This is a genomic window from Mycobacterium sp. E342 (assembly GCF_001667665.1).
In the GTDB taxonomy this organism is placed as follows: Bacteria; Actinomycetota; Actinomycetes; order Mycobacteriales; family Mycobacteriaceae; genus Mycobacterium.
Map to the genome: position 1 here is coordinate 1 of NZ_LZJM01000284.1, position 57671 is coordinate 57671.

Below are 57671 nucleotides of genomic sequence, written 5' to 3' on the forward strand. Positions count from 1 at the left end.
GGGCCGCCTGGTGTTCCCTTAACCGCTGGCCTGTGTCCCTCGGCGCGATCATCGACGCGTTGGCTAGCTGCCAGGGCGGCAGCGGGAGGCGCGGCTGCGCTGACAGGGCGACGTCGGACTTCGGCCGGTGCTGCGCGGCGCTCGGTGAATCAGCGCTGCCCGGACCAGCGTTTCCGTCGTGCTCACCGATCGATGGATCCTCGTGCGGCAGCATCGTTTTGTCCCCCCGCGATCCGGCGCTCAGTTCGGTTCCGATGGTACGTGCCGTGTCGGGCGCGTGCTCGGGTCGGTCAGCGGCGGCGTCGTCGGGCGGCAGCAAGTGCCGCGGCGGCACCCATCACCGCCAGACTGGCCAAGGTGACACCGAACACGACGGTGCGTGCGTGCTCTTTGCGCGAATCCGGTTGAGCGTCATGATCGATCGGTGTAGCGCGCTCAGATCCAGTCCGGGTTTGCGGCGGTGGCAGCTGATAGGTCAGCGCGGCCACCGGGTCGACCACCCCGTACCCGGTCGCGGGGTTGGGTCCGTCGCCCGGTGTGTGCGCGGTGCGCTTGACCAATTCCATCACCTGCGGGGCGGTCAATTGCGGGAAACGCGATCTGATCAGCGCGACGACACCCGACACAAGCGGAGCGGCGAAGCTTGTGCCGTTCAGCGGCATCAGGCCGCGTTGGCCCAGTTCGGCGTCGACAAGGCCCGGGCCGTTGGCGTCTAGTGAGGTGATGTTCTCCCCGGGTGCGGCGACGGCCAGCCAGGGGCCGTGCAGGCTGAAATCGGCCGGCAACGCCGAGGTGGTCACCGCGCCGACGGCTAGTACGTAGTCGCTGAACCAGGCCGGCGTGGCAATGGTTTGTACCGTGTCCCAGCCCTGTGTCATCGGCTGGTTCGGGTCGTTCTGCGAATTCTGGCTGGCGCAACGGCTTTGAGCGGCGACATTGCCGGCCGCAGCCACCACCACCACGTTGCGGTCGAATGCGTAGCGCACCGCGCGACCCAGTCCGGCGTCGTCTAATCCGGTACCGACCGCGGCGCAGGCGGCTTCGGAAATATTGATAACGGTGGCGCCCAAATCGACCGCCCGGGTGACGGCCAGCGCAAGTGTCGCGGTGTCGCCGTAGCCCGTCGACGTGGCGTTCGGGTCGTTCGCGTTGTTAGCGCCGCCGACCGGCCCGTAAACGCCGCTGTTCTGGCGGATCGACAGGATCGCCGCGTCGGGGGCCACGCCGGCAAAGCTGTCGTCGCTGTCGGACGCGGCGGCGATCAGTCCGGCGACCAGGGTGCCGTGCGCGTCGCAGTCGGCCAGCCCGTCGGTGGTGGAGACGTAGTCGCCTCCACCTTCGAGCGCATGCAGCCGCGGGTGGCGGTTCACCCCGGTGTCGATGACCGCCACTTTCTGACCCGCCCCGCGCGAGAATCGCCACGCTGACCGGTAGTTGAGCATTGCGTCGGCACTGGTCTGCTTACGGAAGTCGGTGCCCGCCAGCACCCCGGTGGGCACCCCGCAGAGTGCTTTGAGCTCGCTGGGCTGCGGCGGAATCGGTGGCCCCGTCGGTGGTGGGCCGGGCTCCACCACCGGGGGCCTGACCGCGCCGGCCGGTGCGGGGACACCGATGCCGGCGCCCGCGACCAGGACGGCGGCGCACATGCGTGCCGCGGCGCGACGAGAGCTGCCCTTCACCAATGCAGCCTGCCGTAGATGCCCATCACCCACAGCCCCACAGGTATCAGTGCACCCGTCGCGGCGTAGTCCAGGTAGGGAGCTGCAGCCGAACACCATTGCCGCACACGGCTCTGTGGCGCCAACGCGCCGGCCAGGGTCGCCGCCGTGGCCAAGACGGCGAGTACGCCAATTCCGGTCAGCCGTAGCGGAAAGCTCCCGGCCTGAGTCTGCACGCAGACGGCCAACGTCAGTGCCACGGCGGGCGCGGCCAGCGCAGCCCGCTCGGCGAGCGTGCCAACCCGCCGGCTGCGCAGCGCCAGCACCGTCGCGCACACCAGCGCGAAGGCCAACGCCGCCCATCCGGGGTCGGTGCGCTGCAGCACCGCACAGCTCGTCGCGACGACGGCCGCCAGACCCGCCAGCAGGCCCGCCCGAGTCAGGGCCGCCCCACGGACCCGGGCCCACACCTGCTCGGCGCCGGGCACATCGCTGCCGGGGTCGTTGCCCTCAGCCGAATCCGTTGGTGTCGGCGTGAATCCCGGCATCGTGGCCCCGGGTCGGCGCTTGTGGCGTGTCTTGACCGGCGGTGCGGGGACGCGCGATAGCCGCGAGAAGGCGGAGGGAACGGCCAGTGCAGCCACCGTCGCTATGGTGGCGGCGAGCACCGCCAGCAGCGGCAGGGGTACAGCCAGACCCCGACCGAGAAAAGCGAGGCCCGAGAAGCCCAATATCACCTCCGCACCCAGATAGGCCCAGTGCGCGGCGCCAATGATCCGCTGGGAGAGAACGGCGAGGCCCAGGAGGATCGCGCTTGCCACAGCCAGGGCGTAGGGGCCGTGCGGTGCTGCCAGCGTCCAGCCCAGCGCGGCTCCCAGCGCGATGGGCGGCCAGGCGGTTGCGGCGGCGATGGGGCTCAAGCGCGGGGTGCGGCCCGCGACCGTCGCAACGGCGATCAGGCTGAGCGTGGTCAGCGCGGCGCCGGCAATCACGGCGCGGCGGTGTGTCGCCGGCGCCCCCGCCAACAAGAGGAGCAACCAAGCCGCAGCAGACAGCCACAGTCCTACGAAGCCCATCGTTTGGGCCGCACCCGAAGTCCAGGCCGGGTGCAGCGTTCGGTTCAGCCGGGCGGCCGCATCGACGACGTCGTCGTACAGCGTCGGCGGTGAGAGCGCGCGTCGTTCGGAGAGGCGCAACAACTCGTTGTCGGCGATGCCGATGGCCCGCAGCGTCTGTTCGGGGGGCAGCGGCTCCCCGCCCAGTCGGGTGAGCACCCAGAAGCTGCGACGTTCGTCGCGGGCGGCGGGATCCTCGGTGTCGCGGGTCCGGCGCGAGTGGATCAGCGCGACCAGCTCGGGCAACAAGGCCGCCACCGGAATGTCCGCCGGCAGCGCGACATCGACCTGGGTATGCGTGCCGAGCACCGAAACCCGGATCCGTGCGGGTGGGGCCGCGACGACCGGACGTAGCTCGCTCACCCCGGTCATCGGTCAGGCATCCTGGACAACTGGATCACGCCCTCCTTCATGGTTCGCGAGATCAGCATTCCCCGCCCGGGCGGCATTGAGCTGGCTTTGTAGCCGCCGAACAGCGGACCTTCCTCCTTGCTACCGCTCATCACCAACGCGTTGCAGGACAAGTCCTTGAGGCGGCCGACGAACGGGTCCATCAGCGCGCGGGCGGCACCTCCGGTGCGTCGGGTGACCGCTACGCGTAAACCGATATCCCGTGCCTGGGGCAGGTATTCGAGCAGCGGGCCGAGCGGATGGCTCAGGGCGTTGCCGCCCAGCAGGTCGTAGTCGTCGACCAGTACGAACAATTCCGGTCCGGACCACCACGACCGATCCTTGAGTTGCTGCTGGGTGATGTCGGCGGGCGGGAGTCGGTCCTTGAGGGCACCGGCCAGTGCGGTCATCAGCTCGGTGCACGACTGCGGGGCGCTGGCGTAGCCGCCAAGGAATGCGTCATCGACGACGCCCAGGAGCGAGCGACGGAAATCGACGACGATGATCTTGGCTTGGTCGGGTGTGGCGTTCTCCATCACGCCGGCGGCGATGTTGCGCAACAGACCGGTCTTGCCGCATTCGGAGTCGGCCAAGGCCACCAGGTGCGGTTGTGCGTCGAAATCGACGACGACTGGGGCGAGTTCCTCCTCATCGATGCCGATCGCGATCCGGGAGTGGTTCAACAACCCGGCCTCGGCCGCCGCCGCGACGACCTTCCCGCGCTCGACGTTGTGCGGCAGCATCCGGACTGGCGGCGCCTGTCGGCGGCCATAATGGGCACGCATCGCCGCTACGGCGCCGGCCACCCCGGCCGGCAGATCCTCGACCGTGTTTGCCGAGTCCAGCCGCGGCAGGGCTATCAGGATGTGCAGGCCCTGGGGGTTGATGCCCCGGCCGGGCCGGCCGACCGGGACCAATTCGGCCGACCGGCGGCCCACCTCGCTGTCGATCGGATCACCGAGCCGCAGCTCGATACGGGTCCCGAGCATGTCCTTGACGGCGGGGCGGATCTCCATCCACCGTGACGCCGAGATCGCCAGGTGCACACCGTAAGACAAGCCCTGGATGGCTATTGACTGCAGCACCGGCTCAAGGGCTTCGAAATCGCTTTTGATCGAAGCCCAGCCATCAACGACGAGCACGACATCACCGAAGCTGTCATGTGCCAAGGGATCGTCGGCGGATGCTTCGGCAGAAAGCGCGACCAATTGCGCCTTGCGAGTCCGGAATTCGCGCATGGATTCGATGCCCAGGTCACGGAAACGAAGTTCCCGGGCACGAAGCACGCCCGCCACTTCAGCGACCGTGCGCCGGATCGCGTCGGAGTCCATGCGCGCGGCTACCCCGCCGACGTGCGGCATGCCCGCCAATCCGGCCAGGGTGCCTCCGCCGAAGTCCAGGCAGTAAAACTGCAACTGCTCCGGGGTGTGCGTAGCCGCGGCCGCCATGATCAGGGTGCGCAGCGCCGTGGATTTACCCGACTGCGGTCCGCCGACCACGGCAACATTGCCTTGCGCGCCGGACAGATCGACCATCAAGACGTCACGGCGCTGGTCGTAGGGCCGGTCCACGACGCCGATCGGCATGCGAAGCTGGCCGGTCAGGTTCTGCGCGGCACGCCAGTCGGAGTCGGTGAGCAACTCGTTGACCGCGGGGCTGTCGGCTAGCGGCGGGAGCCACACTTCATGGGCGGGGCGCCCATGTCCGCGTAGCCGGCTGACCGCCACGTCGAGGACCGTGGTTTTCTTCGCACCCGAGGCTGCGAGGGTTTCCGTTGCCGGTTCCGCTGCGATCGTGGCGGGCGCTGGCGCCGCTTCGGCGGCCGGCACGGACACGGCAGTGAACAGTTTGGGCGCCAGTGCCCCCAACGCGGAGGTGCGACCCGTGCGTGCGGAAACCCGGGGTTTGACGTATTCGCCGGAGACGTAGCTGGTATTGAACCGGACCGGCTCGTCGACGTCACACTTGAGGAACGCCGAACCGGGCACGCTGGGCAGGTGGTACGCGTCGGGCACTCCCAGTACGCTGCGTGACTCGCCCGACGTGAAGGTTTTCAGCGCGATGCGGTAGGACAGGTGCGAGTCGAGGCCGCGCAGCTTGCCTTCCTCGAGACGCTGGGAGGCCAGCAGCAGGTGCATGTGCAGGGATCTGCCCAGCCGCCCGATCATCACGAACAGTTCCGCGAAATCCGGCTTCTGGGAGAGCAGTTCGGAAAACTCGTCGACCACGATGAACAGCGCCGGCAGCGGCGGCAGGTCGGCGCCGCCGGCGCGGGCTCGTTCGTATTCGGTGACGTTGGGCAGGTTGCCGGCGGCGCGCAGCACTTCTTGACGCCGGTTCACCTCGCCGGCGAGCGCGTCACGCATCCGGTCCACCAGTGTCAGTTCGTCTTCGAGGTTGGTGATGATCGCGGCGATGTGGGCCAGACCTTCGAGTCCAAGAAATGTGGCGCCGCCCTTGAAGTCGACGAGTACCAGGTTCAGCGCGTCCGGCGAATGTGTGGTGACCATCGACAACACCAGCGTGCGCAGCAATTCGGATTTACCCGAGCCGGTGGCGCCGATACACAGTCCGTGCGGGCCCATCCCTCCCTCGGCGGACTCTTTGATGTCAAGCTCGACGGGCTGCCCGGTGGGGGTGGTGCCGATAGGCACCCGCAGTCGCTCGCGTGGAGATCGAGGCCGCCATACCTGTTCTGGCACAATGTCTGCTGCGTCAGCGATGCGGAGCAGCGCCATCAGCCCCGGGTCTGTCGCGCCCGTGGCGGCGTGGAGATTGATGATGTGGGCGGCGCTGGCCGGGCGGTAGCGGCCGATGCGTCGCGCTGTGGTCTCCGCCTCTGCGACGGTGAGCGAGTCGGGGGTGGCAAACCGTTCGGTGCCACTTGCGGTGTGCGCGGCGACGTCTTCGCCATCGACGACCAGTTGAAGGTTTCGTCGCGCCGCAACGCCCTGGCGGGGACCGTTGAGATCGAGCACCGTCACGCTGTCCATACCGGCGTCGGTGACCAGCCGCTCCTCACCGCTGACGTATCCGTCGTCGAGGACAACGACTAATTGTTTGGTTCCCTCGGTCGGCGGTGCGGTGCGGCTGAAGCGGCCACGCTCGGCGAAATCGGAGGCGAGCAGGGTTTCCAGTTGCGCCAGGGCAGGAACCAGCAGCCGGACCGATCCCATGCCGTCGCGGGAATTGGGGTGCTGGGCGTGGGGCAGCCACTTGAGCCAGCCCCAGTGCTCGCCGTCGGGGTCAGCGGTCACCATGGCGACTTGCACGTGGTCCGGTCCGTGGAACGTGCACAGCTCGAGCAGCATCGAGCGCACCAACTGACGGACCATGTTGCGCTGGCCCTCGAAGGTGATGGTCGGGAAAGACCTCAGCGACACCGCAGTTGGCAATGCGTGCACCACCGCGTGGGTCTTGACGAATCGGCGCAGCGCCACGGTGGCGACTGGTTCGAGATCTTCGGGCGGACCAGTCTCGGGTGCCAGCATGCGCGTAGCCAGTCGATGGGTGCCGATGCCCAGCCGGACATGGCAGTAGTCGGCATCGGCCGGCCGACGTTCCCACATCCGCCCGGTGCCAACCACGTCAGCCAATGCGCGTGGGTCGGGATGGCTCCACTCCAGCGCGAGGCGCTGGGACTCGCCGGTGTTGTCGACCTGCTCCCGCAGGTTGGCCAGATAGCTGAAATAGTCCTTACGTTCCTCATTGAGTTCGGCGGCCGCCTTTCCGGTGCGACCGCCGCCGCCCAGGAACATGCCGGCCACCGACATCACCATCATCATCGGGAAGATCAGGAACATCGGGTTGCGCGACAGGTCGCGGCCGCCAACGGTGACCATCAGCGCGATCATGCCGATCACCGCGACCACCATCATCAGTGGCATCAGACGCAACACCAGGTTGCCGGGCAGCACCCGCGGGACCTCGGGTGGTGCCTCCATGTTCAATTCCCCGCCGGGCATCGGCGGCGGAACCACCCGCGCTCGGCGAACAAAACCCTGAGTGCTCACATACCCCCCGACAGTTCCCCGACCCGGCACCGGGACGGTAACGGGCATTGGTAGGTATTGTCAGCGTCAAGCCGCCCCAATTCCCAGGAGGCCGACGGGGTTTGACTCTACCGCCATTGCTGTCTGACCTCGATCCGGACAGCCAGTCCGAACCCGAGCTGAGCCGGCTGACGTTGCTGGTAGCGACGATGAGTCTCGACGTCGGGCTGCCCGCCCATGTTCCCATCGCGGCCTTCATCGACGACGTGATCGACATCGCCAACGAGCAGCTCGCTGCCCGCGCGCCGGCCGACGAGGTGCGGTTCGACACCGGCGACGGCTGGACGCTGGCGCCGCTGGGTCGCGAACCGATCGATCCGCGGCGCTCGCTCGCTGAGGCGGGGGTCTATGACGGCGACCTGTTGATGCTCGCTGAGACGAAGGGGCCGGTGGCCACGCTGCTGTTCGATGACGTCGACGAAAGCGCCACCAAAAATTCACCGGCGCTACATCTTTGGACGACCGGCGGTATGGAGGCGCGACACTGGTTTGGTGTCGCCCTGGCGGCCGCCCTGACGCTGGCCGCTCTGGTATCGGGCTGGGCCGGCCAGCGGTGGGTGCCCGCCGCGGCACTGGGTCTGGGAGCAGCGGCCATATTGTTCGCTTGCGTGCTCGGTGTTCGCACGGCTACGTCGCGGCTGTCCGGGTGGGTCGCCGCGGTGGCGTTGCCGCTGCTGTTCGCAGGGGCGTTGTACGTGGTGCCGGGCGGGTTGGGCGCCACTTCCCTGCCGATGGCTTGCGCGCTCAGCGCACTGGGGTCTCTTATGGTGTTGCTGGTTTCCGGAACAGGACGCGTGCTGCACACCGCGGTGATCGCCGCGGCCGCATTGGCCGGCACCGCTGCGTGCACCTGGCTGCTGTGGCGGCCGCCGGTGCACACGGTGGGCGCGGTGCTGACCACGGTGTCGGTCGTCGTCGTCTACCTGGCGCCACGGATAGCGATCCTGGTGTCGCGGCTACCGATTCCGCGGGTGCCCACCGCCGGCGAGCCGCTCGACGACATCGAAACCCAGGGAGCACCCACCGTGGAAGGTGTGGACGCGGTCGGTAAGCAGGTGATTCCCACCGAGGCCGACATGCTCGCCAAAGTCGGCCGGGCCAGCCAGTACCTCACCGGGATCCTGATCGCGGCTGCGCTGACGGCGGTCGCCGGCAGCTATCTGACCATCGATGTCGATAGCGACACTTTCAGGCAGGAAACACTTTTCGCAGTCCTGGTCGCCGCGGTGCTGTGCCTGCGTGGGCGCGGGCATCACAACGCGGTGCAGTCGGCAACGCTCATCGGCGCTGGGCTGGTGATTGCCATCGCAGTCATCGTCAAATCCGCGGTCAACCTGCCCGGCCAACAGGCCATCGCCACTCTCGCGCTGATCGCACTGATGGCCCTGGCCGGATTTTGCGGGCTGGTCGCCCCCCGGTTGGAGTTCTCCCCCGTATTGCGTCGTCAGGTGGAGATTCTGGAATACCTGGCCGTGGGGTCGCTTTTTCCGCTGTTGTTCTGGATTGTTCGGCTGTACGCGTTCTTTCGGGAGCTGCGGGTCTGACTGGCCGGAAAGTCAGGTGAGGGACTCACTGCCCCCACGCCCACACATTCGCCGCTGAGTGTCAGCGGCTCGACGGCTGGATCTTCACACTGTGAGGGTCAGCCGCTACGCCGTCATGGGCGATCAAGGCGGCCTCCTGCGACAACTCAGGACCCGGCGGCAGCAGCGACAGGACCGGCCAGGGCGCGAGGTGAGGCGCATCGGCCGGTCGATCGGGCGCGTTCACACCGGTCACGCCGAGCGCCTCTGCGGACTGAAAGTCTTTGATGGGGTACCGCACTCCGGTGTCGGAGACGTAGTAGAGCTGACCGATCCTGTGGCTGTCCGGCTCACCGCCCGTCGTCTGCACATACTCCCCGCTGCCCGGCGGCAAGTAGACGTCGCCGGCATGGGCGCCGTCGTTACCGGCGCCGGCCAACGTTACGCTCTGAGCGGCTTCGGGTATAGGCAACCGATGCCCGGCCAATAGCCGAATCGCCGCCAGTGCAGCGGTATTGGGTCGTTGCCAGGCCATGCAGACCACCCGATCCGGGTCAACCGGCAGGATCTGCGGCGAAACCGAGGGGTAATGGTCGACCGTTAGCCGATGCACGACTGGTGCCGCCGCCACCACAGCGGGAGCGATCACCCGCGCGTCGCGCGTGGATACCTCGGCGGTGTCGGGTTCGCCGTAGCGAATGATGTCGGCAGTGGCGGCCGAGACGGGCTGCACTCCTTCTCGCAGCACGACATAGCGTTGTTCGCCGCGGGAGTCGACGGTCTTGACGATGGAGCCGACCGGATATCCCGGCCCCAGCGCCGCACTGGACTCGCCGATCCCGTCGATGCCGACCGGGCCGATCGGTTCGACCATCGGGAATGCGTTGAGTAACCCCCGCGAGACCGGACGTGTCGGCGCGCCCTGCAGGTGAAGGCCATTGAGCACAGCAGGGTTTGACAGGTCGATGGGAGCGCGGACGCCGTCGTAGATGAGGTAGTTGGTGCCGCCGACGGCGGTGAGAATCGCCTGCGTGGGCTCAGCCGCGCGGACGTCGCCGTCGAGCACCGGGGAAACGGCCAACACGGTGGTGTCCACGGTGACCGCGCCGGTCGGTTCAGTCACCGGGGGGGATTGCAGGGTGTCGCAGACCGTCCACGACGAGGTGGTCATGTCGGCGCCGCCGCGGATGCTGGTCGGTGCACCGACGATGCCGACCATCGAACCGCGGGGTAACGCGTTGAGGAACTTGTCGTCGACTTCTTTCGGTTTGTCGTTCTTTCCGACGATCAGCCGCGCCGAGGCGAGATTGAGCACCGGGTGCAGCCGGCCGCCGATTCGGACGAATAGCGCACCACTCGACTTGCTCAGCAAGATCGTCGCGTCGCCGAAGTTCGGCGCCGGTTTGAAGAAGGCAAGCACCGCGCACGCGCCGGTGACGAGTACCGCGGTGAACAGACCGACCAGAAGGGCGCGTATCTGGCCGCGCATCGGGTCGTGGATCATCCGCGAGTCACCGCGGATCAGCGCGTGTTCAAGGCGCCGGATCAAAAATCGGTATCCGTTGACCTGCGCGCGCGTGGTAACTTGCGCTGGCATCGACCCTCCCCCGTCACCGTCTGGCAGGCTGCCTTGCGTCGGTACGGTATAGCACGATCAGGTTAAACATGGTGCGGCCGTTGCTTCTTCGCAGCGAACAGGAGGTCAACAGTGTCCTCTGGCAGGCAGCTCGCGTCGCAGACGATCACGGGAGCGTCGCCGGGCTGCGGCCCGCGCACCAGCGGGAGTGACGTCCGCGTGCAGCGCTGGTTACCGCTGAGTGAATTGCTCGCGGCAGAGGTTTCGGTTGCCGCCGGCATGCTGACCGCGACATGGCTGGGCGTGTCGGGGTGGTGGGGCGTGGCCGCGGGTCTTGCGCTGGGCTGCGCCATCGTGGCCCCGGTGCGCGGCGACACACTGCCCGCCCGAATCGCCCATCGCGCCGGGTACCTAGCCGACCGGGGTCTTCGCGCGCGCAAACCCGTGGTCACCGATCCGTTCGACGTCCAGACCGGCGAAGGCGAGCAGATCGGATTCCGCTGGGACGGTGCCACATTACTGTCGGTGCTGAAGATTGACGACAACCCGCAGGAGATGACCGTCCTGGAACCGGGTATGACGGTGTCGGGCGAGATGGTGCCAGTGGGCTTGCTGGCCGACTGCCTGCGCCAGTTCGACATCACCGTGGCCGCTATCGACATCATCAGCCAGGGGGCCCGCTCGTACGGCCACACCCGCGTGGCCGCGATTTACGACGCGACATTGGGCCCCTTACCCGCGATCGCGCAGCGCAGCGTCTTTGTCGTGGTGCGTCTCGATCCGTCGCGGTGCGCCGACGCAGTGCGCCGCCGCGGCGGCGGCCGGGAAGGCATTCTGCGCACCGCCACCACCGCCACCCGCCGAGTGGCGCGTCGGCTGATCGAGGCAGGTCTGCGACCGCACATCCTCAACGCCAGCGGGATCGCCCGCGCCACCAATCAGCTCGGCGACGGGGTCAACCTGGTCACGGTCGAGGAAACGCGAGACACGTGCCGCGATGGACATTTCCGTCTGACCAGCTTCGCCGTCACGGCTGATTCGCTGAACACCGCCGGCCTGGCGATGCCGTGGACCGTTTCCAGTTACTCGACGACGGTTTGCCTGTCATTGCGCCCAGGAACCGCGCCGGAGCAGGTGATGATTCGCGGCTTGGTCCGTTTCGACGGTGATGCCGCGCAACCACTTGTCCGCCATGCGGGCCTGATCCACTTGCGGGGGTTACAGTTCTCCGCCCTCGCCGCGAGCCTCCCGGTTTCGCCACCGGCCCGCTCGCCGGGGCATTGGGTCGATGCCGCGAAGTGCGATGCGGATGGGCTGGCGGTGCCGGCATCGGGGTGCGGTCAGGTCATCGGCGCCGACGAGCAGGGCCGGGCAGTGGCGGTGCCGCTGTTCGGGCCGCAGATCGGCCGCGTCGAGATTCGCGGCACGCTTCACCTCGCGCAGCAGGTGGTACTGCGGTCGCTGGCATTGGGCGCGCGAGTGCTGGTGCACAGCGTGAGGCCCGGCCGATGGCGGCACATGGTTGACGAGGTCGACTGCACCGATCTGTTGTGGGCCACGGACTTCGACCGCGGCACAATCCAAGCCGGAGCCAACCGCGACTACACCGTCGAGATGTTCGATGGGTTGGCTGAGCGGACGGTACGGGCGGGGGTCACCAGCATGACGGTCGCTGCGCCGACGACGTCGCTCACGTCTTCGACCGCGGATGTCACCCTTGACTTGATTTCCGTGGAGGACGCCGTCGTCAAGGTGAACACCCGCGCAGGTTCGGCGTTGGTGACCATGGTGGCCACCGACGAGGAGATGCGCTACCTCGATACCGCCGACGGCGACGGCGACTGACCCCGCTTCCTGGCCACCTGGCTGCACCAGGGTTAGTGCGCTAGCGTGGACGCGCAGTCAACGGCAACAAATTCCCAAGGCGCGGGAGTGACCGTGGTCTATTCGCGTGGTACTACACACGATCGCACGTCCTATCGACCCACCACGCGGGCAAGCGCTGGAGGCCTCGGACAGCTCGGCACCGAAAACCGGTCGCAGCGACGGCTTTTCATAGTTGTGGCGGTGCTTGGGCTGGCCGGCTACGTCCTCAGCTTCAGCCCCGCGATCCACGGCAGCGGAGCCGACGGATGGAATGTGCGGTTCGCATCGTTGGCGGCACTGGGCGCCGGATTCGCGCTGTTGCCGCGGCAGGACCCGCACGAACTTGCGGTCGCCGCACTGGCCGCAATGGGTTTCCTCGACGCGCTGTCGTCGAGTGTTCTTGGGGCGGACCGCGGGTGGCCACTTATCGTCCTCGCGGTGTTCAACGGCGCGCAGGCCACCGCCGCGGTGGGCGCGTTGGTGCGCCGGCGCGCCAGCACCCCCGCCGGTTACGCCGGCTATGAAGCGTACGTCGACTACTACAACCAGCTCGCGCGGTACTACAGCGCGCAGGCACCGTCGGCGCCCACGCCGTCACCGCAGTCCGCCCAATCGGGCGCCGACGCCCAGCGTTCGGCCCAGCACCCTGCTTCGGCCCCTGGCCAGCCTTTGGCGGAAGAACGATTCGCCGCACCGGATCCGGTACGGGCGATGTCACAGCACAGCGACGATGCCAACCCCGCCGGCGCCGGTCGCGCGGTGCACGGTGAATCCGCTTGGTCACCAGCCGAACACGGTCAATCCCTAGCGTCGAATTCACCAGTGCCGCACGGCACCTTCGGAATACGTGCCGGCTTGGCCAGCGCCGCCTCCTCGGCCGCGCCCGCCGGCGCGGCCGAGGAGGCCACCCACCGAACTTCGCGACCGTCCGCTGGGCCGTAAGCAGCTACGGCTGGCAGATCGGCTCAGACAAAACCGAAATTCTTTCATCGCGACCTCGCATTCCCCGCGACCTTCCAACCGGAATGCGGATCCATCCCCTGCCTTTATCCGCATATACAGGAATATCTCAGGTTTTATACCGCATCCGAGTAACGATATCGGCCTAGGATCGGCCTGCAGACCGGCCTACCGGCAGCCCCGGGACCGCGTGCATCGAGCGGCTTCGGGCATGCCGTGGGCCTCGGCCGAAAGGACCCAGCGCTGACTTCTCTCCCTGACGACCCCGGGCGTCGACCGCGGCACGGGTGGACGAACCGGCGATGACGGCGCCGATCTGGATGGCCTTCCCGCCGGAGGTGCATTCGACGCTGTTGTTCAGCGGGCCAGGCCCCGGATCGCTGCTGGCCGCGGCCAGCGCCTGGAACTCGTTGAGCACCGAGTACGCCGCGGTCGCCGACGAGCTCACCGCGCTGCTCAGCGCCGCTCAGGCCGGCGCGTGGGACGGGCCAAGCGGCGCGCGATACGTGGCCGCCCACGGGCCATACCTCGGCTGGCTGCTGCAGTCCAGCGCCGCCAGCGCCGGGATGGCCGCCCAACACGAGGTGGCCGCGACGGCATACACGACGGCTTTGGCCACCATGCCGACACCGGGTGAGCTGGCCGCCAACCACGCCATGCATGCAGTGCTGGTGGCGACGAACTTCTTCGGCGTCAACACGATTCCGATCGCGCTGAACGAGGCAGACTACTCGCGAATGTGGGTCCAGGCCGCCACGACCATGAGCGCCTACCAGGCGGTGTCGACGGCGGCGGTTGCCGCGGCCCCGCACGCCACGGCGGCACCGCGAATCGCGCGCGCGGACATGAGCACCGGCGGCATGAATTCCGGCTCCGGAATGAGCGGTAGCTCGGGCATGAGCGGCGGCAACCCCTACATCACGGGAACCTCACTCCCCCAGAATCTCCAGGAGTGGCTGGAAGCGCTGTTTCCCTTCAATCCCTTTTCGCCGCAAGGCTGGTCGATGCACCCAAGTCTGTCGATGTTCCTCTCGCGCGTGGAGACCCTGATTCCCATGTATGCGCACAACCCGGGGCAACTGCTCGAGACCATCGTCATGCTGGCGCTACAGTTCGTGATTCACCGAACGCTCGTACTGATCAACCTGCTTCTATTCAACCCGGCGGGATTGCTGAGCTTCTTCCTGAGCAATCCGGTCTACACCCTTGGACTGGTCGCCCCGGTGCTCGTGGTTCCCGCCGGAGCTGCGGCCGGCTTGGCGGGGCTGGCCGGCCTTGCTGGAGCGACGCCGGTCTCGACGGCGGCGGTCCCTCTGACACCGAACACACTTCCTCTCACTGAGGCGCCTCCGATTCCCGCGGTAGCCGCCGCACCGACGGTCAGCTCCGCCCCGTTGCACCCGGCCGCTCCGGTATCGGTGCCGACACCAGTCGCGGCGCCCGGGACCGGTGTCCCACCGGGGCCGCCGCCCTCGGTGGTGGGGCCGGAAAGTGCCATGGGTGCACAGAATTTCGTACCGCCATACCTCGTGGGTTCGCTCGGCGCCGAGGCGGACGCCAACGTGGCCGGCAAGGCCCCGAAGGCGGCCGCGGCCGCCGCGACCAGCGAGTCAGCCGAACCGGCTAAGGCCGCCCAGCTGCAACGACTGCGGCGGCGTCGGGGAGCCGCACCCGGCCGCACACACCGCGGTTACCGCTACGAATTCCTCGACCTCGAACCAGAATCGACTGTCGCGAGCGACGCGCCCCCGGCTTCCGCGACGGCCTCGCACGACGGGGCGGGTCCGTTGGGCGCCGCCGGATTGACCAGGCTGGCCGTCGACAGATTCGGCGGCGGAGTGACCGCCCCCATGCTGCCCGGCAACTGGAAAGCCGGGCCCGACTGACGCGAAGCCTCCGCGGAACCCGCGCTACCGATCAGTTTCCGGGCGCCGACCAGTGCAGCACCTTCACTGCGGTCATCTCGTCGAGAAGCTCGGGCCCAAAGCCGAAGCCCGTACCGCTGGCGCGCCGGGGTTCAGCCGCCCCGCCGGGAGCACCGCCGAATACGGCGTTGACCCTCACCGTGCCCACCGGAAGGCTGCGCCAGGCTTCTTGGGCATGCGCCATGTTGCCCGTCAGCACGGTCGCGGCCAGGCCGTAGCGGTCGTCGGCGGCTTCCGTCAGCGCGGCGGCGAAGTCCGGCACCACCCGCACCGGCGCCACCGGACCGAACGTCTCCTCTTGCATGATCAGCATGTCGGGTGTGCAGTCGGTCAACACCGTGGGCGGATAGAAGGAGCCCGGGCCGGGTTGCGGCTCGCCGCCGACCAGAACGTGGGCCCCGGCGCGCGTTGCGTCTTCGACGTGCGCGTGCACGTGCTCGCGGTGACGGACATCGACCAGGGGGCCGATGCGGTCGGCCCACGAAATCGCCTCGTCGATCAACGCATTGAGAAAAGCGTCCGCGATCGACTGCACGACAAACACCCGCTCCACCGAGACGCAGATCTGTCCGGCGTTGGCGTAGGCTCCCAGCGCGGATTGCCCAGCCGCCCAGGCTGCGTCCACATCGGCGTCGACGATCAAGGCGTCGTTGCCGCCATTGTCGAGTAGCGCCTTGGCGCCGCGTTCGGCGCAGGCCCGCGCGATCTGTCGGCCGGTCGCGCTGCTGCCCACGTGCGCGACGACATCGACCGACTCCGCGGCAGCCAGATGCTCCCCGACCGTCCCGTCGCCGTCCACGATCTCGAGCACACCCTCGGGGAGCCGGGCGGCCAACAGTTCGGCGAATCGCCGGCCGGTCTGCGGGGAACGTTCGCTGGGCTTGTGCACCACGGTGTTGCCGGTGACGAGCGCCGCGCCGAGGAGTCCGGCCGCCACCGCGACTGGATCGTTCCACGGGGTGATCACCGCGACCACACCGCGCGGCTGCGGAACCATCAGATCGGTTGCGGACCATCCGCCTTGCAGTGCGTGACCACGATGCAGCGGCCCGAGCTGCGCATATTGCAAAAGCGTGCCGACACCGGCATCCACGCCGCCGCGCGCGTCGCCACGCAACTTGCCCGTTTCCCGCTCATTGAGTTCGGCGAGCTCGTCGGCCGCGGCGCGGACGTCGGCCGCCGCGGCCGCGATCGCGGCGGCCCGTTCGGCCGGCGGGGTGCGGGCCCACGCGCGCGCCGCGGCCGCGGCGCGCCTGACCGCTTCGTCACAGTCGGCCGGCTCGGTGATGGGCACCTGCGTGACGGTGTCGCCGGTGCGCGGATCCAGGACGCTGATGATTTTGGTAAGGGACGAAGCCACGCCTGCGAATACCCTGTCCCCTGACCGACCAATCAGCCACCGGCAATGCGTCGCAGCTCAGCGGGGTGAAGATGCCCCGAGACACAATCCTGACCCTGTATGGTCAGCAATGTCCGCCGACGGAACGGATTGAGGGCATCGATGGCAAACAGGTTCCCCGACAACGCCTTTGTCTCGCGACATGCGGTTGATCCGGGTCTTCGGGGAGTTGCCCGGTTCCTGCCGCGCGGCTACGCCCTGCACCGGGGGATCAAGGTTCAGCGGGCGATTATGAACGTCTTCGGCACCACGGGGCGGCTGCGCGACGTGCCGGAGGCGACGGTCAACGAGAACGTGACGGTTCGCCTGCATCGTCCCGACCATTCTCGCGACCGGGCGCCCGCCCTGTTGTGGGTCCATGGCGGCGGCACCATCATGGGCCACGCCGCCCAGGACGACAAATATCTCCGCAAGCTGGCCCACCGCACGGGAGTGGCGGTCGCTGCCGTGGAACACCGACTGGCCCCCGAGCACCCGTATCCGGTCCCGCTCGAAGACTGCTACGCGGCGCTGCTGTGGCTCGCGCGTCAGCCCTGGGTCGACCCGAACCGGATCGCCGTCGGCGGCGCCAGCGCCGGTGGGCATTTCGCGGCGGCGCTGGCGCAACGGGCTCACGACCGCGGCGACGTCAAGCTCGCGTTTCAAATGCTGGTGTATCCCATGCTCGATGATCGGACCGGCGCGGACCCGCGCGGCCGGAAGCGCATCATGTGGACTGGGACCGACAACCAGCTGGCCTGGCGCTGGTACCTCAACGGCGCCGACCCCCAAGAAGCCGTTCCGGCACGGCGAGACGATCTGTCCGGCCTGCCGCCGGCGTGGATCGGGGTCGGCACACTGGATCTGTTCTACGAGGAGTGCGTGGAGTACGCGCGGCGCCTGCGCCACGCGGGTGTTGCGGTGCACGAGGAGATCGCCCCGGGCGCGTTCCACGCGTTCGACCAGATCGTGGACAAGGCGCCGGTGTCGCTGAAATTTTTCGTCAGCCAGTGCGATCACCTTCGGGATGCCCTGGCCGTACCGGTGGCCTGACCGCCGACGCGTAGTGGCTGGATCGGCTTGTCCGCGAACGGGTCTTGCGTCGGCCAATCGCCGGGCGGCGGGGCTTCCCCAAGCGGCGAGATGACCGAGGTCGCGCTTTTTGACTGCAAAGTGTGCAGAATGTGCAACTATGGAGGCCGTGGTCGTCAACCAGATGGGTCTGCGTGAGCGCCGTCGCCGCCAAACCAGCGCCGACATCCGCGATGCCGCGGTGCGCCTGACGCTGGAACGCGGATACGACAAGGTCACGATCGACGAGATCTGCGCCGAAGCCGGGATATCGACGCGCACCTTCTTCAACTACTTCCCCAACAAAGAGTCCGCGCTCGCCTACGGCCCGTCGGACATCCCCCCGGAGCTGGTGGCGGATTTCGTCGCCGCGGGCCCGGCCCCGTATTCGGTGGTACTGGCGGAACTGATCACGCTGGCCGCGCATCACCTTCGCGACGTGCCTCCGCGGCGCGAACACGCGGCGCACATGTTGGAACTCGCCAAGACCTCGCCGGCGGTGTTGGCCGCGTTTCTCGCCGATCTGGAGCGGTTCCAGACCCACTTGACCGACGTGGTCGCCCGCCGCCAGGGCATGCGGCAGGACGACGAGATCGTCGCGTTGATCGCCGCGCTGGCCCTGACCGCGGTGCGATCGGGTATCGAGCGCTGGTCGAAGGGCGAGGCGGGCGATGACGACGACACGCCGATGCCGCACGTCGAACGCGCCGCCGCGCTGGTCAACAGCATCTTCACCGAGTGATTTGAAACACTGAGAGCAATTGTTGCATGGTGTGCAACATATGCACAGTATGTACTATGCTCACTCTGCGGTACTCGAGAACGCCTTCGCAGCACATGGCACGCGTCGGCACTGGGGGCGACGACCGGTGTTCTCGGGATGCCGTCGCCCTGAGACCGTCGAACTTGTACAGACCGTGTCACCGTCGAAACCGTTGCGGTGCACCGTAAGTCGTTGCGCATAACTAGCCACATCATGATCGGATGATGAGGAGGAATCCCCCAGGTGCAGAAATCGAAGGGTTTGCGCAACGCATGGTTGCCCCTGCTGATCGTCGCGGTCCTGGTGATCGGCGGCTTTGCCGTGTCCCGGGTCAAGTCGTTCTTCGGCGCTCACGACACCGGCATCATGACCAGCCCGCGACTGGACGATTCCAAGCCGTTCAAGCCCAAAGTGGTCAAATATGAGGTCTTCGGCTCGGCCCGCACCGCCAACGTGAACTACCTGGACCTGTCCGCCGACCCCAAGCGGGTCGACGGCGCGCCATTGCCCTGGACGCTGGTCCTCAGCACCACCGCCCCCTCCGTCTTCCCCAACCTCTCGGCGCAAAGCGACGGTGATTCCCTCGGTTGTCGCATCACCATCGACGACGAAGTCAAGGCCGAGAACCTCACCAACCGCGTGCACGCCCTGACCTTCTGCATGGTGAAATCCGCATGAGCACACACCTCGACGACGCCCGCACCGACACCATCCCCGTCACCGAAGAACCGGTGCGGGAAAGGATTCCGCGGATCATCCGGACCTTCGCGGTGCCCATCATCATCGGCTGGATCGCGCTCATCGCGGTGCTCAACGTCGTCGTCCCCCAGCTGGACGAGGTCGGGAAGATGCGCTCGGTGGAGATGACTCCCGACGATGCGCAATCGGTCGTCGCGACCAAGCGGATGGGCGCGATCTTCAACGAGTACAAGTCAAACAGCTCGGTCATGATCGTGCTCGAGGGGCAAAATCCGCTCGGCGCCGACGCGCACGCCTATTACGACCAGATGGTCAAGAAGCTCGACGCCGACACCAAACACGTTGAGCACGTGCAGGACATGTGGAGCGATCCACTGACCGGTGCGGGCGCCCAGAGCAACGACGGCAAGGCCGCCTACGTCCAGGTGTATCTGGCGGGTAACCAGGGCGAGGCCCTGGCCAACGAATCGGTCGAGTCCGTGCAGAACATCGTCAAGAGCCTGACCCCGCCCAAAGGGGTGAAGGCCTACGTCACCGGGCCGGCGGCGCTGTCGGCGGATCAGCACACGGCCGGCGACCGCAGCCTGCAGCTCATCACCGCGGCCACGTTCACGGTGATCATCGGGATGCTGCTGTTGGTCTACCGGTCGGTCGTCACCGTGTTGCTCACGCTGCTGATGGTGGTCTTCGAGCTCTCCGCCGCGCGCGGCATGGTCGCTTTCCTGGGCTACTACAAGATCATTGGCCTTTCCACGTTCGCCACCAACCTGTTGGTCACGTTGGCGATCGCGGCCGCCACCGACTATGCGATCTTCCTGATCGGGCGATATCAGGAAGCCCGCGCCGTCGGCGAATCTCGCGAAGACGCGTACTACACCATGTACAAGGGCACCGCACACGTGGTGCTCGGGTCGGGTCTGACGATCGCCGGCGCGACCTTCTGCCTGCACTTCACCAACCTGCCCTACTTTCAGACACTGGGTATCCCGTTGGCCATCGGCATGGTGGTCGTCGTGGCGGCGGCGTTGACGCTGGGCCCGGCGGTCATCTCGGTGGCGACGCGTTTCCGTCGGACACTCGAACCCAGGCGGACCCAACGGATTCGCGGGTGGCGCAAGATCGGCGCGGTCGTGGTCCGTTGGCCCGGCCCGATCCTGGTTGTGACGATCGGGATCGCGCTCATCGGGTTGCTGACCTTGCCCGGATATCGCACGAACTACAACGATCGCAACTACCTGCCCGCCGATCTTCCCGCGAACGAGGGTTATGCGGCCGCGGACCGGCACTTCTCGCAGGCGCGGATGAATCCCGAAGTGCTGATGATCGAAAGCGACCACGATCTGCGCAACTCCGCGGACTTCCTGGTGATCGACAAGATCGCCAAGACGGTCTTCCGCGTGCCGGGAATCGGTCGCGTCCAGGCCATCACCCGCCCGCAGGGCACGCCGATCGAGCACACGTCGATCCCGTTCCAGATCAGCATGCAGGGCGTCACCCAGCAGATGAACCAGAAGTACCAGGAAGACCAGATGGCCGACATGCTGCACCAGGCCGACATGATGCAGACGACCATCGACAGCATGGAGAAGATGTCGAGCATCACCGCGCAGATGGCCAACGACATGCATCAGATGGTCAAAAAGATGCACGACATGACCATCGACATCAACGAATTGCGCCAGCACATGGCCGATTTCGAGGACTTCTTCCGGCCCATCCGCAGCTATCTCTACTGGGAACGCCACTGCTACGACATCCCCGTGTGCTGGTCACTTCGTTCGGTCTTCGACGGCCTGGACGGCATCGACATCATGACCGACGACATCGAGAGCCTGCTGCCGATCATGGATCACCTCGACACGCTGATGCCCCAGATGGTGGCGTTGATGCCGTCGATGATCGAGAACATGAAGGCCATGAAGACGACGATGCTGACCATGTACGCGACCCAGAAGGGCCTGCAAGACCAGCAAAACGAGGCGCAGAAGAACTCCAACGCGATGGGCAAGGCGTTCGATGCGTCCAAGAACGACGACTCGTTCTACCTGCCGCCGGAGACCTTCAACAACGCCGAGTTCAAGAAGGGGATGAAGAACTTCATCTCCCCCGACGGCCATGCCGTGCGCTTCATCATCAGCCATGACGGCGATCCGATGTCACAGGAAGGCATTTCGCACATCGGCGCCATCAAGAAGGCCGCCTACGAAGCGCTCAAGGGCACGCCCCTGGAGGGCTCGAAGATCTATCTGGCGGGGACCGCGTCGATCTACAAAGACCTCAGCGACGGCAACACCTATGACTTGCTGATCGCCGGGATCTCGTCCCTGTGCTTGATCTTCATCATCATGTTGCTCATCACGCGGGGCGTGGTGGCGTCGGCGGTCATCGTGGGCACGGTCTTGCTCTCGCTGGGGGCGTCGTTCGGCCTGTCGGTGTTGATCTGGCAGCATCTCATCGGCATCGAGCTGCACTGGATGGTGCTCGCGATGTCGGTCATCATCCTGCTTGCCGTGGGCGCGGACTACAACCTGCTGTTGGTGGCGCGGTTCAAGGAGGAGATCCACGCCGGCCTGAACACCGGGATCATCCGGTCGATGGGCGGTACCGGCTCGGTCGTCACGTCGGCGGGCCTGGTGTTCGCCTTCACGATGATGACGATGGCGGTCAGCGAACTGACGGTCATCGGCCAGGTCGGAACCACCATCGGGCTGGGTCTGCTGTTCGACACGCTGATCGTTCGGTCGCTGATGACCCCGTCGATCGCCGCGCTGCTGGGCAAGTGGTTCTGGTGGCCACAGCGGGTGCGGCAGCGCCCGGTGCCGTCGCCGTGGCCGAAGCCGAGTGACGAGAAGGCCCCCGAGGAGGCCGAATCCCTTTCTCCCGCTAGGTAACCCAATCCGGCTGCCCGGCGGTGTCGACCGCCGAGAAGTCCTTGTGGCCCAGGCCGGCGGTGGTGCCGCCGTCGACGACGAACTCCGAGCCGGTCGAATAGCTCGACTCGTCGCTGGCCAGGTAGACGACCAGGTTGGAGACCTCCTTGGGCTGGGCGATCCGACCCAGCGCGGTCTGGAAGATGTCCTCGGGGACCCATTCGGTCATCGGGGTCTTGATGAGGCCGGGATGGATCGAGTTCACCCGGATCCCGCTGGGCCCGAGCTCCAGGGCCGCCGACTTGGTCAGCCCCCGGACGGCGAACTTGGTGGCGGTGTATCCGTGGCAGGCGATGGTGCCGGCGATGCCCTCGATCGAGGAGATGTTGATGATCGATCCGCGGCCGGCTTCCTTCATGGGTTTGACCACGGCGCGGATGCCGAGGAAGACACCCGTCAGGTTGATGTCGAGGATTCGCTGCCACTCCGAGAGCGCGTAGTCCTCGAAGGTGCCGATGTTGATGATGCCGGCGTTGTTGACGAGCACGTCGAGGCGGCCGAACTCGCTCAGCGTGGTGGCCACCGCCGCATCCCAATCCTCGGGCTTCGTCACGTCGAGGTGCAGATAACGCGTCGCGTCACCGACCTCGGCCGCGACCGCCTTACCCTCGTCGTCGAGGATGTCACCGAACACCACCTTGGCGCCCTCGGCGACCAGCGTCCGCACGTGCGAGGCCCCCATTCCCCGCGCGCCCCCGCTGATCAGCGCGACCTTGCCGGCCAGCCGTTCTGCCACTGCGATTCTCCCGTCGTGTGAGTCCTAAGCACCATACGTACCTGAAGCGTTGTATGGCCATACCGTGACACGAGATGCGGTCAGCCCACGACGTAACCGCCGCCGCAGAGGTGATGACCGCATCACCTTACGGTCAGCCGCCGGACTCCGCACACGAAACTTCTTGCCCCTGGCCCGGGCCCGCGCCGTCATTGGCGACTGGAAGCACCATGTGTCCTCATACAGGACGTCGATTGAATGAACGTTTAATCAATGCTAGGTTCAGCCGATGAGCGTTCGCCTGCGGCGCCGTGAGCAGTTCATTGACGCCGCGATGACGGTCTTTGCCCGTGCAGGTGTCGACCGAGCGTCCGTCAAGGACATCGCCGAGCAGGCCTCCGTGACACCGGGGCTGCTTTATCACTACTTCGACAGCAAAGAGGCGTTGGTCGCGGCAGTCCTTAAGGAACGCGGCTTCATGTCCGAGTTGGGCGTGCTGCTCGAAGCGGGGACGGATCAGTCGGCCTTCACGCTTCTGCCAACCCTCGTGCGTGCGTTCGACGAAGCGCTCGCCGCGCATGGCGATCTGGTCTCCATTTTCTTTTCGGCTAGCCAGGCCAATGCCGCATTGCGGGACTTCGTTGCCACCGGCGAATCCATGCTGGCGTCGTACTTGGAGTCTCGCGCCACTTCCGACGGGCTTCGGCCCGAGATGATCGGCGTCGCAGCATCATCGTTGTTCGCAGCTGTGGCAATGGGCCACAAGACAGGTCGGCGAATCGACACCGACAGCGTCGCCGAGCTCGTATTGAACGGTCTGACTGTCAGTAAGAAGGGTTGAGCAACATGCGACACGAGTCCACCCAGTGCTGCGTAGTCGGCGGTGGCCCCGCGGGCATGATGGCTGGTCTCCTTCTCGCACGGCAGGGAATCGACGTGGTGGTGGTGGAGAAACACCCTGACTTCTTGCGGGATTTCCGTGGTGACACGATCCACCCGTCCACCCTTGAACTGATCCACGAGCTGGGTTGGGCCGACGAATTCCTAGATCTGCCGCATGTCCAGATGTCTGAGGTCACTGCGAGCATCAACGGCACGGCAATTACGGTCGCGGACTTTCGCAAACTCAAGGTGCACGCGCCTTATATCGCCTTCATGCCTCAGTGGGATTTTCTGAATTTCCTCGCGGACAAGGCGGAGCAGATACCGGCCTTCCGGCTATTCCGCAGCACCGAAATGACTGACCTGGTCTATGAAAACGGCCGGTGTTCTGGAGTCATCGCCGCCCAGGACGGCGACCAAATTGAAATACGAGCCGATCTAGTGGTGGCCGCCGACGGCCGTCACTCCATCGCACGCGAACGAGCAGGCTTGCACCCAGTCGCGAAATCGGCTCCGCTTGACGTGCTTTGGCTACGGCTCCCGCGCAAGGCGGCCGACCAGTTGCCATTATTCGAGCTTGGGCGCGGAATGTTGGTGTGCATCAACCGCGCAGAATACTGGCAGTTGGCCTATGCCATCCCGAGCAACGCATACCCCGAGCTGCGGGCGGCCGGCCTTTCCATGATCCAGGAACGAATTGCGTCTCTGGCACCAGCGCTCTCTGACCGAGTGGATCAGATCGACAGCTGGGACAAACTGCACGAGCTCAGCGTGCAAGTAGACCGCCTGCCGCGGTGGTATCGCCCCGGGTTGCTCTGCATCGGAGACGCCTCACACGCGATGTCGCCGGCTGGCGGTGTAGGCATTAACCTTGCCATCCAAGATGCGGTGGCAACGGCCAACATCCTTGGGCCCGTGCTAGCCGTCCGAACGCCATCCGAGCGTGATTTGCAGCGGATTCAGCGACGAAGGGAATTGCCGGTAAGGATCACGCAGGCGTTCCAGACCGTGATCCTGCGCAATCTCTATCCACGATCACTGTCCGACGACACTGCAACGCACGTGCCACTAATCTTTCGGATCTTCCGCGTACTACCCGCCCTGCGCCACGTCATGGGGAAGTTCATCGGACTCGGTCTCCGTCCAGAGCACATAACGGTATGAACGCCATGCGCGGATGAGCTTTTCGCGAATGCATCCAACGGTACACAGGAGCATCTGCGTCGGCAGCGCACCTGCCGCCGGGCGACTGCAAACCATCCGATACCGAGGCGCCGCTTCACATATATCCACAAGACGATTCAGAATAGGCAGGAGGCGCTATGTCAGTGGGCAGGTCGCTCGCGAGGTTCAATCGTCGTGCCACTAACCGCGTTATGGGCCGGCTGGCGCCATGGCTACCCGGATTCGGCGTCGTCGTACACACCGGACGCAATTCTCAACGCGAATACCGCACTCCTGTCAACGTTTTCAGGGTGCCTGACGGCTATGTCGTCGCTCTGCCTTTCGGACCAGAGGCCGACTGGGTTCGCAACGTCATCGCAGAGGGCGGGTGCCAACTTTGTGAGCGTGGCAACCGGATTATGCTCACCGATCCGGAAATATTCCACGACGAACATCGACGACAAGCGAATGCCGTTGTCCGAGTGATCCTCCGATTCGCGAGAGTCACCGACTTTCTCAGGTTGCGTATTGCGACCGCGCCGGCGCGCGAAATCTGAGGGGATCCGGTTGCTGGCCGAGGCTCGGCGATCATGCGGCTGGGTTCACCTGTTTGACTGACAAATTGCGGGCAGATGTTTTAGCCCTTCCCCCTTGCGCGGGGGTTAGGAATCCACGACGTCGAAGACCGCCGCGGCGGAGGTGACGGCCTTGTCCGCGTTCCCCTCGTCGTGCAACAGCATGCGCACGCCGACACGGCCAGGCCCGCCGCGATGCGCGGTGCCCTCGACGCGGAAGGGACCCACCTTGCCGCGTGACATGAACATGACGTGCCAGCTGACCACCTGCAGCTTCCGGGTGCCGGCGACGTCGGCGGCGAGGTCGATCGCCGCGGTTTCTAAGACGACGTGCTGCGGTCCGATGTGTAATGCGGCGTCGGGGGAGGCGAGTTCGGTGCTGAGCTCGGGCAGGATCCAGTGGCCGTCGTCGCGGCGGCTGGCGCCAAAGGCCTGCCACAGCGGCGGCAGGTCCGGCGAGTCCTCGATCACCAGTTCGGTGCCCGAAACATCCATCCGGTCAAGTCCTTCCGGCGGAACGCCGATGATGGCCCCCTGCCCCTCGTTGAAGGCGATCACCCGGTCCGGGTTGTCGGCGTCGACGATCTTGCACCGCCCGTAGCCCATGGTGCGGCCCTGGTGCACGATGCCGGAGCCCACGATCTCGACTCGCTTGACGTCGTAGCCGGGGTCGACGATCTGCACCGACGCGATGACCGGGTTGGGCACCGCGACCATGTCGGTCTGGCAGCCCTCCGGGGACGAGATAGCCAACGGCGCCACCATGATTCCCCCGGCCTCGTTCCGCATGTCACGGCGAATGGTGACGGTGTCGTCGGCCTCACCCAGGTCCATCGAGGAATGTTTGCGGCCGATGTAGCGGTAGCTGAGCAGCCCCGTCCACCGCCGGTACAGTTCCTCCCGGTAGGCCTCGGAGTCTCCCGCCAACTCCCGGATGTCACGAAGCTGGTCGCCCAATTCCGGCCTCCCTCAGGCTTTTCCGTGCCGCACCTGGTTGAACGGCACCCCGCGATCGGCGGCGTACTCGCGCGGGAAGTTCAGGACCCGCTCCCCGATGACGTTCCGCGCCATCTCGGTGGTCCCGCCGCCGATGCTGGCGATCTGCCGACCCAGGTAACGGGTGCCGATGTCGAGCAGCCCCGCCTCGTCCTCGACCACGGCCGCCGGCCCGGCGACGGTCAGCGCGGTGTCGTTTTCGACGTCGTGCACCTCGGCCATGAACAACCGGATGATCGACCCCGCGGCGGGCGGCAGGGATCCGTTGGTCACGGCGTGGAACACGTGCTCGCTGAGTTGGCCGTGCACGGCCCGATGGACCAGGGCCCGGCCCACCATCTCGCGGATTCGTTCGCTGCCGGCCTGGTTCGTCTTCTCGACCAGCCCCAGCAAGTCAACCGAGATATCTTGCGCCTCAGCGATTCCCGGGCCGCTGGTGTACTCCGATCCGTCGCCCATCGTGCGGCGCTCGTGGTAGAGCTGGCGCGAGGCCACCTCCCACCCTTTCCCCGGCTCCCCCACCACGGCGTCGTCACCGACGTCGACGTCGTCGAAGAACTCCTCGCAGAACTCGACGGAGCCGTTGACCTGCTTGATGCGGTTGATCGTGACCCCGGGGTGCCGAAGCGGCACCAGGAACATGGTCAGCCCTTCGTGTTTCGGAACGTTCCAGTCGGTGCGGGCCAGGCACAGGCCGTAGTCGGCGGCGAACGCCCACGTGCTCCATGTCTTGGCGCCGTTGATGATCCATCGCCCGTCCCGGCGGTCGGCGCGGGTGAGGACACCCGCGAGATCCGATCCCCCGCTGGGCTCCGACAGCAGCTGCACCAGCACTTCGTCGCCGCGCAGTGCGGCCGCGATGTGGGTGCGCTTCTGCTCCTCGCTGCCCATGTCCAGGATCGTCGCGCAGCAGATGGCGAAGGATGGAACGTTGAGCATCAAGGGGGTCTCATAGGCCAGGGCCTCGGCGTCGAACGCCTTCTTGTATTCGTAGCCCAGGCCCAGCCCGCCGTATTCGCGCGGGAAGCAGATGCCGGCGAAGCCGCCGTCGTACAGCCTTTTTTGCAGTTCGCGGGCGCGCTGCCAGGAGGTGAGCGAGTCGCGTTGCAGAACCATCGCGTCGCCGGAATCCAGCCGCGGCAGGTTCTCGGCCAGCCACGCCTTGGCCCGGCCCTGGAATTCCTCGACCGACTCCGACGTCACCGGATGACCTCTCGTTCGAGCGTCGACCTTGTGCTGGGCGACTGTACAGCAGCGCGGTCGCGGCTGTACAGGCCGCAGCCTACGACCGGTTCAGCTCCACCGCGGAGCGGATCAGCGCCGTCAATGCCTTCACGTCGAGCTCGTCGCCCTCGTGAAAATCGATCGCGCGTCGGGTGTTGCCGCCGAGGCTGGAGTTGAACAGGCCAGAAGGATCATCGAGCGAGGCGCCCTTGGCGAAGGTCATCTTCACGACGTTCTTGTAGGTCTCGCCGGTGCAGATCATTCCGTCGTGGTACCAGACCGGGACGCCGCGCCACTTCCACTCCTCGACCACGTCCGGGTCGGCTCCCTTGATGACTTCCCTGATGCGGGCGAGCATCTCGCCACGCCAATCCCCCAACTCCTTGATCCGGGCATCGATCAGCTCAGCGGGAGATTCGTCCCGGGAATCGGCCATCCTGGCTCGCCTTTCCGATGTTGTCGCTCGGCCGCCCCGTTCCCACGGCGGGGTTGGCGGCCCGTAGTCTGCAGTACTCAGCATGACCGATACACATCCCTTCGACGACGCCATCCGGCTCGATACCGTCGACGCCCACCTCAGGCGCGGGCGCACCCATCCGGAATGGGCCAACATGGTGGGCCCCTTCGGCGGGATCACCGCCGCCGTGATGCTGCACGCCGTCGAGTCGCACCCCGATCGCCTCGGCGAGCCGCTGGCGTTGACGGTCAACTACGCCGCGCCGATCGCCGACGGCGACTTCGACATCTCACTGCGGGCCGCGCGCACGAATCGCTCCAACCAGCACTGGATCGCCGAACTCGCCCAGGGCGGCGACGTCAAGACCACGGCGACCGCGTTGTTCGCGATCCGCCGCGACGGTTGGGGCGACACCGAAAGCCGCCCGCCGAGCGCACCGGACCCGGAGCAGCTGGCTGCCACCGATCCGGGCCTCGTGCGCTGGACGAGCCTCTACGACATGCGGTATGTCGAAGGCCCGATGCCCGGCAAAGACGGCCACCCGAACGCCTCGTCGACGACCACCCTGTGGGTGCGCGACGGCGCGCAACGCCCCGTCGACTACCCGGCGCTCGCCGCGCTATGCGACGCTTTCTACCCCCGGGTGTTCCTGCGGCGGGGCACCATCATCCCGTCGGGCACGATCTCGTTGACGACGTACTTTCACGCCGATCGGCACGAACTCGACGGCGTGGGTAACGACTTCGTCCTGTGCACCGCCCACGCCAACCGATTCAGCCGAGGCTACTTCGACCAGAGCGCACAGGTCTGGACGCGTGATGGCGTGCTGCTGGCCACCACCCATCAGGTGGTCTACTTCAAAGGCTGAGGGGTTTACACTTCGCCGGGGAAACGTCACGCAGAGTCGAAACCTGGAGAATCGAGCCGCAATGACAGAGCGCGCGGAGTGCAGCGTTACCGACGCGGACGCCGCCACGCTGCTGGCCATCGAGTCCATCAAGCAGCTCAAGGCCCGTTACTGCCGGCTGCTCGACACCAAGGACTGGGCGGGGTGGCGCACCGTCTTCACCGACGACTTCCTCAGCGACACGGCCGAAGCCGGCGGCAAGGTGATCGAGGGCGCGGATGAGTTCGTGGCGTTCACGCGCAAGGCCCTCGGGCGGCCCGGGCAGGCCACCGCGCACCAGGTACATGCCCCCGAGATCACCCTCACCTCGGCGACGGCCGCGCGCGGGGTGTGGGCGCTGCAAGACGTCGTCCGATTCGGCCCCGGCGTGACGCTGGTCGGCTACGGCCACTACCACGAGACCTACGAGAACATCGCCGGGCAGTGGTTCATCAAGAGCTCCAAGCTGACGCGACTGCGAGAGGATATCGTCACTCCCGTGTTTTCGCTCTACGTCTCCGACCGAATCCGCCGGGCCATAAGCCGATTCGCCAATGTGGTGATGAACCCGTGACCGCCTCCACCGTTCTGGTCACCGGCGCATTCGGGCAAATCGGCAAACGCTGCACGCAGATCCTGCTGGACCGGGGACGCACCGTGATCGCGATGGATCTGCGCACCGAGAACACCGTCGCTGTCGAAAAGGAGCTGGCCGCCGCCCGCCACCCCGGAACGCTGATCCCGGCCTACACCGATCTGCTGGACGCCGAGGCGCTACGTGACCTCGTCACGACCCACCAACCCGACGCGGTCGTTCACCTCGCCGCGATCGTGTCGCCGCTCTCGTATCGCAAACCCGCGCTGGCCCGCAAAGTGAACGTGGGTGGCACGGAGAATCTCCTGGCGGCCTGCGCCGCGCTCCCCCGGCCGCCGTTGTTCCTGATGGCCTCCAGCGCCGCGGTGTACGGGTCGCGCAACCCCTACCGTCAGCCCGAACGGATCACCCCGGACACCCCGGTCAATCCCATCGATCAATACGGTCAGGACAAGGTTCTCGCCGAGGCGGCGATCCGCGCCGCCGGGCTGCCCTATGCGCTGTTTCGCCTGGGCGGGGTCATCTCGCCGGATACGCACACGACGGTCAACGGCGATTCCCTGCTGTTGATGCGATCGATGCCCGGCGACAACCGCATGCACGCGGTGGATGCGCGCGACGTGGCGCTGGCCTTCGCCAACGGCGTCGACCGGCAAGCCACCATCGCGGGCAAGGTGCTACTGATCGGCGGCAACGAGTCGTATGTGCTCACCCAGCGCGAGCTCGAGGACGGCCTCATGGAGGCCGTCGGCCTGGGTGGCCTCGGCCCGTCCGCGAGCCTGCCCGGCGATCCCGGCGACGACCGCGGCTGGAGCTTCACCGGCTGGTATGACACCACCGAAGCCCAGGCGCTGCTCGATTTCCAGGGACACGACTGGTCGCAGACGCTGGCCTGGATCGCCGAAACGCAGGGCCACCTGCGCATGGTGGTGCGGCTGCTGAGCCCGATACTGCGGCCGGTGCTGCGCACCGTTCTGATGGTGCAGCGCCGGCTCGAGGGACGCGGCGCCTATGCCGACCCGTGGACGCTGATCGAAAAGAAGTACGGCGCCGCGGCCCTGGCCGGCGCCGACTAGCAAGCGATCATTACCGAGAGCTGTTGCACCGCAACATTACTGGCATGCCGTCGTCTATCAGCGGTCGATCCATCCCATCTGCGCTTCGGCGTGATGGCCGCCCATGGGCGGGGTGATCCGATCGAGCCGCGACAGATGCTCGGGTGACAGTTGGACGGTGTCGGCACCGACGTTCTCCTCGAGCCGCGCCACCCGCTTTGTGCCCGGAATCGGCACGATGTCAGGCCCTTTCGCCAACAGCCAGGCCAGAGCGACCTGAGCCGGGGTCGCGCCGACGTCGGCGCTGATGGCGCGCAATTCGTCGGCGCTTTGCAGGTTGTGCTGAAAGTTCTCGTCGAAAAACCGCGGATTGGTCTTGCGGTAGTCACTGTCCGGCAGCCCCTCCGTGGAACGGATGGCGCCGGTGAGGAAGCCGCGGCCCAGCGGTGAGTAAGCGACGAATCCGATCCCCAATTCGCGCAGCACCGGCAATATCTCGTCCTCCTGGTCGCGCGTCCACAGCGAATACTCGGATTGCACCGCGGTGATGGGATGCACCGCGTGCGCACGCCGGATGGTGTTCACGCCGACCTCCGAAAGGCCGATGTGCCGGACCTTCCCGGCGGCGACCAGCTCGGCCAAGGCGCCGACCGTGTCTTCGATCGGGGTGTCCCGGTCAAGACGGTGCTGATAGTAGAGGTCGATGCGGTCGGTGCCCAGCCTGTGCAGCGAACCGTCGACAGCGATACGGATGTTGGCGGGGCTACTGTCCAGGCCGTTGCGCCCGGTGTGCGAGATCAGGCCGAACTTGGTGGCCAGCACCACCTGATCGCGGCGGCCCTGCAAGGCGCGGGCGAGCAGCTCCTCGTTGACGTAGGGGCCGTACACCTCGGCCGTGTCGATCAGTGTGACGCCCAGGTCGATGGCGCGGTGGACGGTGCGGATCGCCTCGGCGTCGTCGCTGCCGGCGCCGGCGTAGGCCACGGACATGCCCATGGCGCCCAGGCCGAGGCGCCCGACCTCCAAACCGGCAAGGCGAGCTTGTTTCATGGCGCCATTGTGCGCTCAGCGACTTAGGGCCACGGGGCGGGTACCGTTGCGCGAGTGCACCGCATCGATCCAACCGCGATCCGATGGACGATTTAGAGACGACGCGACCGGCCCGCAATCTGGCGGTGGACTTCTACCGCGCGTCGGGCGTGGTCCTCATCGTGCTGGGCCACTGGCTGGCCGGTTCTGTGACCTACCACGACGGGCAATTCGGCCGGGAGAACCCGCTGCTGGACATGCCGTGGACCCAATGGTTGACGTGGATCTTCCAGGCGGTCCCGGTGTTCTTCTTCGTAGCCGGTTACGCCGGAGCCGTGTCGTGGGCGCACCGCCGCGAGGGCGGCAGCTTCTCACGCCAGGCCTGGATTCGGCACCGACTGGCTCGGGTGCTCGGGCCGACGACGGTCTACGTCGCGCTCGTTTCGGTGATCGTGGTGGTGCTCCAGGCCCAGCGGGTGCCGGGCACGGTGCTGGAATACGCGGGGTGGGCGGTGGCCATGCACCTATGGTTCCTCGCCGTGTATGTGCTGGTGGTGTCGCTGACTCCCATTGCCGTTGCGGCACATCGGCGTTGGGGCCTGAGGGTGCCGGCGGCGCTGGCCGCCATGGTCGTGCTGATCGACGCCGTGTCGCTCGCGGGCCACGTCCCCTACGTCGGCTCGCTCAACTACCTGTTGTGCTGGGGCCTGCTCTATCAGCTCGGCATCGCCTGGGAGGGTGGGCTGTTGGCCGGCCGCAGACCGGTGCTGCTCGCCGCCGGTTCGGCCGTCGCCCTGGCACTGCTGATCCGAGTGGGACCGTATTCGGTGAGCATGATCGGCGTTCCGGGGGAAGCGATCGAGAACACGACGCCGCCCACGGTGGCGATGATGGCGTACGCCTGCACGCAGGCCGGGCTCGCGATGGCGTTTGCGGCGATGCTCGACCGGGCCCTGCACCACGGCCCGGTGCGGCGCCTGTTGTCGACCGCCAACGCCAACGTGATGGCGCTTTACCTGTGGCACATGATTCCGGTGGTCGTCGTCGCGATCGTCGCTTATCCGGCCGGTCTGATACCCCAGCCCCATGAGGGGTCTGCGGCGTGGTGGCTGGTCCGACTGGAGTGGATCACGATCCTGAGCGTGGTGACGGCGGTCGAGTTGGTGCTGCTGTGGTGGCAGCGGCGGTTCTTCGCGGTTCCGCTGCCGACGTTCGGACTACCCCTCGGCGATCGCTGGGGCGAAGCGATCATGCTCTTCGGCGCCGTCCTGGCGGCCGTTGGTCTGCACCTTTTGGCTCAGGGCGGCTTCGCATCGGATGGGCGCTTCTCCTGGCCGGCCGCGGCGGTGTTCGCCGCCGGCGTGGTCTTGGTGGCGTTGCGGCCCAAGGCGCCGTCGCCGGTGACCGGCGTCGAGGCGCAGCGGCGCCCAAGCGCCTAGTGGTGGGCCGGCAGCACGTGGTCGGCCAGCCTGTCCGTGGACAGGCACAGCGAGCAGACATGCGCGTCGTGAGTTTCGCACGCCGCCACGTCCGGCCGCTCGTAGTCGTGATGGCAGACGTGGCACTTCAATTGCGCCGCTGAGGGATTGCCGTATTCGTCATACATGGGCAAGTCGATGCCGTCGTGGGTGCGACGCAGGTAGTACCCGCCCTTGGTTGCGATTGCCAGGATCGGCGGCATGACCAACGCGACGACGATCGCCACCAACGGCGAGTACGGACGCAGCGCCTCACCGAGGCCGCCGAAGAAGGCGATGATCGACAACCCGGCGGCCAACAGCATCGACCCGAAGCCCACCGGATTGATGGCATACAGCATGCCGCGCCGGAACTCCGGACGCTTCGGTGACAACTTGAGCAGGTACTTGTTGAAGACGATGTCCGACGCCACGGCCACCACCCATGCCATTCCACAGTTGGCGTAGAACCCGAGGATCGTGTTCAGGACGTCGAACATGTCGGATTCCATCATGATCAGTGCAATGACGAGGTTGACGGCGAGGAAGACGACGCGCCCCGGGTAATGCTTGGTAATCCGGGTGAACGAGTTGGTCCACGCCAACGATCCCGAGTACGCGTTCGTCACATTGATCTTGATCTGGCTGAGCACCACCAGGACCACCGCGAGTGTCAGCGCGAGCCAGCCGGGCATGAAGTCGCGGTAGATCAACAAGAATTGGTGCACCGGCTGATTGGCGACCGACGTCGAGCCCGCAACGCGAGCGATCAGATAGACGGCCAGAAACAGGCCGATGATCTGTTTGATCGCTCCGAACACGACCCAGCCGGGTCCGGCGAGCAGCACCCAGGTCCACCAACTGCGCGAGTTCGCCGGGGTCCGCGGGGGCATGAAACGCAGGTAGTCGATCTGCTCGGCGATCTGTGCGATCAGCGACAGGCACACGCCCGCCGCCAACAACGTCGAGCCGATGCTCACCGCGCCGCCGCCGCGGCCGCGGTACCCGAAGAACTGGTGGATGGAGTCCGGGTGGCGCACCACGAGGTAGACGAACGGGACGACCATCAAGATCAACCACAACGGCGTGGTCCAGAGCTGGAGCTGGGACAGCACCTTCATGCCGTAGATCACCAGCGGGAAGATGATGAGCGTCGAGCAGGCATAGCCGGCCCAGAGCGGAAGGCGCAGGCCGAGCTTGAGGCCCTGCGCCATGATGGAGCCCTCGAGGGCGAAAAAGATGAAGGTGAACGACGCGAAGATCACGTTGGTGACCACCGACCCGTAGTAGCCGAAGCCGCTACCCCGGGTGATCAGATCCAGGTCGAGGTTGTAGCGCGCCGCGTAGTAGGCCAACGGCAGCCCGGTCGCGAAGATCACCAGGGCGAAGATCCCGATGCCGCACAGCGCGTTGCCGGTGCCGTAGGAGATGCCGACATTGGCGCCGATCGCGAAGTCGGCCAAATACGCGATGCCGCCGAGCGCCGAGATGCCAACCACGGCCGTCGACCATCGCCGATAACTGCGCGGTGCGAACCGCAGCGTGTAGTCCTCGAGCGTCTCTTTCGTGGCCGTCATGGTGTCCAGGTCCACCGCGGCCGCGGACGGATTCGTGTCGGATTCGGTTTCCTGCGTCATGCCCACTCCCCCTCGCCCACAAGTCCCGCCGAAGATAGCCGACCCGGGTTGCGACAAAGTGACGCCGGGCATCAGCAAGCGGCCCGCCGAGGTGCTGGGTACTCCAATTGGCATCACGGTCAGTGGGCTAGACGACTTACGACCCCTTGGTTGGGGTCGTAGTGCCCTGGGCGGGACGGTACCCGGCGAGAAAACGTTTTCCTCAAGGCTCGGATTCCGTGAATGGTTGAGCCTAGGCTAGACCGAGACACCCTCGCTAAGGGAGTACACAGATGTCACACGCTACGCTCCACACCAATCACATCCCTCAGCAACGCACGCAGGATGCCCAGCTTCTAAAGGAGTCCGGGGTACACAAGCTCGTCGTCACCGACCGCGACGGCAACTGCTTGGCGTTCTTGTTGGCTTGGGAAAGCTTCGACTACGACGCTGAGACGGATACCTATGTGTGCGTGGCTGACGGCGACGGCAGAGAGCTGATGACCGTGTACACCGCCGGCGAGATCAAGCCGGCAGGCAAAGCGAACACGTATGTGGTAACCGCGCCGGACAGATTCGGCGGCCCCAGGTCGCTCTAGACGCGCCGACCGACGCGCCCGACCAGCCGGCGACGGCTGCTTTCACGCCTTCTTGGCACAGTCGACGGGCTCGGGATCTGATCGCCTCGAGGCGCCATCTACGCTGCGGCGTCGGGGCTTGCGCCGAGCACCATCTCTCACCCCGTAGCACACCCGCACGGGTCCTTGACATCGCGAACCTTATGATAGACCGTTCGTACGGTTAGTTTGAGTCGAAGGTGGAAGATGCCCCGACCTGGGAGACGTGGCGAGATTTTCGACGCGTTCGTCCGTTACGTCGCCGAACGCGGCTACGACAGAACGAATATGGGCGACATCGCCGACGAGCTCGGCATGTCGAAGGGCACCATCGTCCATCACTTCGGAACCAAAGCGCAGATGTTGCGCGAGCTCGAAGAGACCCACCTTGCCCGCCAACTCGATGCGCTGCAGATGGCGTGGGCCCGCCTGGCCGAGCCGCACGAACGCATCGCCGCAATCATCTACGCGTCCGCACTGCTCCAAGTGGTCGCTCGCGATGCGACGGTGGCAAGCCAGCGCGAAGTGGTTCAGCTGTTCGATGATCCCGCCATGCACCAGGTGCGCAAGTTGCGAAATCAGTTGCAGGCGCTGGCGACCGACGAGATCCGCAACGGGATCGAGAGCGGCGTGTTCCGAAGCGTCGACGTCGAGCTGGCGGCACTGCAGCTGTGGGGATCGCTGCAGTGGATGTGGGTGTGGTTCGATCCCGCCGGATCCCGGACACCCGAAGAAGTCGGTGCCGCGTTCGTCGACGTGTTCCTCGGCGGCCTGCTACTCGACCGACTCGCGCTCGGAAAGTGGGCAAACCCTGCCGCGGACGTCGTCTCGGTGGTGCGCGAATGCCTCGCCGCGGTCACCGGTTCCGCTGGTTGACCGACGAGCCTTTAATGCCTTGTGCGGGTGGGTAATTGGTCGAATTGTTTCCCATCTGATCGCCTTGCCCGTTCTTAGCCGACCGGAGACGAGCGCCCGAGCGCTACACCGTCGCCGTACGCCCGGTCGGTTATAAGGGCCCGCTTCCCCCCGCCCATCCGTTGGCACGGGACCCGACTCACCCGGTCAATACCCAAAGTTCCTGGTAATTGCCCGAACAACCCTACTGCAGCCCTGGGCGCTGTTCGGGCAGTTCGGTGATGCAATTTGAGCAGGCGTGGCGGTTATTGACTGACCGTACGGTCTAATGCAATAGTGACAGCGTGGCGCAAACGAGGGCGGCATGGAGCTGAGAGCACGGTCCCGGAGTGCCGGTCGGGGGGATCACCTGGTCGACCGACATCGGAAACAAGGTGGCGCGCCAAGCGGCGGAGAACATCGAACGCCATTGCAGCGAGAGGTAGAGAGCAGACGACCGGAGTTGTATTCGCTGCCAGGCAATTCGAAATCTGCTGCATTGCAAAGCCGTTCGATACCAGCTCATCCCATCAATCAGACCGCGAGGCGGGTTCACGTCCACGCTCGCGATCCCCGTCCAGCGACCGTGCATAGCCCGCTTGACCCAGCAGTGCAGCCCTCGCGACTGAGTGCGCGGTCGGGTCAGGGGCGGCGCGGATGACCACCTCACACCTGACCGCCAGCAAAATTGGCCAGAGGATTCGACCGGGCACGGAAGTGGCCGGCGGGTTCTTCCGCATGTGCGTGCTGACCGGCAAGGCGCTCAGGCAGCCGTTCGAGTGGCGCGAGTTCATCTGGAACGGCTGGTTTCTCATGCGGGTATCGCTGCTACCCACGATCGCGGTGTCCATCCCCGAAACCGTGCTCCTCATTTTCACGCTCAACCTGCTGCTCGCCGAGATCGGTGCCGCGGACGTCTCGGGCGCCGGTGCCGCGATCGGCGCGGTCACCCAGCTCGGCCCGATCGTGACGGTGCTGGTGGTCGCCGGCGCGGGCGGCACCGCGATCTGCGCCGACCTGGGCGCGCGAACCATCCGCGAGGAGATCGATGCGCTCGAGGTACTCGGCATCGACCCGATCCACCGGCTGGTGGTCCCCCGCGTCGTCGCCTCGACACTCGTCGCCGTGCTGCTCAACGGCCTCGTGGTCGCCGTCGGCCTGGGGGGCGGCTACCTGTTCAGCGTCTACCTGCAGAACGTCTCGAGCGGCGCCTACCTCTCCACGCTCACGGCGCTCACCGGCCTGCCCGAGGTGCTGATCGCGTTCATCAAGGCGGCGACGTTCGGGCTGATCGCCGGCCTGGTCGGCTGCTACCGCGGGCTGATCGTTCGCGGCGGGTCCAAGGGTTTGGGCACCGCCGTCAACGAGACGGTGGTGCTGTGCTTCATTGCCCTGTTCGCGGTCAACGCGGCGCTGACCACCATCGGCGTCCGATTCGGGACGGGGCGCTGACATGACCGCGACCACAGGGGTACCCACCCGGCATCTCCACATTCCGCGGGCCGCCCTCATTCGATATGGGGAAGCCCCCGACCGGGTACTGGTCGAGATTGGGCAGATGGTCTGGTTCGCCCTCAGCGCAATCGGGCAGATCCCGTTCGCCGTGCATCGCTACCGCAAGGAGCTGCTGCGCATGGTGGCCCAGATGGGCATGGGCACCGGCGCGATGGCCGTGGTCGGCGGCACCGCCGCCATCGTCGGCTTCATCACCCTGTCCGCCGGCTCACTGGTGGCCATCCAGGGCTACGCGACGCTCGGCAACATCGGTGTCGAGGCATTCACCGGATTCTTGGCCGCCCTGGTCAACGTGCGGTTCGTGGCGCCGGTGGCCGCCGGCCAGGCGCTGGCCGCCACGGTCGGCGCCGGCGCCACCGCCGAACTGGGCGCCATGCGCATCAGCGAGGAGATCGACGCGCTCGAGGTGATGAGCATCCGGTCGATCCCCTTCCTGGCGTCCACCCGGGTCGTGGCGGGCCTGATCGTGATCATCCCGCTCTACGGGTTGGCGATGACGATGGCCTTCCTGTCCCAGCAAGTCACCACGGTCTTCCTGTACGGGCAGTCCATAGGCACGTACAACCACTACTTCCACACCTTTCTGCGCCTCAACGACGTGGGTTGGTCCTTCGCAGAGGTCATCCTGGTTGCGGTGGTCGTGATGACCACCCACTGCTACTACGGCTACACCGCCACCGGCGGGCCGGTCGGCGTTGGCGAGGCGGTGGGGCGGTCGATGCGGTTGTCGTTGATCACGATCGTCGTGGTGGTCGTTCTCACCGCGATGGCGGTGTACGGCAAAACCCCGAACTTCAACCTCACCGTGTAGCCGCCAATGACAGCCCCGGCCCCAAAAATGAGGGAGAATCCAAAACGCATACCGCCTTACCGGACGGCGGCTTTGGTGTTCTTGGTCGTCGCCGCGGTGGTGCTGGGGTTCGTGTGGTTGCAGTTTCGCGGCAGCCTCTCGCCGACCACGCGCTTGACGATGTTGGCTCCCCGGGCCGGTCTGGTGATGGATCCGGGATCGAAGGTCACCTACAACGGCGTGGAAGTCGGCCGGGTGGCCAGCATTTCGGAGGTCGAACGGGACGGCACACCGGCCGCCAAATTCCTCTTGAACGTGAACCCGAAGTACATCGAGCTGATTCCGGCCAATGTGGATGCCAACATCAAGGCGACCACGGTGTTCGGCAACAAGTATGTGTCGTTGACCTCGCCCAAAAAGCCAACACCGCAACGCATCACGCCGCAGCACGTGATCGACGCGAGGTCGGTGACAACCGAGTTCAATTCGCTCTTCGAGACGCTTACCTCGATCACGGAGAAGCTGGATCCGGTCAAGCTGAACCTGACGCTGGCCGCGGCCGCGCAGGCGTTGACCGGGTTGGGCGACAAGTTCGGACAGTCGATCGTCAACGCCAACGCCATCCTCGACGACATCAATCCGCAAATGCCGCAGATCCGGCATGACATTCGACAGTTCGCGACCCTGGGCGACATCTACGCCAACGCCGCGCCGGATCTGCTCGACTCCCTCAACAACGCGGTAATCACGGCGCGCACGCTGCACCGCCAGGAAGCCGACCTGGATGCCGCGTTGTTGGCCGCGGCCGGGTTGGGCAACACCGGCGCAGACATCTTCGCCCGCGGCGGGCCCTACCTGCAGCGCGGGGCCGCCGATCTGGTGCCCACCGCCGGACTGCTGGACACCTACAGCCCCGAGATCTTCTGCACCATCCGGAACTACTACGACGAAGAACCCCATGCCTATGAGACGACAGGCGGCGGCAACGGCTATTCGCTGAGAACCATGACCGAGCTGACGTCAGGGCTGGGAGGCATACTCACGCTCCCGGGGTTGGCCGGCACGGCGGCCACACTGGGGCTCCTCGGGCTGGCCGGCCTGGTCGGCGGGGCGCCGAATCCCTTTGTGTATCCGGACAATCTGCCACGGGTGAACGCCCACGGCGGGCCGGGCGGTGCGCCGGGTTGCTGGCACGCCGTCTCCCATGACCTGTGGCCGACGCCGAGTCTGGTGGTGGACACCGGCGCCAGCCTCGCGCCATACAACCACCTAGAAACCGGCTCACCGTACGCAATCGAGTACGTGTGGGGCCGCCAGGTCGGGGACAACACGATCAACCCATGAAAATCACCGGCTCCGCCATCAAGCTCGGCATCGTCTCGCTGGTGCTGCTGCTGATCACCGTGTCGATCGTCGTGGTGTTCGCTCAGATGCGGTTCAACAGCACCAACAGCTATCACGCGGAGTTCAGGAACGCCACCGGGCTGAAGAACGGCCAGTTCGTCCGCGCCGCCGGAGTGGAGATCGGCAAGGTCAAATCGGTGCGGCTGATCGAGGGCGGTCAGCGGGTCGTGGTCGACTTCGACGTCGACCGCTCGATACCGCTCTACCAGTCGACGACTGCGCAGATCCGCTATCTCAACCTGTTCGCCGACCGCTACCTGGAGCTCAAGCGCGGCGAGGGCGAGGGCGCTGACCGGGTCCTGCCGCCGGGCGGCTCCATCCCGCTGTCCCGAACTTCACCGGCGCTGGACCTCGACGCCCTGATCGGTGGTTTCAAGCCTCTTTTCCGGGCGCTCGATCCGGAAAAGGTCAACACCATCGCGTCGGCCATCATCACCGTGTTTCAGGGTCAGGGCGGCACCATCAACGACATCCTCGACCAGACCGCGCAGCTGACGGCGCACATCGCTGAACGCGACCAGGCGATCGGCGAGGTGATCAAGAACCTCAACACAGTGCTCGACACGACGGTCCGGCACCGCAAGGAGTTCGACCAAACCGTCGACAACTTCGAGCGATTGATTACCGGGCTGCAAAACCACGCCGACCCGCTGGCAGCCGGCACCGCGAACATCAGCAACGCCGCCGGAACAGTGGCCGACCTCCTCGCGGACAACCGCGCCCTGTTGCACAAGGCGATCAACTACCTGCAGGCTCTTCAGCAGCCGCTCGTCGACCAACGCGATCAGCTCGCCGATCTGATCCACAAAACGCCGACCGCGCTCAATCTGATCGGACGCAGCATCGGGCTCTACGGCGACTGGGTCAACTTCTACGTTTGCGACCTCTCGATCAGGTGGAACGGACTGCAGCCCGGAGGCCCGGTACGCACGGTCCGGCTCTGGCAGCAGCCCACCGGCAGGTGCACGCCCCAATGAGAACGCTGACGGAATTCAACCGCAACCGGGTCGGGCTTATGGGCATCACCGTGCTGGTGCTCGTGGTAGCCGTCGGGCAAAGCTTCACCAGTATTCCGATGATGTTCGCCAGTCCGAGCTACTACGGGCAGTTCACCGACACCGGTCAACTCAACAAGGGCGACAAGGTGCGCATCTCCGGTGTGAATGTCGGCAAGGTGGAGGCGTTCGACATCGACGGCGACCACGTACAGATCAAGTTCAACATCGGCGCCAACACCATCGGCACCGAGAGCCGCCTCGCGATCAAGACCGACACCATCCTGGGTAAGAAGGTGCTCGAGATCGAGCCGCGCGGAACCCAGACGTTGCGGCCCGGAGGTGTGTTGCCACTGGGCCAAAGCACCACCCCCTATCAGCTCTACGACGCGAACTTCGACATCACCAGGGCCGCCACCGGCTGGAACATCGACACCGTCAAGCAGTCGCTGAATGTCTTGTCGCAGACCATCGATCAGACTTACCCGCATCTGAGCGCCACGCTCGACGGTTTGGCCAAATTCTCCGACACCATCGGTAAACGCGACGACCAGATCAAGCACCTACTCGCCCAGGCCCACCAAGTGGCCAGCGTACTCGGCGACCGCAGCGAACAAATCAACCGGTTGTTGGTCAACGCGAAGACGCTGCTGGCCGCGTTCAACGCACGTAGCCGCGCCATCGGCGCCCTGCTCCAAAACATTTCGGCCTTCTCGGCCGAGGTGCAGGGATTCATCAACGACAACCCGAACCTCAATCCCGTGCTGGAGCAGTTGCGTGCCATCAGTGACGTGCTGGTGGCACGCAAAGATGACCTGGCTCAAACCCTCACGTATGTCAGCCAGTTCGCCGCATCGTTAGGGGAATCGGTCGCGTCGGGACCGTACTTCAAGATTGTCCTATCCAACCTGCTGCCGTATTGGATCTTGCAGCCGTTCGTCGATGCTGCCTTCAAGAAGCGCGGCATCGACCCGGAGGACTTCTGGCGCAGCGCCGGGCTTCCCGAGTTCCGTTGGCCCGACCCCAACGGCACCCGGTTCCCCAATGGGGCACCGCCGCCTGCGCCGCCGGTACTGGAAGGCACCCCGGAGCATCCGGGACCGGCCGTCCCGCCCGGAACGGCGTGTTCGTACACCCCACCGGCCGACGCGCTGCCGCGGCCGGGGGATCCGTTGCCCTGCACGGGCGTAGGCGCCGGCCCGTTCGGCGGCAGCTTCCCGGCACCTATCGACGTCGCGGCGTCGCCGCCGAACCCGAACGGCCTGCCACCGACACCGGGGATCCCGATCGCCGGGCGGCCGGGCGACCCGCCACCGGAGGTCCCGGGCACACCGGTACCGCTGCCCACCCAGGCACCGCCGGGCGCGCGCACCGAGAACCTGCAACCCGCCGGCCCCACCGCCCCACCGTCGACGTTCGCGCCGGGGCTGCCGCCGGGGCCGCCCGCGCCGCCCGGACCCGGGCAGCAATTACCTGCGCCGTTCATCAACCCCGGCGGCACGGGAGGCAGCGGCATCACGGGAGGTAGCCAGAATTGAGCAGCTTCTTCCAGATTCGCAAACCACAGCCACGAACGGTCATCGGAGTGCTGGTGGTGCTGGTGGTCCTGGTCGCCGGGTACGTCGGCTCACGGCTCTACCAGAAGTTGACCACCAACACCGTGGTCGCATACCTCCCGACGGCGAACGCGCTCTATTCCGGGGACAAGGTCCAGATCATGGGCGTTCGCGTGGGTTCCGTCGACAAGATCGAGCCCGCCGGCGACAAGATGAAGGTGACGTTTCACTACAAGAACAAGTACAAGGTGCCCGCCAACGCGTCCGCCGTCGTCGTGAACCCGACGCTGGTGGCATCGCGCAGCATTCAGTTGGAGCCGCCCTACAAAGGCGGCCCGGTGATGGCCGACAACGCGGTGATCCCCATAGAGCGCACGCAGGTGCCGACGGAGTGGGACGAACTGCGCGCAAGCGTTGCCAACGTCATCGACAAACTCGGCCCGACACCCGAGCAACCCAAGGGTCCGTTCGGCGAGGCCATCGAGTCGTTCGCCAACGGGCTGGCCGGCAAGGGCAAGCAGATCAACACCACGCTGGACAGCCTGTCGCGGTCGTTGACCGCGCTGAACCAGGGCCGTGGCGACTTCTTCGCGGTGGTGCGCAGCCTGGCCCAGTTCGTCAACGCCCTGCACAAAGACGACCAGCAGTTCGTCGCGCTGAACAAAAACCTGGCCCAGTTCACCGACAACTTGACCGGGTCCGACCGGGACCTCGCCAACGCCATACAGCAGTTCGACAGCCTGCTCTCCACGCTGCGCCCGTTCTTGGCCAAGAACCGCGAGGTGCTCGCGCACGACGTCGACAACCTCGCCAACCTGACCACCACGCTGGTCCAACCCGACCCGCTGAACGGGCTGGAGACCGCCCTGCACGTCCTGCCGACGCTGGAGACCAACCTCAGCCAGATCTATCACCCGTCGCACGGCGCCGTCATGTCCATCCCGGCGATCCCGAACTTCGCGAACCCAATGCAGTTCGTCTGCAGCATGATTCAGGCCGGTAGCCGGCTGGGCTATCAGGAGTCCGCCGAACTGTGTGCGCAATACCTGGCGCCGATCCTCGATGCGATCAAGTTCAACTACCCGCCGTTCGGGCTGAACGTGTTCAGCACCGCCGAGGCGCTACCCAAGGAAGTGGCTTACTCCGAAGATCGGCTCCACCCGCCGAACGGGTATAAGGACACCACGGTGCCCGGGATCTGGGTGCCCGACACCCCGCTGTCGCACCGCAACACCCAGCCCGGCTGGGTCGTCGCGCCGGGCATGCAGGGCACACAGGTGGGGCCGATCACGGGCGGCCTGTTGACCCCCGAATCTCTGGCCGAACTCGTGGGCGGCCCGGACGCACCACCCCCGCCGCCCGTGCTGCAGACCCCGCCGGGACCGCCGAACGCCTACGACGAGAACCCGGTGTTGCCGCCGATTGGCTTGCAGGCCCCGCAGGTGCCGATCCCGCCGCCGCCGGGGCCGGGTGTGCCCCCCGGTCCGGTCGCGCCGACACCCGCGGCCGCGCCGACGGGACCGGGATCGTGATGCGCGCCTTGGCTATTCGGATTCGGCACCGGGCCTTCAAGGGGCTGGCCATATTGAGCGCCGCCGCGGTGCTGACGTCGTGCGCGAAGTGGCACGGAATCGCGAACGTGCCGATGCCGGGCGGTCCGGGCTCGGGGCCGGGCTCCTACACCGTCTACGTGCAGATGCCGGACACACTGGCGCTCAACGACAACAGCCGCGTGCGGGTGGCCGATGTCTTCGTCGGCACGGTACGCGCGATCCAACTGAAGAACTGGGTCGCGACGCTGACGTTACGTCTGGGCAAGGACGTCAAGCTGCCCAAGAACGCGACCGCCAAGATCGGCCAGACCAGCCTCCTGGGTTCACAGCATGTCGAGCTGGCCGCACCGCCCAACCCGTCCCCCGAACCACTGCGGGACGGCGACACCATCCCGCTCAAAAATGCGTCCATGTATCCCACCACCGAGCAGACGCTGGCAAGTCTTGCCATCGTGCTGCGGGGCGGAGGCATCCCGAACCTCGAAGTGCTGCAGAACGAGGTCTACAACATCGTGAACGGTCGGGCCGAGCAGATCCGTGCCTTCCTCGACAAGCTGGACACCTTCACCGCCCGACTCGACGAGCAACGCGCTGACATCACCCGGGCCATCGATTCCACCAACCGGCTGCTGGCGTACGTGGGCCCCCGCTCGGACGTTGTGGATCGCGTCCTCACCGAATTCCCGCCGCTACTCAAGCATTTCGCCGATAAGCAAGACCTTCTCATCAACGCGGTCGACGCGACGGGACGGCTCAGCGAGCTTGCCGACCAATACCTGTCGGCCTCGCGGGGTGACCTCCACCAGGACCTGCTGTCGCTGCAGTGCCCGCTGCGGGAACTCGGCCGTGGGGCACCGTATCTGATTCGCGCCCTCAAGCTGATCCTGGTCCGGCCGTTCGACATCGACGCCGTGCCCAAGGCGTTCCGCGGCGACTACTTCAACCTGTCGCTGACGCTCGACCTGACCATGAGCGCTGTCGACAACGCGGTCCTCACCGGGACCGGATTCTCCGGAGCGCTGCGCGCGCTCGAGCAATCGTGGGGCCGCGACCCCGAAACGATGATCCCCGACGTCCGATACACGCCGAACCCCAACGACGCCCCGGGTGGCCCGCTGGTCGAAAGGGCGGACCGGCAATGCTGACCCCCTTCATCAAGCGCCAACTGGTCATGTTCGCCATCATCACCGCGATCACTGCGGTGGCACTGGGCTGGTACTACTTGCAAATCCCCACTGCGGCAGGGATCGGCCAGTACACGCTGAAGGCGGACCTGCCCGCGTCGGGCGGTCTGTACAAGACCTCCAACGTGACTTATCGCGGTGAAACCATCGGCACGGTCACCGCCGTCGAACCGACCGCGACGGGCGCGCGGGTGACCATGAGCATCGGTGACCGGTACAAGATCCCGATTGACGCCTCGGCAAACGTGCACTCGGTGTCGGCAGTCGGTGAGCAGTACGTGGACCTGGTGTCGGTGGGCAACCCGGGCCAATACTTCTCGCCGGGTCAGACCATCACCAAGGGCACGGTGCCCACCGAGATCGGGCCGGCGCTGGACGCCGCCAACCGCGGGCTCGCGGCGCTGCCCAAGGACAAGATCGCCTCGCTGCTCGACGAAACAGCCCAAGCGGTCGGCGGATTGGGCCCCGCGCTGCAACGACTGGTCGATGCGACCCAGGCGCTCGCCGGTGACTTCAAGACCAACATCTCCGATGTCAACGACATCATCCAAAACTCCGGGCCGATCATCGACAGTCAGGTCGACTCCGGTGACTCGATCGAGCGCTGGTCGCACAACCTGAACATCCTGGCCGCGCAGAGTGCGGAAAACGACCAGCACGTGCAAAGCATCCTGACCCAAGCGGCACCGACCGCCGATCAGGTCAACGAGGTGTTCAGCGACGTCCGTGACTCGCTGCCGCAGACACTGGCGAATCTCGAGATCGTGCTGGACATGCTCAAGCGGTACCACAAGGGCGTCGAGCAGCTGCTGGTGGCCTATCCGCAGGGCGCCTCGGAAGGCCAGACGGTTACGTCGGCTTTCCCGGGCTACGCGTCGCTCGGTACCTCGCTGACAATCAACCAGCCTCCGCCGTGCCTGACCGGTTTCCTCCAGGCATCGCAGTGGCGGTCTCCCGCGGACACCAGCCTGGCGCCGATGCCGTCCGGAACCTATTGCAAGATCCCGCAGGACACTCCTGCCAACGCCGTGCGCGGCGCACGCAACCTTCCGTGTGTCGATGTCCCTGGTAAACGCGCCGCGACGCCGCGGGAGTGCCGCGACCCCAAACCATACGTTCCGTTGGGCACCAACCCGTGGTACGGCGACCCCAACCAGATCCTGACCTGCCCGGCGCCCGCAGCGCGCTGCGACCAGCCCGTGAAACCGGGTCAGGTGATACCCGCGCCGTCGGTCGACAACGGCCTCAACCCGGCACCCTCCGACAGGGTGGCGGGGACACCGCCGCCCGTCAGCGATGCACTGCAGCGGCCCGGGTCGGGAACGGTCGAATGCAATGGGCAGCAGCCCAATCCGTGCGTGTACACCCCCAGCGGCCCTCCCCCGGCCGTCTATCTCCCCCAGAGCGGCGAGCTGGTGGGACCCGACGGCGCCAAGTACACGGTCGAGAATTCAAGCAAGACAGGAGACGACGGATGGAAGGACATGCTGGCACCGCGCGGCTGACTCGAGCCGGGTGCGTCGGTGACATGCGGGAAACCATTGGCCTAGGCCAACTTCGGAGTGACGCGTGCACGTATCTGGAGCGGGTTGCCACCGGCGAGACCATCGACATCGTCCGTCGCGGCAAGCTCGTGGGCCGCATCGTGCCCGTCGGTGATTGGCGGGTCGCTCCGATCCCGGCGCGATCCGCCGAGCCCGCCGCGTCGGACTCCGGCGGTTGGGTCGGCCTCGACGAACTGCGAACACGTGCCGGGCGGTGCTTCGACCGGGTCGCGACCGGGGAGACTCTCAGTGTGGTTCGCGGCGGTCGATTACTGGCGCAGATCGTGCCCGCCGGCGACGCGGAGCCGGCCCCGATACCGGCCGACGCCAGCGGCGGGATCGAGCTTGACGAACTACGGAAGCGCGCGGGCCGATATTTCGACGAGGTCGCGGCCGGCCAGACGATCGAGGTCATCCGCGGCGGCAAGCTGGTCGCCCGCATCGTGTCAGTCGCCTAGGCGAAGCGCCCGGCTACGACCGCACCGCGGAAGCTTTGTCGTGGCACCGTTGTTACGCCCCGTGTGACCGCGACGGGCTTCCACGAGGGCGAGACCGCAACACAGCGCCGAGCCGGGGTCGAAGCCGAGGCCAAGCGGCTCGAGGGCATGCTCGACGCGACGGGCCTGTCGGTCGGCGCCGCACGATTTCTGGCGTCACAGCGGTTCGCCGCGCTGACCGGACGAGACCGCGACGGGGTCCTGTGGATCTCGCCGCTGGCCGCGCAGCCGGGCTTTCTCCGCGGGCAAGACGACATCTTGCACGTATCGACCCTCCCCCGTGACGGCGATCCCCTGCACGAGATCCCGAGTGGTCAACAGGTCGGCCTGATCGCGATCGACTTCGCCACCCGGCGCAGGCTGCGGGTCAACGGTGACCTCGTCAGTGCCGACGACCGGGGCATGACCGTCCGCGTCGACCAGTCATACGGCAACTGCCCCAAGTACATCCACCGCCGCCCGATCGAGGTCGCCCGCCTTGCCGCGCCTCGGTCACAACGAGCCGGGCGCGCAACACTTCTGGACCCGTCCGCTCAAGCGATGATCGCCACGTCGGACACGTTCTTCCTGGGCACCACCCATCCCAGCCGGGGCAGCGATGCGTCACACCGGGGAGGCCCACCGGGATTCGTCCGGGTCGACTCCCCGAACCGACTGTGGTGGCCGGATTTCCCAGGGAACAACGTGTTCAACAGTCACGGCAACCTCGCCGTCGACGATGAAGCCGCCTTGCTGTTCGTCGACTTCGATACCGGCGCCGTTCTGCACGTCACCGGCACCGCACAGGTGCGGTGGACCACCCCCGGCGCGACCGGCGACGATGGGGGCGTCGGTCGTAACGTCGCATTCTCGGTGGCTGCCGTCGCCCGCTAGTCCGCGTCGAGTCCGTCGTCGGGCAGCGGACGTTGGCAGATCGCGCGCGCGTCGGCGGCGCCGAGGCCGAACAACCGCAGAACGTTCTCGGTGACGAGGTCCGCTGCGCGTGCGTCGTCGCGATCGGGGTCATCACGCAACAGATTGCCCAGGCCGAGCAGCGCACCGCCGGCCATGGCGAGGGCCAACTCGGGATCCTCGATGTCGAACCGCCCGGCGGCCACCCCGGCCTTGATATCGCGGAGGGCCCGCGGCGCCAGACCCCGTTGCGACGACAACAATTCCAGCCCATTGGCCAACAGAATCCGGCTCTCCTGTGGTCGGCGGCGAAACAGCCGACCGGTCATCCGGAAACTGGTGGCGAACGTCTCGGCCGGGTCCTCGATGGACTCCGTGAGCCGGTCCAGCATCGACCCGTAAGCGTCGAGCACGTCGGCGACGGCGGCCTCGAACAGCTGCTCCTTGCTGTCGAAGTGGTTGTAAAAGGATCCCATTCCGACGTCGGCCGCCTGGGTGATCTCCAGGACGGGCACATTGACCTTGCCCTCGGCAATCAGTCGCTGCGCGGCCTTGACCAGCGCCGCCCGGGTCCGCCACTTGCGCCGCTCCAGCCGGTTGGCCGGCTCTGTCATCGCGCTCATTCACAGCAGTATGCATCAGTGGTGACGATTCCGTCAGGGCCTTGACTGAACGTTCTCTCGTATGTGACGATTTCGTCAGTTACTCGATGGAGTGGTCATGCATCTGACGAAGAATGCCCGTGCACAGGCGCACAGCGAACAGGGTCCGCAGCGCGGCGAACATCCCGGCCGGGCCCGCAACCCGGTGATCAAAGTCGCCGACATCGCATGGCTGGAGTTCGAGCGGCCGGACCTGACGCGGGCGGAGGCGTTCGCGCGGGCGTTCGGCTTCCACACGGCGCAGCACCGCCCTGACGAACTGCAGCTGCGCGGGACCCGGGAAGGCGCGCCGTGCGTCATCCTGCGCCGCGGCCCGAGCAACCGCTTCACGGGTGTGGCTTTTCGGGCGTGCGACGAGGCCGACGTGCTCCGACTGGCGGACAGCGTCGGCGCGCCCGTCGAACCGCTGCCGGAGACCATCGGCGGGGTGTCGGTCGCGTTGATCGACCCCAGCGGCATGCCGGTCCGCGTGGTCGCCGGGGTGCACGAACTCCCGGAGCTGCCCGGCCAACAAGTCCACCAGTTCAATTTCGGATGCGAGGTCCGGCGCGTCAACGCCGGCCAGCGGCCCCCCCGGGCGCCCGCGCAGGTGCAGCGCCTGGGCCATCTGGTGGTGCAGTCGACCAAGTACGTCGAGACGCTGAACTGGTACCTGGACAACCTGGGCATGATCGTCAGCGACTTTCTGTACTTTCCCGGCCAGCGCGACCGAGGGCCGACGATGAGTTTCATCCGGTGCGACCGCGGGTCGACACCGGCCGACCACCACACCCTGGCGATGGCCCTCGGCCCGGCCAACCGCTACGTCCATTCGGCATATCAGGTCAGCGATCTCGACGCGCTCGCCGCCGGCGGTGAATACCTTGGGGCCCAGGGCTTTTCCCGGTCCTGGGGGATCGGCAGGCACATCCAGGGCAGTCAGATCTTCGACTATTGGCGCGATCCCGACGGCTATTTGTTCGAGCACTTCACCGATGGTGACCTGTTCGACAACACGCTGGACCCCGGCTGGGCGCCCTTCACCGCGTCCGGTTTGGCCCAGTGGGGACCGCCGGCAACCAGAGATTTTCTCGGCACTGGCCCGAAATCGGCCCGCCGGGAAGTGGTTTCGATGATCACCGCGCTCCGAGCGCAGAACGAGTTCGATGTCAACCGCCTGATCGGCCTACTGAAAGTTCCCACCTCATGACCCTTTCCGTGCTACACACCGCCTCTGAAACCGGCCACGCATGGTGGCTCAAGACCACCCGCGGCGCGGCGAAGATCGACACCACCGCAACAACCACCGCCGCGCTGCTGGCCGACCGCACCGCCATCGAGAACGCGGCCGCCAGCACCGATACCGTGCCCGTCGATACCCTCAAGTTGGTGTCGCCGGTGACCCGGCCCTGCCGGGTGATCGCCCAGATGACCAACTACGCATCGCACGTCAAAGACGCGGGTATGGACCCGGCATCGATCCCGCTGACCTTCTTCCGCAAGGCGTCGGCCTCCATCAACGGGCCTTTCGACGACATCGTCAAACCCCCGCACGTCCGGCTGCTGGACTACGAGGTGGAGGTCGGGCTGGTGATCGGCCGCGGGGTCCCGGTCGGCACCGCCATCTCCGAGGAAAACCTGAGCGATGTCCTCGCCGGCTTGGTCGTCACCAACGACGTCTCCGCGCGTGACATCCAGCTCCCGCAAACCCAGTTCTACGAGGCGAAGTCGTATCCGACCTTCACGCCGGTCGGGCCGGAACTCGTCCTGCTCACCGCCGACGAGCTCAAGCGCTTCGGTGATTTGCGACTGCGCCTGAGCGTCAATGGCCAGGAACGCCAAAACGCGCTCGTCCAGGGCGACATGCTCTACGGGCCCCTGCAGGCACTGCAGTCGCTCACCCAGTTCCAGGAACTCGCCCCGGGTGACCTGGTGCTCACCGGTACCCCGGCCGGCACCGCGCTGAGCGCCCCGCCGAGGCCCGTGCAGGTCATCGGAAACCTGTTGCCGCCGGCGCTCAAATGGAAGGTGTTCTTCTCCCGCCAGGCCGCCAACCGGAACTACCTGCGTGACGGTGACGTCGTCGAAGCGTCCGTGGCGACCGACGACGGGGCCATCGACCTCGGAACGCAGCGCACCGCAGTCCGATTCGCGTGACGACTCCGGCCACCCGGCGGGTCCCCGTCGTCATCGTCGGCGCCGGACCGACCGGCGTCACCGCGGCCACGCTGCTGGCCCAGTACGGCGTGGACTGCCTGGTGCTCGACCGCTGGCCCGGCGTGTATCCGCAGCCCCGCGCCGTGCACCTGGACGACGAGATCTATCGCATCATCGCCCGCCTCGGGCTGGCCGACGAATTCGCCGCGGTATCGCGGCCGACACTGGGCCTGCGGTTGGTGGACAGCCGGTTTCGGACGCTCGCCGAGTTCGACCGCGACCCCGGGCACAATGTGCACGGCTTCCCGCCGGCCAACATGTTCGACCAGCCGGAATTGGAGGCCCTGCTGCGGGCCAATCTCGAGCGCCACCCGCACGCCGAGCTCCGGGGGAACGCCGAAGTCACCGACGTCGTGACGGACGGGACGCGCATTCGGGTCACGTTCACCGACCGCTCCGACGGCGGGCTGCACCAGGTCGACGCCGACTACCTGCTGGGCTGCGACGGCGCCAACAGCATGGTGCGCGCGAGCATCGGTTCGGTCATGCGCGACTTGAACTTTCAGCAGCGCTGGCTGGTAGTCGACGTCGCCAGTGACGCCGACCTGGGCCAGTGGGACGGGGTCCACCAGTTGTGCGACCCGAATCGCGCGGGGACCTACATGCGCATCGGGCCGGCCCGCTACCGGTGGGAATTCCAGTTGCTGGACGGCGAGTCCGCGGACGATTTCGGCACCCTGGACCGATTGCGGCCGTTGATCAAGCCGTGGACCAGCACCGTGCCCGTCGGCGAGCTGACTCTGGTGCGCGTCGCCGAATACACATTCCGCGCGCAGATCGCCGACCGCTGGCGCCGCGGAAACGTGTTCATCCTCGGCGACGCGGCACACCTCACTCCCCCGTTCATCGGCCAGGGCATGGGAGCGGGTTTGCGCGACGCGGCCAACCTGGCCTGGAAGATCGCCGGGGTCCACCACGGCGCGCTGGCGCCGAGCGTCCTGGAAACCTATGAGCGGGAACGCAAACCGCATACCCGATCCATGATTCGGCTGGCGCTGGCGGTCGGTTGGGCGATGACCGGCGGGGGCCGCCTGGGCAATGCGGCCCGCCGGGCGGTGTTGCCGCGGCTGCGGCTCATCCCCGGACTGCGCGACAAGGTGGTGGACTCGACAACGCCGGCACTGCACCGTTCCGCCTTGGTGCACACATCCCGGAAACCGCGCAGGCTCGCCGGCACGCTGTGCCCGAATGCGCCGCTCGGCCAAGGTCAACGGCTGGACGACGCGCTTGGCACCGGTTTCGCGTTGATCAGCACCGCGCGCCCCGGTTCCCCCGATGAGGCGGCGCTGCGGCGGCGCAACGTCACCGTGCTGGTCGCCGAACCCGGCAGCCCGCTGGCGGCATGGCTACACCGAGGCCATGCCACCGCTGCAGTGGTGCGCCCCGACCGCACCGTAGCGCGCGCCGGACGCGACATCGCCGCCCTTTGCGCGTGGACCGCGACGGTCGTCTCGCCCGGTGTAGATCAGGCGGACGCCGGTGGCCGCGCGACGATCACCGGTATCCGAACCGAGTGCAGGACGGCGTTGCTGACCGATCCCAACAACACACCCGTCAGACCGCCGCGCCCGTGACTACCGACGACCAGAAGCTGTGCCGTCTCGGACTTTTCGGCGAGCTGCCGGGCCGGTTGATCCCGCACGACCAATCGCTGCACCGTCACGTCGGGGTAGCGTTCCTGCCAGCCCGCCAAGTTCTCGGCCAGGCTGCGATGCGCCTCGGCTTCCAGGGATGACCAATCCGCTTCCGGGAGATCGGTGATCGCGATGTCGCTCCAGGCGTGCAGGGCCGTCAGGCCGACACCGCGCCGGGAGGCTTCGTCGAACGCGACTCCGATCGCGAGCTCGGAAGCCGGTGAGCCGTCGACCCCGACCACTACCGGCGCGTCTTGCGCCGCCGGTTGACCGTCGGCATGGACGACCGCGACCGGGCAATGCGCGTGCCGCACGACCGTCGAACTGACCGAACCGAGCACGCCGCGGGCCAGCAATCCCCGTCCGGCCGTGCCCACGACGATCATCTCAGCCTCGTCGGACATCTTAATCAGGGCCAGCGCCGGGCTGGAGTACACGAGTTCCCGGTTGATGGTGACGTGTCCGCCCGCCGGAAATGTCTCCTCGGCGAGCTTGATCGCGTGCATGATCGCCTTTTTGCCTTCGTCTTCCAGCCGCACCGCCAGAGAGTCGGGGTATGGGACCGGCGGCCAGGTGGCGGTGGGTGTGGTCACCGCGTGGACGACGGTCAGTGGAACATTGCGCAGTGAAGCTTCGTGGGCGGCCCAGATCGCGGCGGCGTTCGATGCCGGCGAGCCGTCGACCGCGACGACGATGCCGCGGTGCTGGTCAGGTGCTGACATTTCGTTCTCCCTCCATCACCAGCGACGTTATAAACCCGCGAGGGTCCCGGTCGTGAGGCTTAAGTCCCTAACCCGCGGGACGGAGGGCTGTTGCCGCCACCCGTCAAGGCGGCCGTAACGCCATGATCACACGGCGGCTAGCTGCGGTGCCGCTGTAACTGCGCGATAACCCAGAACGGCAGCGCCACGAACAGGGTGCCGCCGACCAGGTTGCCCACGGTGGTGATGCCGAGGTTGGTGAGCAGGCCGTGTGGACCGAAGCCCCAACCGATGCCGGCTCGCGGCGCGGCCGGGTGAAACAGGTTGAGCAGCAGGGGAAGACCAAGGAAGCCGACGTTGGCGATCACGTGCTGGGTGCCGCCGATCACGAATGCGAACGGCCCGTAGAACGCGAACGTCATGCGGGCGACGTCGCTGCGGGCCTTGAAGAACATGCACATCGAGGTCTGCAGGAACCAGGTGCACACCACGGCCAGCAGCAGCGCCGTCCAGAAGGGCTGGCCGGCCTTCTGCGCACCGACCGCGGCCGCCCGCTCGGCGAAGGCGCCCAGGTAGGGTCCTCCCGCGGCGCCGCAGACGGTGACGAACGCCAGCGCCCCCAGGACGTTGCCGATCAGGCCGACGATCACCAGGAAGGCGTAACCGCCGACGCTCATGCTGCGGTTGAGGACAGCCAGGAAACCGGCGGCCATGTCGGCGGTGATCAGCGACATGCCGGAGACCAGGATCAGCACGAAGGACATGCCGAACGCCAGGCCCATCAACAGGCTCGCAACGCCCGGGATCTTGACTCCGGTGCTCACCATCAACGCCAGCAGGGCCCCGAACGCGACCATCGCCCCGCCGACCAGGGAGCGGACCAGGAACGCCCACGGGTGCGTCGCCTTCTCGACGGCCATGGCGGCCACGCGGTCCACCATGGCGCCCACGCTGAGCGGCTCGAATGGGTCGCCGGCCGCGACCTCCGTCGTGGCCCCGGGGGGAAAGGGAGCGAAGGCGGTTGGCGGCACTTCGCCTTCCCACTGGGGCGCTTGCGCATTGATGGTCATCGGGGTTCGCCTTTCCGTAATGCGTTGAGCGCGTTGATGACCCCGCTGACATGCTCCTCACTGAGCGTCTCGCCCTCGAAAACGTGGCCGAGCAGGATCTTCAGGTCAACCATCTGCTGCAGGTAGATCAGGCACGGGGGGCATTCGTCGAGGTGCTTGGCGACGATCGGGCCCCATTGCCGGGGATCGGAGTCGACGAGTTCGCCGACGAGGTGGACGAACTCGACGCAGTCGATGGCGGGAACGGTGTTGTCGTGGACTGTCATCGGCGATACCGCTTTTCCAATTCGTTGCGCAGATTGCCGCGTGCGCGGTACAGCAGCGCGCGTTGCCCTTCAGCGGTCAGCTCGAGCAGCTCGGCCGCCTCCTCCGCGGAGGCGCCGACGATGTCCCGCAGGATGACCAGTTGCCGCTGCCGAGCCGGCAGCGCGTCCAGCGCCGCACGCACCTGCCCGACGAGCTCGTTCTCGACGGTGTGGTCCGCGGGCAGGAAGCGCCGGGACGGAGGGACGCTCCAATGTCCGGCGTCGGGATGGCCGGCGGGATGCATGCGGCCCGCCAACGGGTCGACATCCTCCGCGGACAGCACCTCGTGGTCGCGGATGCGGGATTCGCGGCGCCGGTGCCGCGATGCGGTGTTCTTGACGATCGCGAACAACCACGTGGCGACCGAGGAGCGGCCCTCGAAGGACTCCGCCGACTGCAGGACCTGCACCCAGGCCTCCTGCACGGCTTCTTCGGCCACCGTCGGCGAATCCACCATGGTGCGGGCGAAATTCACCATCGGCCGGTGAAAGTCGCGCACCAGGTTCGCAAGCGGCACGCCGCCGACGACGCGATCGGATTCGGTGCCCCCCGGCGGCACCGCCACCGGGGTCACCATGGTCTCGCACTCAAGCGCATGCGGCCAGTTCCCAGCGCAGCTGGCCCTCGGACGGGGACTGGACCGGGATGAACGCCGCCTCCCGGTAGCGGCGGCTCGCCGATGTCCTGCTCGCATACCCCTTGCCGCCGGCGGTCCGGACCTCGAGATCCGCACTGGCGCTGGCGAGTTCGGCTGCGACGAGCCGCAGCGACAACAGCTCTCGCTTGGTGGGCGCCTCGTCCCCGCCCACCGCGGCGGCCAGATCCGCCACTGCCGCCTCCGCGTCGACGAGCTTCTCCTCGACCTGGTCGACTTGGGCACTGAAGACCGAATTCACCCCGCTGAGGCCGTTCCTGGCCTGCTCCACCGCGGTTCTGGTCAGCCCCAGGCACATGGCCGACTGCAGGACGAGGAACGTCGGACGGACCGCCTGCAGGAAACCGTCGAAGTCGGTCGCCAACACCTGGCCCGAGGGGACGTAGGCGTCCGCCAGCTTCAGGTACGACGAGGCGGTGCTACCCATTGCCAGCAGGTCGAAATGATCACCGACCGCGACGCCGGGCGTATTCAGCGGCAGGGCCACGATCAGCCTCTCGCCCGCGACGGTGCGCACCGCGGTCACCATCGTCGAGTCCGGATAGAGGTTGCTCGCCCACCTGATCGATCCGGAAACCGAGTAGCCCCCGTCGACCGGCGCGGCCGTCAACTCCAAACTTCCACAGCCCGCCGCCTCTTTGAACGCCGAAGCCATGCCGGTCACCCCGAGCGTGGTTCCGGCAAGCAGCGGCCGGGCCGCCGCAGCACTGAACGGCGTTGCCGCCGTGAGCAAATACTCGACCGCCATCCGATGGGCCCAGAGTGAGAAGCCGGTGCTCATGCATTCGCCGGAGATCGAGCGGATCACCTCGGCCATGTCGGGCAACCCGCCGTCGGCGTTGCCGGGGGCGCCGACCCCTAGCAGACCGGCCGCACCCAAGGCGGTGAAGCTGCGGCGAGCCTGGTGCTCGCCGCGGTCCAGCGCCCCGGCGTGGGCCCGGATGTCTTCCAGCAGTTCGACATCCAACCGGCTCGCTGCCGGGTCCATCGTCGCCGTCATCTCGATACCTCCTGGGCCGAGTGCTTCCACGCGTAGTCGAGGAATTTGCCGTCGAAAGTGACGACCACTCTGTCGCCTTCGGGATGCGGCCGCCGCCGCACGCTCATCTGGAAGTTGATGGCGCTCATGATGCCGTCACCGAATTCTTCACTGATGAGTTCCTTGATCGCCGGGCCGTAGACGGCCAGCGCCTCGTGGAACCGGTAGATCGTGGGATCTGTTGTCATGGTCGCATCGGAGCCCCGATACGGCATCATTTGCAAGACCGCCACCGCCTCGTCGTCGAGGCCGAGTAGCGATGCGACCGTTGCCGCGTCACCGGCGGGGAGCGGATGCTGCCCGAGGAGCGCCGCCACGGTCCACACCGGGTCCTTGCCGATCGATTCGGCGATTTTCGCCCAGCTCAGCCCTCGCTTGACGCGGGCCAGCCTGATGGCATGGCCGAGATCGGCCTTCGTCAACGTGGTTGCCATAGCCCGTTTTCCGTGCCTATCCGGTGAACAGGGTGGAGTCGACGCTCACCGGGTTGCGGAAGGTGTTCACCACGGGTGACCAGGCGATCGCATTGTCGTGGATCTCCTTGAGGATCGCGTCGTCGGCGTCTCCGGCCAGCGTCACCCTGCAGCGAACCGCGCTGAAGCCGAGGCGCTTTCCCTCGGGAGTGTCCCCCACCCCCCACACCGCGGAGATGTCGATGTCGCCTTCCATCTCGACCTCGATCTTGGTCAGCGTCACGCCGCGGTGGGTCGCGTTCGCCAGCAAGCCCACCGAGACGCACGAACCCAGCGCGGCCAGGGCCGTTTCGGAAGGGTTGGGTGCGGAGTCGTCGCCGAGCAGCGCGGGCGGCTCGCCCACTAGCATCGGCGCCAGGTCGCGGACGTAGGTCATGTTGCGGAACCCGGTCTCGCACACCGTCTTGGCCTTCAGGGTTTTCTTCCCCGTCTCCGGGTTCGCCCTGGCGTTGCACGACAGCTTGTCCAAGCCTTCGGCGTCGATGACGAGCGCGTCGGTCATGTGACTTCCTCCGTTTCGCTGATTCTGCGGCTTCACGGAGTTAGTGCTCTGCGGCGGCCGATGTGTGACGGTGGACCCGATTGGTTTACGTGGGCGACACGAAACATCACACAGCCGAAACGTGGCGCCGTCCAACGCCGGGACACCGCCGGGAAGATTTGCTCAGCCGAACAGGCCTTGCGCGATGTAGTGGCCTTCCGCGGGCGCGGGCGGCACCGCGAAGATTGCCGAGCCGATGTGGCGGATGTACTCGTTGAGCAAGTCGTGGGCGCCCAGCCGGTTCTGCAGGCGAATAAAATCTTGCGGATCTTTTTGATACGAGATGAACAGCAGGCCGGCGTCGAGCTGGCCGTTGGGATCGAGGCCGTCGGCGTAGTTGTAGGAGCGCCGCCGGATCATGATGCCGTCATTGTTTTCCCGGGCGGCCAGGGCGACG

The 57671-nt window shown here is 66.6% G+C and carries 51 protein-coding genes (1 of these 51 running past the window's edge); 30 read left to right on the top strand and 21 right to left on the bottom strand.

The features are described from left to right. The 4 genes from A5692_RS30025 to eccCa form a co-directional block, all read right to left on the bottom strand. Window positions 1-319 (bottom strand): hypothetical protein (locus A5692_RS30025; RefSeq protein WP_231984415.1); only part of this gene is annotated, 319 nt, incomplete at its 3' end. Further along, window positions 291-1646 (bottom strand): type VII secretion-associated serine protease mycosin, encoded by a 1356-nt coding sequence (mycP, locus tag A5692_RS22305; protein ID WP_068059931.1) that lies wholly within the window; start codon window positions 1644-1646, stop codon window positions 291-293. The genes mycP and A5692_RS30025, both read right to left, overlap by 29 nt. 29 nt (window positions 1647-1675) lie before the next feature. Then, the gene (gene eccD / locus A5692_RS22310; RefSeq protein WP_068059935.1) at window positions 1676-3145 is read right to left on the bottom strand and encodes a type VII secretion integral membrane protein EccD; all 1470 of its coding nucleotides are present in this window, start codon (window positions 3143-3145) and stop codon (window positions 1676-1678) included. Further along, window positions 3142-7176, bottom strand: a complete 4035-nt coding sequence (gene eccCa, locus A5692_RS22315; RefSeq protein WP_068059937.1) for a type VII secretion protein EccCa — start codon at window positions 7174-7176, stop codon at window positions 3142-3144. The genes eccD (A5692_RS22310) and eccCa overlap by 4 nt, the downstream gene beginning before the upstream one ends. A gap of 116 nt (window positions 7177-7292) precedes the next feature. Between eccCa and eccD (A5692_RS22320) the strand changes: the two genes are divergently transcribed. Beyond that, the gene (gene eccD, locus A5692_RS22320; RefSeq protein WP_231984416.1) at window positions 7293-8759 is read left to right on the top strand and encodes a type VII secretion integral membrane protein EccD; all 1467 of its coding nucleotides are present in this window, start codon (window positions 7293-7295) and stop codon (window positions 8757-8759) included. A gap of 61 nt (window positions 8760-8820) precedes the next feature. On the opposite strand, the gene eccB is transcribed toward eccD (A5692_RS22320), so the two are convergent. Beyond that, on the bottom strand, window positions 8821-10335 hold the full coding sequence (gene eccB / locus A5692_RS22325; RefSeq protein ID WP_068059946.1) for a type VII secretion protein EccB: 1515 nt from the start codon (window positions 10333-10335) through the stop codon (window positions 8821-8823). A gap of 111 nt (window positions 10336-10446) precedes the next feature. Here eccB and eccE point away from each other — a divergent pair, with 111 nt between their 5' ends. The 3 genes from eccE (at window position 10447) to A5692_RS22340 (ending at window position 15026) form a co-directional block, all read left to right on the top strand. Next, window positions 10447-12159, top strand: a complete 1713-nt coding sequence (gene eccE / locus A5692_RS22330; RefSeq protein WP_231984417.1) for a type VII secretion protein EccE — start codon at window positions 10447-10449, stop codon at window positions 12157-12159. Between the two features lie 93 nt (window positions 12160-12252). Then, window positions 12253-13122: a DUF5336 domain-containing protein gene (locus A5692_RS22335; RefSeq protein ID WP_255397069.1), complete on the top strand. Its 870-nt coding sequence runs from the start codon at window positions 12253-12255 to the stop codon at window positions 13120-13122. Window positions 13123-13442: 320 nt separating this feature from the next. Beyond that, the gene (locus tag A5692_RS22340) at window positions 13443-15026 is read left to right on the top strand and encodes a PPE domain-containing protein (RefSeq protein ID WP_068060341.1); all 1584 of its coding nucleotides are present in this window, start codon (window positions 13443-13445) and stop codon (window positions 15024-15026) included. Window positions 15027-15057: 31 nt separating this feature from the next. On the opposite strand, the gene A5692_RS22345 is transcribed toward A5692_RS22340, so the two are convergent. Beyond that, entirely contained in the window at window positions 15058-16401 is a 1344-nt protein-coding gene (locus A5692_RS22345; RefSeq protein WP_068060344.1) for an aldehyde dehydrogenase, read from the bottom strand. Window positions 16402-16566: 165 nt separating this feature from the next. Between A5692_RS22345 and A5692_RS22350 the strand changes: the two genes are divergently transcribed. The 4 genes from A5692_RS22350 (at window position 16567) to A5692_RS22365 (ending at window position 21867) form a co-directional block, all read left to right on the top strand. Next, window positions 16567-17496 carry an alpha/beta hydrolase gene (locus tag A5692_RS22350; protein ID WP_068059952.1) on the top strand — a complete coding sequence of 310 codons (930 nt, stop codon included), beginning with the start codon at window positions 16567-16569 and terminating at the stop codon, window positions 17494-17496. Window positions 17497-17635: 139 nt separating this feature from the next. Next, window positions 17636-18256 carry a TetR/AcrR family transcriptional regulator gene (locus A5692_RS22355; RefSeq protein WP_068059955.1) on the top strand — a complete coding sequence of 207 codons (621 nt, stop codon included), beginning with the start codon at window positions 17636-17638 and terminating at the stop codon, window positions 18254-18256. Window positions 18257-18538: 282 nt separating this feature from the next. Further along, complete coding sequence (locus A5692_RS22360; RefSeq protein ID WP_068060347.1) at window positions 18539-18955, top strand: MmpS family transport accessory protein; 417 nt, start codon at window positions 18539-18541, stop codon at window positions 18953-18955. Beyond that, a complete protein-coding gene (locus tag A5692_RS22365) occupies window positions 18952-21867 on the top strand; it encodes an RND family transporter (protein WP_068059958.1) in 2916 nt (971 codons plus the stop codon). Before A5692_RS22360 ends, A5692_RS22365 begins: the two co-directional genes overlap by 4 nt. Here the strand turns inward: A5692_RS22365 and A5692_RS22370 are convergent. Further along, window positions 21860-22642, bottom strand: coding sequence for an SDR family oxidoreductase (locus tag A5692_RS22370; protein ID WP_068059961.1), 783 nt, complete (start codon window positions 22640-22642; stop codon window positions 21860-21862). The two genes, A5692_RS22365 and A5692_RS22370, sit on opposite strands and share 8 nt — an antisense overlap. Window positions 22643-22910: 268 nt before the next feature. Between A5692_RS22370 and A5692_RS22375 the strand changes: the two genes are divergently transcribed. The 3 genes from A5692_RS22375 (at window position 22911) to A5692_RS28595 (ending at window position 25224) form a co-directional block, all read left to right on the top strand. Next, the gene (locus tag A5692_RS22375; RefSeq protein WP_068059966.1) at window positions 22911-23462 is read left to right on the top strand and encodes a TetR/AcrR family transcriptional regulator; all 552 of its coding nucleotides are present in this window, start codon (window positions 22911-22913) and stop codon (window positions 23460-23462) included. 5 nt (window positions 23463-23467) lie between these two features. Then, on the top strand, window positions 23468-24667 hold the full coding sequence (locus A5692_RS22380; protein ID WP_068059969.1) for an FAD-dependent oxidoreductase: 1200 nt from the start codon (window positions 23468-23470) through the stop codon (window positions 24665-24667). Window positions 24668-24879: 212 nt separating this feature from the next. After that, complete coding sequence (locus A5692_RS28595; RefSeq protein ID WP_197514538.1) at window positions 24880-25224, top strand: nitroreductase family deazaflavin-dependent oxidoreductase; 345 nt, start codon at window positions 24880-24882, stop codon at window positions 25222-25224. A 105-nt stretch (window positions 25225-25329) separates the two neighbouring features. Here A5692_RS28595 and A5692_RS22390 read toward each other — a convergent pair whose 3' ends face one another. From A5692_RS22390 to A5692_RS22400, 3 genes are all read right to left on the bottom strand, one after another. After that, the gene (locus A5692_RS22390) at window positions 25330-26199 is read right to left on the bottom strand and encodes a hypothetical protein (RefSeq protein ID WP_068059976.1); all 870 of its coding nucleotides are present in this window, start codon (window positions 26197-26199) and stop codon (window positions 25330-25332) included. 12 nt (window positions 26200-26211) lie between these two features. Continuing rightward, entirely contained in the window at window positions 26212-27441 is a 1230-nt protein-coding gene (locus A5692_RS22395) for an acyl-CoA dehydrogenase family protein (RefSeq protein ID WP_068059978.1), read from the bottom strand. Between the two features lie 79 nt (window positions 27442-27520). After that, the gene (locus A5692_RS22400) at window positions 27521-27898 is read right to left on the bottom strand and encodes a DUF1801 domain-containing protein (RefSeq protein ID WP_068059981.1); all 378 of its coding nucleotides are present in this window, start codon (window positions 27896-27898) and stop codon (window positions 27521-27523) included. 82 nt (window positions 27899-27980) lie between these two features. Here A5692_RS22400 and A5692_RS22405 point away from each other — a divergent pair, with 82 nt between their 5' ends. The 3 genes from A5692_RS22405 to A5692_RS22415 all read left to right on the top strand — a co-directional run bounded on the left by A5692_RS22405 (window position 27981) and on the right by A5692_RS22415 (window position 30476). Beyond that, entirely contained in the window at window positions 27981-28787 is an 807-nt protein-coding gene (locus A5692_RS22405) for an acyl-CoA thioesterase II (protein ID WP_068059984.1), read from the top strand. A 61-nt stretch (window positions 28788-28848) separates the two neighbouring features. Next, window positions 28849-29379 (top strand): nuclear transport factor 2 family protein, encoded by a 531-nt coding sequence (locus A5692_RS22410; protein WP_068059988.1) that lies wholly within the window; start codon window positions 28849-28851, stop codon window positions 29377-29379. Then, window positions 29376-30476 (top strand): NAD(P)-dependent oxidoreductase, encoded by a 1101-nt coding sequence (locus tag A5692_RS22415; RefSeq protein ID WP_068059990.1) that lies wholly within the window; start codon window positions 29376-29378, stop codon window positions 30474-30476. Before A5692_RS22410 ends, A5692_RS22415 begins: the two co-directional genes overlap by 4 nt. Before the next feature lie 57 nt (window positions 30477-30533). Here A5692_RS22415 and A5692_RS22420 read toward each other — a convergent pair whose 3' ends face one another. After that, window positions 30534-31505: an aldo/keto reductase gene (locus A5692_RS22420; RefSeq protein ID WP_068059998.1), complete on the bottom strand. Its 972-nt coding sequence runs from the start codon at window positions 31503-31505 to the stop codon at window positions 30534-30536. An 83-nt stretch (window positions 31506-31588) separates the two neighbouring features. On the opposite strand from A5692_RS22420, the gene A5692_RS22425 reads away from it, so the two are divergent. Then, window positions 31589-32923: an acyltransferase gene (locus A5692_RS22425; protein WP_068060003.1), complete on the top strand. Its 1335-nt coding sequence runs from the start codon at window positions 31589-31591 to the stop codon at window positions 32921-32923. On the opposite strand, the gene A5692_RS22430 is transcribed toward A5692_RS22425, so the two are convergent. Beyond that, window positions 32920-34518: a cytosine permease gene (locus tag A5692_RS22430; protein WP_231984425.1), complete on the bottom strand. Its 1599-nt coding sequence runs from the start codon at window positions 34516-34518 to the stop codon at window positions 32920-32922. The genes A5692_RS22425 and A5692_RS22430 overlap by 4 nt on opposite strands. Window positions 34519-34850: 332 nt before the next feature. On the opposite strand from A5692_RS22430, the gene A5692_RS22435 reads away from it, so the two are divergent. The 12 genes from A5692_RS22435 to A5692_RS22490 all read left to right on the top strand — a co-directional run bounded on the left by A5692_RS22435 (window position 34851) and on the right by A5692_RS22490 (window position 47979). Then, window positions 34851-35156 (top strand): hypothetical protein, encoded by a 306-nt coding sequence (locus A5692_RS22435; RefSeq protein ID WP_068060009.1) that lies wholly within the window; start codon window positions 34851-34853, stop codon window positions 35154-35156. Between the two features lie 225 nt (window positions 35157-35381). Beyond that, entirely contained in the window at window positions 35382-36050 is a 669-nt protein-coding gene (locus A5692_RS22440) for a TetR/AcrR family transcriptional regulator (protein WP_068060012.1), read from the top strand. Between the two features lie 756 nt (window positions 36051-36806). Continuing rightward, complete coding sequence (locus tag A5692_RS22445) at window positions 36807-37520, top strand: MlaE family ABC transporter permease (protein ID WP_369830318.1); 714 nt, start codon at window positions 36807-36809, stop codon at window positions 37518-37520. A 1-nt stretch (window position 37521) separates the two neighbouring features. Then, window positions 37522-38394, top strand: a complete 873-nt coding sequence (locus A5692_RS22450) for an ABC transporter permease (RefSeq protein ID WP_068060018.1) — start codon at window positions 37522-37524, stop codon at window positions 38392-38394. Window positions 38395-38400: 6 nt separating this feature from the next. Then, the gene (locus A5692_RS22455; RefSeq protein ID WP_068060021.1) at window positions 38401-39717 is read left to right on the top strand and encodes an MCE family protein; all 1317 of its coding nucleotides are present in this window, start codon (window positions 38401-38403) and stop codon (window positions 39715-39717) included. Beyond that, window positions 39714-40754 carry a virulence factor Mce family protein gene (locus A5692_RS22460; RefSeq protein ID WP_068060024.1) on the top strand — a complete coding sequence of 347 codons (1041 nt, stop codon included), beginning with the start codon at window positions 39714-39716 and terminating at the stop codon, window positions 40752-40754. The genes A5692_RS22455 and A5692_RS22460 overlap by 4 nt, the downstream gene beginning before the upstream one ends. After that, window positions 40751-42310: a virulence factor Mce family protein gene (locus A5692_RS22465; RefSeq protein ID WP_068060027.1), complete on the top strand. Its 1560-nt coding sequence runs from the start codon at window positions 40751-40753 to the stop codon at window positions 42308-42310. The genes A5692_RS22460 and A5692_RS22465 overlap by 4 nt, the downstream gene beginning before the upstream one ends. Beyond that, window positions 42307-43860 carry a virulence factor Mce family protein gene (locus A5692_RS22470; RefSeq protein ID WP_068060029.1) on the top strand — a complete coding sequence of 518 codons (1554 nt, stop codon included), beginning with the start codon at window positions 42307-42309 and terminating at the stop codon, window positions 43858-43860. The genes A5692_RS22465 and A5692_RS22470 overlap by 4 nt, the downstream gene beginning before the upstream one ends. After that, entirely contained in the window at window positions 43857-45026 is a 1170-nt protein-coding gene (locus tag A5692_RS22475; RefSeq protein ID WP_156766221.1) for a virulence factor Mce family protein, read from the top strand. The genes A5692_RS22470 and A5692_RS22475 overlap by 4 nt, the downstream gene beginning before the upstream one ends. Further along, window positions 45020-46570: an MlaD family protein gene (locus A5692_RS22480; protein ID WP_068060035.1), complete on the top strand. Its 1551-nt coding sequence runs from the start codon at window positions 45020-45022 to the stop codon at window positions 46568-46570. The genes A5692_RS22475 and A5692_RS22480 overlap by 7 nt, the downstream gene beginning before the upstream one ends. Then, on the top strand, window positions 46540-47067 hold the full coding sequence (locus A5692_RS22485; protein WP_197514539.1) for a type II toxin-antitoxin system Phd/YefM family antitoxin: 528 nt from the start codon (window positions 46540-46542) through the stop codon (window positions 47065-47067). The genes A5692_RS22480 and A5692_RS22485 overlap by 31 nt, the downstream gene beginning before the upstream one ends. 63 nt (window positions 47068-47130) lie before the next feature. Continuing rightward, entirely contained in the window at window positions 47131-47979 is an 849-nt protein-coding gene (locus tag A5692_RS22490; RefSeq protein ID WP_068060045.1) for a pyridoxamine 5'-phosphate oxidase family protein, read from the top strand. Here A5692_RS22490 and A5692_RS22495 read toward each other — a convergent pair. Then, complete coding sequence (locus tag A5692_RS22495) at window positions 47976-48620, bottom strand: TetR/AcrR family transcriptional regulator (RefSeq protein ID WP_068060049.1); 645 nt, start codon at window positions 48618-48620, stop codon at window positions 47976-47978. The two genes, A5692_RS22490 and A5692_RS22495, sit on opposite strands and share 4 nt — an antisense overlap. Before the next feature lie 97 nt (window positions 48621-48717). Between A5692_RS22495 and A5692_RS22500 the strand changes: the two genes are divergently transcribed. Genes A5692_RS22500 through A5692_RS22510 form a run of 3 tightly spaced genes read left to right on the top strand, consistent with a single transcriptional unit; the run spans window position 48718 to window position 52429 of the window. Further along, on the top strand, window positions 48718-49848 hold the full coding sequence (locus A5692_RS22500; protein ID WP_068060350.1) for a VOC family protein: 1131 nt from the start codon (window positions 48718-48720) through the stop codon (window positions 49846-49848). Then, window positions 49845-50795 carry a fumarylacetoacetate hydrolase family protein gene (locus A5692_RS22505; RefSeq protein ID WP_068060052.1) on the top strand — a complete coding sequence of 317 codons (951 nt, stop codon included), beginning with the start codon at window positions 49845-49847 and terminating at the stop codon, window positions 50793-50795. Before A5692_RS22500 ends, A5692_RS22505 begins: the two co-directional genes overlap by 4 nt. Next, complete coding sequence (locus A5692_RS22510; protein WP_068060055.1) at window positions 50792-52429, top strand: bifunctional 3-(3-hydroxy-phenyl)propionate/3-hydroxycinnamic acid hydroxylase; 1638 nt, start codon at window positions 50792-50794, stop codon at window positions 52427-52429. Before A5692_RS22505 ends, A5692_RS22510 begins: the two co-directional genes overlap by 4 nt. Here the strand turns inward: A5692_RS22510 and A5692_RS28600 are convergent. From A5692_RS28600 to efeB, 8 genes are all read right to left on the bottom strand, one after another. Then, a complete protein-coding gene (locus A5692_RS28600) occupies window positions 52321-53211 on the bottom strand; it encodes a universal stress protein (RefSeq protein ID WP_082963010.1) in 891 nt (296 codons plus the stop codon). The two genes, A5692_RS22510 and A5692_RS28600, sit on opposite strands and share 109 nt — an antisense overlap. A 137-nt stretch (window positions 53212-53348) precedes the next feature. Beyond that, complete coding sequence (locus A5692_RS22520; RefSeq protein ID WP_068060063.1) at window positions 53349-54260, bottom strand: formate/nitrite transporter family protein; 912 nt, start codon at window positions 54258-54260, stop codon at window positions 53349-53351. Next, window positions 54257-54526 carry a hypothetical protein gene (locus A5692_RS22525; protein ID WP_068060066.1) on the bottom strand — a complete coding sequence of 90 codons (270 nt, stop codon included), beginning with the start codon at window positions 54524-54526 and terminating at the stop codon, window positions 54257-54259. Before A5692_RS22525 ends, A5692_RS22520 begins: the two co-directional genes overlap by 4 nt. Then, window positions 54523-55143, bottom strand: a complete 621-nt coding sequence (locus A5692_RS22530; protein ID WP_068060069.1) for an RNA polymerase sigma factor — start codon at window positions 55141-55143, stop codon at window positions 54523-54525. The genes A5692_RS22525 and A5692_RS22530 overlap by 4 nt, the downstream gene beginning before the upstream one ends. Window positions 55144-55153: 10 nt before the next feature. Further along, window positions 55154-56221 (bottom strand): acyl-CoA dehydrogenase family protein, encoded by a 1068-nt coding sequence (locus A5692_RS22535; RefSeq protein ID WP_068060073.1) that lies wholly within the window; start codon window positions 56219-56221, stop codon window positions 55154-55156. After that, window positions 56218-56694, bottom strand: coding sequence for a cyanase (cynS, locus tag A5692_RS22540; protein WP_068060076.1), 477 nt, complete (start codon window positions 56692-56694; stop codon window positions 56218-56220). The genes A5692_RS22535 and cynS overlap by 4 nt, the downstream gene beginning before the upstream one ends. Window positions 56695-56710: 16 nt before the next feature. Further along, on the bottom strand, window positions 56711-57235 hold the full coding sequence (locus A5692_RS22545) for an OsmC family protein (RefSeq protein WP_068060079.1): 525 nt from the start codon (window positions 57233-57235) through the stop codon (window positions 56711-56713). A 162-nt stretch (window positions 57236-57397) separates the two neighbouring features. Then, window positions 57398-57671: the 3' end of an iron uptake transporter deferrochelatase/peroxidase subunit gene (efeB, locus tag A5692_RS22550; RefSeq protein ID WP_068060357.1), read on the bottom strand. 1016 nt of this gene lie beyond the right edge of the window; the window shows 274 of its 1290 coding nt (coding positions 1017-1290); its start codon lies beyond the right edge, outside the window; it ends in the stop codon at window positions 57398-57400.

Bases quoted from the DNA above. Each gene is read 5' to 3' on its own strand.
- mycP (WP_068059931.1), bottom strand. From the start codon at position 1,646: ATGTGCGCCGCCGTCCTGGTCGCGGGCGCCGGCATCGGTGTCCCCGCA.
- eccD (WP_068059935.1), bottom strand. From the start codon at position 3,145: ATGACCGGGGTGAGCGAGCTACGTCCGGTCGTCGCGGCCCCACCCGCA.
- eccB (WP_068059946.1), bottom strand. From the start codon at position 10,335: ATGCCAGCGCAAGTTACCACGCGCGCGCAGGTCAACGGATACCGATTT.
- A5692_RS22340 (WP_068060341.1), top strand. From the start codon at position 13,443: ATGACGGCGCCGATCTGGATGGCCTTCCCGCCGGAGGTGCATTCGACG.
- A5692_RS22350 (WP_068059952.1), top strand. From the start codon at position 16,567: ATGGCAAACAGGTTCCCCGACAACGCCTTTGTCTCGCGACATGCGGTT.
- A5692_RS22355 (WP_068059955.1), top strand. From the start codon at position 17,636: ATGGAGGCCGTGGTCGTCAACCAGATGGGTCTGCGTGAGCGCCGTCGC.
- A5692_RS22365 (WP_068059958.1), top strand. From the start codon at position 18,952: ATGAGCACACACCTCGACGACGCCCGCACCGACACCATCCCCGTCACC.
- A5692_RS22375 (WP_068059966.1), top strand. From the start codon at position 22,911: ATGAGCGTTCGCCTGCGGCGCCGTGAGCAGTTCATTGACGCCGCGATG.
- A5692_RS22380 (WP_068059969.1), top strand. From the start codon at position 23,468: ATGCGACACGAGTCCACCCAGTGCTGCGTAGTCGGCGGTGGCCCCGCG.
- A5692_RS28595 (WP_197514538.1), top strand. From the start codon at position 24,880: ATGGGCCGGCTGGCGCCATGGCTACCCGGATTCGGCGTCGTCGTACAC.
- A5692_RS22400 (WP_068059981.1), bottom strand. From the start codon at position 27,898: ATGGCCGATTCCCGGGACGAATCTCCCGCTGAGCTGATCGATGCCCGG.
- A5692_RS22405 (WP_068059984.1), top strand. From the start codon at position 27,981: ATGACCGATACACATCCCTTCGACGACGCCATCCGGCTCGATACCGTC.
- A5692_RS22410 (WP_068059988.1), top strand. From the start codon at position 28,849: ATGACAGAGCGCGCGGAGTGCAGCGTTACCGACGCGGACGCCGCCACG.
- A5692_RS22420 (WP_068059998.1), bottom strand. From the start codon at position 31,505: ATGAAACAAGCTCGCCTTGCCGGTTTGGAGGTCGGGCGCCTCGGCCTG.
- A5692_RS22425 (WP_068060003.1), top strand. From the start codon at position 31,589: ATGGACGATTTAGAGACGACGCGACCGGCCCGCAATCTGGCGGTGGAC.
- A5692_RS22430 (WP_231984425.1), bottom strand. From the start codon at position 34,518: ATGACGGCCACGAAAGAGACGCTCGAGGACTACACGCTGCGGTTCGCA.
- A5692_RS22435 (WP_068060009.1), top strand. From the start codon at position 34,851: ATGTCACACGCTACGCTCCACACCAATCACATCCCTCAGCAACGCACG.
- A5692_RS22440 (WP_068060012.1), top strand. From the start codon at position 35,382: ATGCCCCGACCTGGGAGACGTGGCGAGATTTTCGACGCGTTCGTCCGT.
- A5692_RS22445 (WP_369830318.1), top strand. From the start codon at position 36,807: ATGTGCGTGCTGACCGGCAAGGCGCTCAGGCAGCCGTTCGAGTGGCGC.
- A5692_RS22450 (WP_068060018.1), top strand. From the start codon at position 37,522: ATGACCGCGACCACAGGGGTACCCACCCGGCATCTCCACATTCCGCGG.
- A5692_RS22455 (WP_068060021.1), top strand. From the start codon at position 38,401: ATGACAGCCCCGGCCCCAAAAATGAGGGAGAATCCAAAACGCATACCG.
- A5692_RS22460 (WP_068060024.1), top strand. From the start codon at position 39,714: ATGAAAATCACCGGCTCCGCCATCAAGCTCGGCATCGTCTCGCTGGTG.
- A5692_RS22465 (WP_068060027.1), top strand. From the start codon at position 40,751: ATGAGAACGCTGACGGAATTCAACCGCAACCGGGTCGGGCTTATGGGC.
- A5692_RS22480 (WP_068060035.1), top strand. From the start codon at position 45,020: ATGCTGACCCCCTTCATCAAGCGCCAACTGGTCATGTTCGCCATCATC.
- A5692_RS22485 (WP_197514539.1), top strand. From the start codon at position 46,540: ATGGAAGGACATGCTGGCACCGCGCGGCTGACTCGAGCCGGGTGCGTC.
- A5692_RS22495 (WP_068060049.1), bottom strand. From the start codon at position 48,620: ATGAGCGCGATGACAGAGCCGGCCAACCGGCTGGAGCGGCGCAAGTGG.
- A5692_RS22500 (WP_068060350.1), top strand. From the start codon at position 48,718: ATGCATCTGACGAAGAATGCCCGTGCACAGGCGCACAGCGAACAGGGT.
- A5692_RS22505 (WP_068060052.1), top strand. From the start codon at position 49,845: ATGACCCTTTCCGTGCTACACACCGCCTCTGAAACCGGCCACGCATGG.
- A5692_RS28600 (WP_082963010.1), bottom strand. From the start codon at position 53,211: ATGTCAGCACCTGACCAGCACCGCGGCATCGTCGTCGCGGTCGACGGC.
- A5692_RS22520 (WP_068060063.1), bottom strand. From the start codon at position 54,260: ATGACCATCAATGCGCAAGCGCCCCAGTGGGAAGGCGAAGTGCCGCCA.
- A5692_RS22525 (WP_068060066.1), bottom strand. From the start codon at position 54,526: ATGACAGTCCACGACAACACCGTTCCCGCCATCGACTGCGTCGAGTTC.
- A5692_RS22530 (WP_068060069.1), bottom strand. From the start codon at position 55,143: ATGGTGACCCCGGTGGCGGTGCCGCCGGGGGGCACCGAATCCGATCGC.
- A5692_RS22535 (WP_068060073.1), bottom strand. From the start codon at position 56,221: ATGACGGCGACGATGGACCCGGCAGCGAGCCGGTTGGATGTCGAACTG.
- cynS (WP_068060076.1), bottom strand. From the start codon at position 56,694: ATGGCAACCACGTTGACGAAGGCCGATCTCGGCCATGCCATCAGGCTG.
- A5692_RS22545 (WP_068060079.1), bottom strand. From the start codon at position 57,235: ATGACCGACGCGCTCGTCATCGACGCCGAAGGCTTGGACAAGCTGTCG.